Origin of the sequence: Segatella copri (genome assembly GCF_002224675.1) — a bacterium.
Lineage (GTDB): Bacteria > Bacteroidota > Bacteroidia > Bacteroidales > Bacteroidaceae > Prevotella > Prevotella copri_U.
This window is the reverse complement of sequence record NZ_NMPZ01000017.1, coordinates 1-57,671: the sequence shown is the minus strand read 5'-3', so window position 1 is coordinate 57,671 and position 57,671 is coordinate 1. Positions and strand designations below refer to the sequence as shown.

38 protein-coding genes, 1 rRNA gene and 2 pseudogenes (1 of these 41 running past the window's edge) are annotated in these 57,671 nt (G+C 43.9%); 17 read left to right on the top strand and 24 right to left on the bottom strand.

Going from position 1 to position 57,671, the window contains the following annotated elements; genetic code table 11:
• On the bottom strand, positions 1–271 hold the 5' end (the start) of the coding sequence (locus CFT61_RS10920) for a glutamate-5-semialdehyde dehydrogenase (protein WP_089544462.1). It extends 1,061 nt beyond the left edge of the window; only the first 271 of its 1,332 coding nucleotides appear in the window; the start codon lies at positions 269–271; its stop codon lies off the left edge, out of view.
• Positions 272–503: 232 nt separating this feature from the next.
• The gene (locus tag CFT61_RS10915) at positions 504–1,661 is read right to left on the bottom strand and encodes a PDDEXK nuclease domain-containing protein (protein ID WP_089544461.1); all 1,158 of its coding nucleotides are present in this window, start codon (positions 1,659–1,661) and stop codon (positions 504–506) included.
• Between the two features lie 348 nt (positions 1,662–2,009).
• On the opposite strand from CFT61_RS10915, the gene CFT61_RS10910 reads away from it, so the two are divergent.
• Positions 2,010–3,137, top strand: coding sequence for a lactonase family protein (locus tag CFT61_RS10910; protein WP_176425579.1), 1,128 nt, complete (start codon positions 2,010–2,012; stop codon positions 3,135–3,137).
• A gap of 33 nt (positions 3,138–3,170) precedes the next feature.
• Here CFT61_RS10910 and CFT61_RS10905 read toward each other — a convergent pair whose 3' ends face one another.
• Positions 3,171–4,787, bottom strand: coding sequence for a DUF6377 domain-containing protein (locus tag CFT61_RS10905; RefSeq protein ID WP_089544459.1), 1,617 nt, complete (start codon positions 4,785–4,787; stop codon positions 3,171–3,173).
• Positions 4,788–5,117: 330 nt separating this feature from the next.
• Between CFT61_RS10905 and CFT61_RS10900 the strand changes: the two genes are divergently transcribed.
• Both CFT61_RS10900 and CFT61_RS10895 read left to right on the top strand, forming a co-directional pair.
• Positions 5,118–7,397 carry a TonB-dependent receptor gene (locus CFT61_RS10900; protein WP_089544458.1) on the top strand — a complete coding sequence of 760 codons (2,280 nt, stop codon included), beginning with the start codon at positions 5,118–5,120 and terminating at the stop codon, positions 7,395–7,397.
• 65 nt (positions 7,398–7,462) lie between these two features.
• Positions 7,463–9,643 carry an alpha-galactosidase gene (locus tag CFT61_RS10895; RefSeq protein ID WP_089544457.1) on the top strand — a complete coding sequence of 727 codons (2,181 nt, stop codon included), beginning with the start codon at positions 7,463–7,465 and terminating at the stop codon, positions 9,641–9,643.
• Positions 9,644–9,759: 116 nt separating this feature from the next.
• Here CFT61_RS10895 and CFT61_RS16615 read toward each other — a convergent pair.
• The 12 genes and pseudogenes from CFT61_RS16615 to CFT61_RS10840 form a co-directional block, all read right to left on the bottom strand.
• A pseudogene (locus CFT61_RS16615) lies at positions 9,760–9,938 on the bottom strand (glutamate 5-kinase); the annotation flags it as partial.
• Between the two features lie 348 nt (positions 9,939–10,286).
• Positions 10,287–11,492, bottom strand: a complete 1,206-nt coding sequence (locus CFT61_RS10890; protein ID WP_089544456.1) for a hypothetical protein — start codon at positions 11,490–11,492, stop codon at positions 10,287–10,289.
• A gap of 113 nt (positions 11,493–11,605) precedes the next feature.
• Positions 11,606–12,928: a hypothetical protein gene (locus CFT61_RS10885; RefSeq protein WP_142990615.1), complete on the bottom strand. Its 1,323-nt coding sequence runs from the start codon at positions 12,926–12,928 to the stop codon at positions 11,606–11,608.
• Between the two features lie 2 nt (positions 12,929–12,930).
• Positions 12,931–14,595: a hypothetical protein gene (locus CFT61_RS10880; RefSeq protein ID WP_254918949.1), complete on the bottom strand. Its 1,665-nt coding sequence runs from the start codon at positions 14,593–14,595 to the stop codon at positions 12,931–12,933.
• A gap of 286 nt (positions 14,596–14,881) precedes the next feature.
• Positions 14,882–15,652 (bottom strand): annotated as a pseudogene (gene proB / locus CFT61_RS10875) (glutamate 5-kinase); the annotation flags it as partial.
• Positions 15,653–15,715: 63 nt separating this feature from the next.
• Positions 15,716–17,377, bottom strand: a complete 1,662-nt coding sequence (locus CFT61_RS10870; protein WP_089544453.1) for an AMP-binding protein — start codon at positions 17,375–17,377, stop codon at positions 15,716–15,718.
• 32 nt (positions 17,378–17,409) lie between these two features.
• Complete coding sequence (locus CFT61_RS10865) at positions 17,410–17,964, bottom strand: helix-turn-helix domain-containing protein (RefSeq protein WP_089544452.1); 555 nt, start codon at positions 17,962–17,964, stop codon at positions 17,410–17,412.
• Between the two features lie 23 nt (positions 17,965–17,987).
• A complete protein-coding gene (locus CFT61_RS10860; RefSeq protein ID WP_089544451.1) occupies positions 17,988–18,770 on the bottom strand; it encodes a pyrroline-5-carboxylate reductase family protein in 783 nt (260 codons plus the stop codon).
• 123 nt (positions 18,771–18,893) lie between these two features.
• Positions 18,894–20,969 carry an outer membrane beta-barrel protein gene (locus tag CFT61_RS10855; RefSeq protein WP_089544450.1) on the bottom strand — a complete coding sequence of 692 codons (2,076 nt, stop codon included), beginning with the start codon at positions 20,967–20,969 and terminating at the stop codon, positions 18,894–18,896.
• Between the two features lie 21 nt (positions 20,970–20,990).
• Positions 20,991–22,049 carry a tetratricopeptide repeat protein gene (locus tag CFT61_RS10850; RefSeq protein WP_089544449.1) on the bottom strand — a complete coding sequence of 353 codons (1,059 nt, stop codon included), beginning with the start codon at positions 22,047–22,049 and terminating at the stop codon, positions 20,991–20,993.
• A gap of 12 nt (positions 22,050–22,061) precedes the next feature.
• Positions 22,062–22,583 (bottom strand): energy transducer TonB, encoded by a 522-nt coding sequence (locus CFT61_RS10845; RefSeq protein WP_089544448.1) that lies wholly within the window; start codon positions 22,581–22,583, stop codon positions 22,062–22,064.
• A gap of 5 nt (positions 22,584–22,588) precedes the next feature.
• Entirely contained in the window at positions 22,589–22,957 is a 369-nt protein-coding gene (locus CFT61_RS10840; protein WP_089544447.1) for a LytTR family DNA-binding domain-containing protein, read from the bottom strand.
• Positions 22,958–23,430: 473 nt separating this feature from the next.
• Here CFT61_RS10840 and CFT61_RS10835 point away from each other — a divergent pair, with 473 nt between their 5' ends.
• Positions 23,431–25,002 carry an ATP-binding protein gene (locus CFT61_RS10835; RefSeq protein ID WP_089544446.1) on the top strand — a complete coding sequence of 524 codons (1,572 nt, stop codon included), beginning with the start codon at positions 23,431–23,433 and terminating at the stop codon, positions 25,000–25,002.
• A gap of 62 nt (positions 25,003–25,064) precedes the next feature.
• The gene (locus tag CFT61_RS10830; RefSeq protein WP_089544495.1) at positions 25,065–25,367 is read left to right on the top strand and encodes a nucleotidyltransferase family protein; all 303 of its coding nucleotides are present in this window, start codon (positions 25,065–25,067) and stop codon (positions 25,365–25,367) included.
• A gap of 325 nt (positions 25,368–25,692) precedes the next feature.
• Here the strand turns inward: CFT61_RS10830 and CFT61_RS10825 are convergent, their stop codons facing one another.
• The 8 genes from CFT61_RS10825 to argR all read right to left on the bottom strand — a co-directional run bounded on the left by CFT61_RS10825 (position 25,693) and on the right by argR (position 35,282).
• A complete protein-coding gene (locus tag CFT61_RS10825) occupies positions 25,693–26,841 on the bottom strand; it encodes an McrC family protein (RefSeq protein ID WP_254918948.1) in 1,149 nt (382 codons plus the stop codon).
• A 103-nt stretch (positions 26,842–26,944) separates the two neighbouring features.
• A complete protein-coding gene (locus tag CFT61_RS17290; RefSeq protein WP_254918947.1) occupies positions 26,945–29,152 on the bottom strand; it encodes an McrB family protein in 2,208 nt (735 codons plus the stop codon).
• Between the two features lie 116 nt (positions 29,153–29,268).
• A complete protein-coding gene (locus CFT61_RS10815) occupies positions 29,269–30,324 on the bottom strand; it encodes a PDDEXK nuclease domain-containing protein (RefSeq protein WP_089544444.1) in 1,056 nt (351 codons plus the stop codon).
• Between the two features lie 290 nt (positions 30,325–30,614).
• Positions 30,615–31,757 carry an aspartate aminotransferase family protein gene (locus tag CFT61_RS10810; RefSeq protein WP_089544443.1) on the bottom strand — a complete coding sequence of 381 codons (1,143 nt, stop codon included), beginning with the start codon at positions 31,755–31,757 and terminating at the stop codon, positions 30,615–30,617.
• Between the two features lie 89 nt (positions 31,758–31,846).
• A complete protein-coding gene (gene argC, locus CFT61_RS10805) occupies positions 31,847–32,848 on the bottom strand; it encodes an N-acetyl-gamma-glutamyl-phosphate reductase (RefSeq protein WP_089544442.1) in 1,002 nt (333 codons plus the stop codon).
• 1 nt (position 32,849) lies between these two features.
• Entirely contained in the window at positions 32,850–34,052 is a 1,203-nt protein-coding gene (locus tag CFT61_RS10800) for an argininosuccinate synthase (RefSeq protein WP_089544441.1), read from the bottom strand.
• A gap of 74 nt (positions 34,053–34,126) precedes the next feature.
• On the bottom strand, positions 34,127–34,732 hold the full coding sequence (locus CFT61_RS10795; protein WP_089544440.1) for a GNAT family N-acetyltransferase: 606 nt from the start codon (positions 34,730–34,732) through the stop codon (positions 34,127–34,129).
• A gap of 64 nt (positions 34,733–34,796) precedes the next feature.
• Positions 34,797–35,282: an arginine repressor gene (argR, locus tag CFT61_RS10790; protein WP_089544439.1), complete on the bottom strand. Its 486-nt coding sequence runs from the start codon at positions 35,280–35,282 to the stop codon at positions 34,797–34,799.
• Positions 35,283–35,633: 351 nt separating this feature from the next.
• Between argR and CFT61_RS10785 the strand changes: the two genes are divergently transcribed.
• From CFT61_RS10785 to CFT61_RS10735, 11 genes are all read left to right on the top strand, one after another.
• On the top strand, positions 35,634–36,998 hold the full coding sequence (locus CFT61_RS10785) for a glycoside hydrolase family 28 protein (protein WP_089544438.1): 1,365 nt from the start codon (positions 35,634–35,636) through the stop codon (positions 36,996–36,998).
• A 101-nt stretch (positions 36,999–37,099) separates the two neighbouring features.
• Positions 37,100–40,096: a SusC/RagA family TonB-linked outer membrane protein gene (locus tag CFT61_RS10780; RefSeq protein WP_089544437.1), complete on the top strand. Its 2,997-nt coding sequence runs from the start codon at positions 37,100–37,102 to the stop codon at positions 40,094–40,096.
• 54 nt (positions 40,097–40,150) lie between these two features.
• A complete protein-coding gene (locus CFT61_RS10775; RefSeq protein WP_089544436.1) occupies positions 40,151–41,770 on the top strand; it encodes a RagB/SusD family nutrient uptake outer membrane protein in 1,620 nt (539 codons plus the stop codon).
• 99 nt (positions 41,771–41,869) lie between these two features.
• On the top strand, positions 41,870–42,529 hold the full coding sequence (locus CFT61_RS10770; protein WP_089544435.1) for a DUF4468 domain-containing protein: 660 nt from the start codon (positions 41,870–41,872) through the stop codon (positions 42,527–42,529).
• A 55-nt stretch (positions 42,530–42,584) separates the two neighbouring features.
• Complete coding sequence (locus tag CFT61_RS10765) at positions 42,585–45,320, top strand: GH92 family glycosyl hydrolase (RefSeq protein ID WP_254918945.1); 2,736 nt, start codon at positions 42,585–42,587, stop codon at positions 45,318–45,320.
• A gap of 29 nt (positions 45,321–45,349) precedes the next feature.
• The gene (locus CFT61_RS10760; protein WP_089544434.1) at positions 45,350–48,982 is read left to right on the top strand and encodes a GH92 family glycosyl hydrolase; all 3,633 of its coding nucleotides are present in this window, start codon (positions 45,350–45,352) and stop codon (positions 48,980–48,982) included.
• On the top strand, positions 48,979–50,028 hold the full coding sequence (locus CFT61_RS10755) for a helix-turn-helix transcriptional regulator (protein ID WP_089544433.1): 1,050 nt from the start codon (positions 48,979–48,981) through the stop codon (positions 50,026–50,028). Before CFT61_RS10760 ends, CFT61_RS10755 begins: the two co-directional genes overlap by 4 nt.
• A gap of 149 nt (positions 50,029–50,177) precedes the next feature.
• The gene (locus CFT61_RS10750) at positions 50,178–51,482 is read left to right on the top strand and encodes a leucine-rich repeat domain-containing protein (protein WP_176425578.1); all 1,305 of its coding nucleotides are present in this window, start codon (positions 50,178–50,180) and stop codon (positions 51,480–51,482) included.
• Positions 51,483–51,629: 147 nt separating this feature from the next.
• Positions 51,630–52,880 (top strand): SPFH domain-containing protein, encoded by a 1,251-nt coding sequence (locus CFT61_RS10745; protein WP_089544431.1) that lies wholly within the window; start codon positions 51,630–51,632, stop codon positions 52,878–52,880.
• 13 nt (positions 52,881–52,893) lie between these two features.
• Positions 52,894–53,556: a hypothetical protein gene (locus tag CFT61_RS10740; RefSeq protein WP_089544430.1), complete on the top strand. Its 663-nt coding sequence runs from the start codon at positions 52,894–52,896 to the stop codon at positions 53,554–53,556.
• A gap of 14 nt (positions 53,557–53,570) precedes the next feature.
• The gene (locus tag CFT61_RS10735; RefSeq protein WP_142990614.1) at positions 53,571–55,406 is read left to right on the top strand and encodes a tetratricopeptide repeat protein; all 1,836 of its coding nucleotides are present in this window, start codon (positions 53,571–53,573) and stop codon (positions 55,404–55,406) included.
• A gap of 91 nt (positions 55,407–55,497) precedes the next feature.
• Here CFT61_RS10735 and CFT61_RS10730 read toward each other — a convergent pair whose 3' ends face one another.
• On the bottom strand, positions 55,498–56,256 hold the full coding sequence (locus CFT61_RS10730) for a Bax inhibitor-1/YccA family protein (protein ID WP_233546962.1): 759 nt from the start codon (positions 56,254–56,256) through the stop codon (positions 55,498–55,500).
• A gap of 1,261 nt (positions 56,257–57,517) precedes the next feature.
• Here CFT61_RS10730 and CFT61_RS10725 point away from each other — a divergent pair.
• Positions 57,518–57,671: ribosomal RNA gene (locus CFT61_RS10725) — 16S ribosomal RNA — on the top strand; the annotation flags it as partial.

The window sequence follows — 57,671 nt, the reverse complement described above, 5'->3', positions numbered from 1 at the left end:
CTCTTCCGAGTGGTGAGGGCAGGGTACTTACGTGTCTCATATCCGAAGCGATATCCACGAGTCGCTGCTCTGTGAGCTGCAATCGGTCGTAGAGCGGGTTCGCCTTGTCCATCTTCGCCAAGTCTTCTGCGTTTGCTGCAAGGAGCGCAGGAGTCTCTGCGATGATAGCATCAGCCACCGCCTGCAGGATTTCATTACGTTGTTCGTCGCTGAGCAAGCCCAGTGTCTTGCTGGCTGCCTTCACTTTTTGGAAAGTCTCTTTCAGTTCCATTTGCTATTTCCTTTCTTATTTGATGATAAGATATTTGGTAATGTGTTATGAGTTCCCTCTTAACAACGGCAAAGGTAAGCATAAATATTGGAAATTGCAAACTTTATGCAAGAAAAAGTGATGATTTTATAGATAAATGGATAGTTATACGAAAATGAGATACAAAAAGGTCAGACAGCGTCTGACCTTTTTGTAATGGTTCCTTCTAATTATTCTGATACTGCCAGAAGAATTACTCTTTATCGTTTTCTTCAGGATGAGCCATTAGATACAGTTCCTTCTGTCGTTCGATTTCTCTTCTGAGGTCTTCTTTGTCTGGCAAGTAAAGCTTGTATTTAGCAGCGAACATCTGGTCGTTTTTGGCGAGGGTAGAGTATCGTGCCACATCCGAATCGGTCTCGGTGCAAAGGATGATGCCGATGGTAGGGTTGTCGTCTGGTCCTTTTTTCTTCTTGTCGTACATCTGAAGATACATATCCATCTGTCCTACATCTTGATAAGTGATGCGATTTACCTTCAAATCGACCAAAATAAATGATTTGATGAGGTAATTGTAAAACACCAAATCGATGTAGTAGTCGTTTTCCTCGGTTCGAATATGTTGCTGACGAGCCACAAGCGCATATCCCTTTCCCATTTCCATCAAGAATTTCTCTAGGTTGTTGATGATGGCTGTCTCCAGTTTTGATTCTGCAAGGGAGGGGCCTTCCGGTAATCCAAGGAATTCCAAGACAACAGGTGATTTGATGTATTCGAGTTTGTCTTGCTGATAAGCCTTTGTCTTGTCTTGCATCTCGTTAACGACTGGCTGCTTCTTCTTTGACATAAGAAGACGTTCATAATATAAGGTGTTGATATTGCGGTTCAAGGTTCTGAAACTCCAACCTTGCTCGAATGCCTCCTTTGCATACCATTCACGAGCCTTTTTGTCTTCTACTCGTATAAGTCGCTCGTAATGAGACCAAGGAAGAAGGCGTAACTCGGATTGGGTAGACTCTGCTTTGTCTTCTTTGTGCGGGGCTGAAGATTTAGCAGGCAGTGTCTGCTGAATTGGATTGTTAAATTCTTCAGACATTGTCTGAAGAATTTGTAAGTTGTTGAATGTCAGATAAAACCTTTTGTAATTGGCAATATTCGTATATGAGAATCCCTTCCCGAATTCCTCTGTAAGAGCAGCCGAAGCAATCTCTATCACATGCTTTCCGTATTCTGCACGTGATGCTCCGTTCTGTTCCTGTTCCACAATACGTTGTCCTATTCTCCAGTTTCTTTCCACCAGAGAATAATTGACGGCAGCAAATGCTTTGCTGCGAGCCTTGCTGACGATGGAACGCAAGTCGTTGACGAGCATGTTGTCTTCATCGTTATATTTCTTGCCGGGTTCTTTCATAATGCTACTGATTTTAGCTGTTATTCCTTCCATTCTTTAGTACAACATCAAGGTCTTTGTTTCAGCCTCTCTGTCGCAGAAATACTCGGGACTTTCATAACCTTGGCAGATGAAAGGATTTGCTAATTTCCTGTTATTTAGTTTCATACGCCATTACATCTTTAGTGTTACAACTTTATTGTAATGGCAAAGATACAACTATTTATTGAATATGCAAAAGAAAATGGTAGAAAGTTGAGGATTATTCTCAATTTTCTGCCATTTCATTTGCCCGTTTCCTTTTCTTTTTGTATTTTTGCCCCTCTAAACATTATATATACTATTGACTTGATAATAAATATAGCAATTATGGGCAATATAAAGACGATATTGGCAGGCTTGTCCTTGACAATGGCTGTGGGGATGCCGGCAGTGGCGAGTGATGAACTTACAATGGTAGTAGGTACCTATACCGACCAGAGTACTTCTGACGGAATGTATGTTTATCGTTTCAACCAACGTACTGGGAAATCACAATTGGTTAGCAATGTACAAGCGGGCAATCCTTCGTTTCTCATGATGAATCATGATGCAAATCGGGTTTATGCCGTGAGCGAATATGATGATGGGCGACAAGGGCTCGGGGCTTTCATCCTCAATAAGAAGGAGGGAACGATGACTCCGCTTGGGTATCAGAAGTGCGGAACGAAGGCTACTCGACCGGAAAACAAGATGCCGGGTGCGGCACCATGCAATGTGATGCTGTATGGTGGGTATGTGGTGACTTCCAATTATAATGGGGGTGATATTTCCTTATTCCCAATCAAGGAAGATGGAAGTGTGGCGCCAGAATCGCAATATTTTGATATGCATCGGGAGGGGAGCGGCATGGTATCGCATATCCATTGCTGCCAGATGACTCCTGATCATCAATATATGCTTGCCAATGATTTGGGGAACGACTGTATCTGGCGCTTCCAGGTAAATGATGGAAAGGAATTTTTATCTAATCCTGTTCTTGCCTATCAGGCACCTAAAGGAACGGGACCACGCCATCTTGTATTCAATTCAAAAGGCAATGTGGCTTACCTGATAGGCGAACTGGATGGCACGGTAACCGTATTGGGATATAACAAGGGTACATTGCAGGAGTTGCAGCGCATACAGGCTTCGAAGACCCGTACGCTTGGAAGTGCCGATATTCATCTGTCTCCTGACGGTCGCTTTCTCTATGCTTCCCATCGGTTAACCGATGAGGGCATTTCGGTATTTGCCGTAGATAAGAAATCGGGTCTGCTCACAAAGATAGGATTCCAACCTACAGCTGCCCATCCTCGCAACTTCGCCATCACGCCTAACGGACAGTTCATGCTTGTGGCGTGCCGTGACAGCCATGTGATTCAGGTTTTCAAACTCAATAAGAAAACTGGAATGATGGTTGATACGAAGCAGGACATAAAGGTTGGAAAACCTGTCTGCGTGCAGTTTGCCAATTAATACGCTTTGGGGCTTACCAGGCACTTGTTCTGGTTAGCCTATCACATTGCATAGTCGGTTGATGGCTGCATCAAAAGTGGTGAGGTCTTTGGCTCGCTTTCTGATGGCTGTCTTGTAATTATAGATGGTTTGCGTAGAATAGAACAGGAGGGTGGCCAGTTCCTGACCATCCGTAATTCCTAGTCGCATCAGTGCATAGATACGCAGTTCCTTGGTGAGACTGTTAGGGGCAGGGAGAACAATCTGCTTTTCTGGCAACAGCAGTTGGTTGAACTCTGCGACGAAATTCGGATACAAGTCAATGAATGCCTTGTCGAAGCGAATATAGAAGTTGGCAGCCTCTTCTTCTGCCAGCTTGTAGCTGCTGATGGCAGTCAGAAGATCGGCAGTTTGTTTTGCCTTGATTTTGCGGCTTACCAATTTGCGATAATCATCCAGTTTCTTGATATATACGGCGCTGATGTCCATGAATAAATGCATATAGGTCTCTCTTCGCTTATTGGTATTGAGCAGCTTCTGGTTCAGTTCGTCCAAGAGTGTATTTTGGCTTTTTATCTCCCTACGGCTCTTGGCCAGACGCTTGTTCATCTTGAATGCAAAGAAAGCCATGGCAAGGAATCCTAGCGACAGGATACTCACGATGACGAGAGATGCTGTTATGATGCGGTTCTTGCGTACTTCTGCCTGATGGTTCGTTTCTGTGATAAGGGGAAGTATGCGTGAAATCTCAACCATGCGGAGACGGTTGTTGTAGAATTGGGCATCCTCCATGGAGCAATAGAGGTATTTGGCAACCCTCTTTGCATAGGAGGCATCCTTATTATATAGATAGGTGGAAAACTCCTGAAGGGCCAGATTCTCCTTCAGGGGACATATCTGGTCTGAGATGGCTGCTTCTACAATATACTTTTCGTATAAATCCTTTTGGTCGGTATCATAATAATAGCGGGCTATGCAATAAGCCGATGAGGCATGCACACGGCTGTTCAGGGGACTGGCTGAAAGTGCCTTCATGTAGAACTGAAGCGTCTTTTTACTAGTACGCTGCTTTAGAAATTCAAACTCTCCTGAAAGATAGTAATAAAGAGCGGATTCCTTGTTGCCGATATGCTCAAGAGTCTTGCCTAAATAAAAACGTTTCTTGGCTGCGAATCCTTCTTGAAACTCCGACTTGTTGCAGAATGTTTCCCAGTAGCTATATACCCAAGTCAAGGTATAATAATAGTATTGCAATAACTTAGGTGACATTTTCTCCACATCCATTGTGAGCATTAAGTCTTCTGCCTGGCTGTAGAAACCGCCTGTTGACAGCACTGCCGCGCGATTGATTTTATTCAGGTTGACGAAATAATCATCCTGAAGTTGTACTGCCAGCTGGTAGCCCTTCTTGGCGTATGTCATGGCAGAGTCGTAACGGTAGGTATAATACTCCCTGTAGATTTGGTTATAGAGACTAAGCTGGCTACGCTTGTCGGAAGTCATGTGTAGTTGCTTTTTGAGTCTTAGCAGTTTCGCTTCTTTTCTTTGGGTAAACTTGCTTCGCTGAGCGATGTAACTGTCTAGACGATGGAACAGCTGTTCCTCGTTTACGGAAGAAGCACTTGCCAGCAATGGCATAAGCATCATTAAGAACCACAATACTACTTTCATAACTATTCTTTTAATTGTTATTGTTACTATCAGATAGGCTATTAGAGTGCCTTATAATTGTATTTTTCTGCAAAGATACTACTTTTATTCCTCTTTTTATTATCTACTCTATTAAAAAGTATTAATATCTTTGGTAGCTTGATTATTAATAGATTATGAACTTAATAAACCTGGTATTTATCTACTCGTAACCTACACATGATGCCAATGTCTGAAAAATCTCCTTAACTTTGCAACCGCAACCGAATCGCATTCGGTGGCAAGTGAAATCAAGTCAAACTAAGAATAAACAACTGTAAGATTATGAACTTAAGAATCCGTACATTTTCTATGGCTTTGGTAGCGATGTCTGCTGCAAGCCAAGTGTATGCACTTCCTTCCGACGAATCTGAAAACAAGGAGAAAAAGGAAGAGCGTAATGTGATGCTCAACGCATCTGATGCCAACAAGCCTCGTGAAATCCAGATAGGATTGCCAAGCGAGGATGTAACCGTATATGAGAACGGTCTTCCTGCCGTTTACTCTTCTTCCGTACACAGACTGTCTGCACATTGGCGTAGCGATGCCTCACTGAAAGGTACCGACTTGATGACTCCATCTGAGTCTGCCATTGCTACTGGTAATATTGCGTACGCAGTTTCTTCTTTCAGCGAGTTGGGACAGAAAGAGTTCAAGGGCAAGCTCAACTATAAGGCAAACCATTTTGGTATGCAGAATGTAGATCTCAACCTGTCTGGTGGAATCGGTGACAATTGGCTTTATACTGCCAGTATGTATCAGAATTTCGATCCAGGTAGTTTCAAGCTTCGCTTTACTGATTATGCCGACCGTACCCAACTTTATCATTTCGGTATCACTCGCATCTTGAATGATGGAAAGGGACGTATCTCCTTATTATATAAGTATTCCAACAGCAAGAACCCTGGCAATTTTGCCAATGCCGCACCATTTATCTATTCAGGCGACGGCAGTATCAAGAAGATTGATGGCTTTGACCCGGGTATGGACTCATACGTGCAGCGTCAAGGTTCTTTCCAATACTTGAATACAAAGTCAGGAAAGATGGAGACATGGAATATGAGCGATGGCAGTGAGAATCATGCCAACGAAATTGCCCTCATCAGCCAGTATCAGTTTGATAATGGATGGTTGTGGAAATTCAACGCCAAATATATGAATGCTCCACGTGCCAATTTTGTGGATTACGGAGGAAGTACCATCTCTCAGGTGAGCGAGGCTGATGGCTATCAGCTTTCTGATGGGTCTGCCTACAGTGGTTATATAGAAGGCCGTCGCACCTGGTTGCATGTTGGTAAGGTGAGCAATGCGCTTTTGACTACCGAAATCTCCAAGCAGTTGAACAACCATAAATTAATGATTGGTTTGAACGAGTGGTATTACCATCTCAATTACTATTCGTCTTCGTTCCAGTGGGCAGGCACCGTAGAAGCTTATCCACGCACATTGAGCCAGATGTATGTCAATCCGCTTGATCCTACACAGACAGCCCGTCGTTCTGAGACTTTCGGCTATAATGAGTTGAGTCCTGAATACACCAAGGGTTCAGAGAACAAGTTAGCACTCTACTTTACCGACGAATGGAAGGTAAGTCCTAAGTTCAAGGTGTTCTATGGTGGTAGATTGGAGTACTACCGCATGTCTGCCGAGCAGATTTCTACTCCACGTTTCTCAGGATTCCACATGGGTAACTATAATACATACGTCACTGCTGCTGATGGTTCTGTTGTTGCTACCGAGCACAGCATCGAAGCAAAGAACGTAACCAAGGATAAATTGAATTATGCAGCCACCTTGCAGTTGACGTATAACCTTACCCGCCAGTTTGGTCTGACAGCCGATGCTACCATCGCCACCCGTTTCCCACGCATCAGCGAGTATGCTGGAACAGGTCCTACCGAGGAGCAGTATAAGCGAGTAACCATCCCACTGATTCGTGGTGGTATTTTCTACAAGAATGATTGGATTGACCTTTCTTCAATGGTGACCTACATTTCAAAGTCGAACAATATCGATCAGCAGAATCTTACCAAGCCTGGCACTACAGAGGGTAAGACCGTGTTGCTCATCTATAACATCCAGACTTTGGGTTGGACAACCTCGGCAGAAATCAATCCGTTCAAGAACTTCCACATGCATGCACTCTTCACCTATCAGAAGCCGGTGTATAAGAACTATAATGCGAGCGTAACGTTCAGTGACGGTCAGTCTATGGGTGTGAATGCCAACAATATGATTGTCAAGGAGATTCCTCAGGTTCTTATCGAGTTGGACCCTAAATACGACATCACCAAGAATCTGAATGCCTGGTTGAGCTTCCGTTACTTCGGTAAGACCTATGCCAACCTTCAGGAGGCACTCTATTTCAATGGTCACTGGGAAACTTTCGGCGGAATCAACTGGAATGTGAACAAGAAGCTGAGCCTTGGTGTGAGTGTCATCAATATCTTCAACGAGAAGGGTGCCAAGGGTACCATTAGCGGTTCTGAGCTGATTACCAAGCAGGAAGCCGGAAAATATGAAGGCAAGTACATGAGTGGTAGCTATCTCCGTCCGTTCACGGTGGAATTCTCTGCAGGAATCAAATTCTAAGATAATAACGAAAGAATCATAGCGTTATAATTATAACAAAGCAATCACGTAAAAACCAAAGAACGATGAAAAAGGTATTTATGATTATCGCAGCGATGTGCATGACATCTATCATGGCATCTGCTCAAAAGACCATCCGAGTGTCAACCGATAAGACCGACCTCGTGATGCAGGTTTCTCCTAAGGGTCGCCTCTACCAAGTGTATCTGGGTGACAAATTGAAGAATCCTTCAGATTACAATCATCTGAAGTGGGATGTATATGCGGCTTCTGATGGTTCCGTCTGCCAGCGAGGTCATGAGGTTTATGCATCCTCTGGTGCTGAAGATTTCTTCGAGCCGGCAGTGGCAGTGACCCATGCAGATGGTAACATGACCACCTATTTGTATTACCAGTCTTCTGAAGAAAAGGCTATCAGTGGAGGTGTTGAGACCATCATCACTCTTAAGGACAAGGTGTATCCGCTGACCGTAAAGCTCCACTATGCAGCTTACCCTAAGGAGAACGTCATCAAGGCATGGAGCGAAATTTCTCATAAGGAGAAAGCTCCGGTTACGCTTTGGAGATATAGCTCTACAATGCTTTATTTCAAGGCAAACAAGTATTTCGTTACCAGTTATCATAGCGACTGGGCTAAGGAAGGACAGCCTGAGACTTGCCAGTTGACTGCTGGTAAGAAAATTGTTGATACCAAGTTGGGTACCCGTGCAGCCATGCATGAGGAGCCGTTCTTTGAACTGGGATTCGATGAGCCAGCCAAGGAGAATGAGGGCAAGGTGATGCTTGGAACCATCGGATGGCCTGGCAACTTCCGCTTTACCTTCGAGGTAGATAACGTGGGAGCCCTTCGTGTTATTCCTGCCATCAATCCATACGCCTCTAACTATAAGCTGAAGGCTGGTGAGACGTTCACTACCCCTGAGTTTATCTTTGCCATGAGCGATAATGGTATCGGTGAGGCTTCCCGTAATTTGCACAATTGGGCTCGTCAGTATCAGGTAAATATGGGTATGGAAGATCGCCTTACGCTCTTGAACAACTGGGAGAATACCGGCTTCGACTTCAACCAGCAGAGTCTTGCTGAGTTGATGAAGGATGCCAAGGACCTGGGTGTAGATATGTTCTTGCTTGATGATGGTTGGTTTGCCAACAAGTATCCTCGTAAGGACGACCATGCAGGTCTCGGCGACTGGGAGGCTACCAAGAGCAAGTTGCCTGATGGAATACCAGGATTGGTAAGAGATGCCAAGAAGGCTGGTGTAAAGTTTGGTATTTGGATTGAGCCTGAGATGGTGAATCCTAAGAGTGAACTCTTTGAGAAGCATCCTGACTGGGTGATTATGCAGCCAAAGCGTGATACTTATTATTACCGCAACCAGCTGGTACTTGATATCAGTAATCCTAAGGTACAGGATTATGTGTTCGGCATCGTGGATCGTATCATGACGGAGAATCCGGATGTGGCTTACTTCAAGTGGGACTGCAACAGTGTGATTACCAATATCTATTCTCCATATCATAAGGAGAATCAGGGTAATTTCTATATCGATCATGTGCGTGGTATCTACAAGGTGCTTACCCGTATTCATAAGAAGTATCCTAAGTTGCCGATGATGCTTTGTTCTGGTGGTGGCGGCAGAATGGATTACGAGATGCTGAAGTATTTCACTGAGTTCTGGTGTTCTGACGATACGGATCCATACGAGCGCCTCTACATCCAGTGGAGCCTGTCAAAGTTCTTCCCAGCCAAGACCATGGGTTCGCATGTAACTAACTGGAACAAGAATACCAGTGTGAAGTTCCGCACCGATGTTTGCAGTTCATGTAAGTTGGGCTTTGATATCGACCTCAAGTCGCTTTCTGGTGATGACTACAAGTTTGTGCAGAATGCTGTTAAGAACTACGATAGCATGAAGCCGATGATTCTTGAGGGTGACCAGTATCGTCTGGTTTCTCCATACGAAGGCAACCATTGTGCCATTAACTATGTAAGTAAGGACAAGCATCGTGCCGTTCTCTTTGCTTACGACTTGCATCCACGCTACAAGGAGCCTGTGATGAATGTGAAGATGCAGGGATTGGATGCCGATAAGGTTTATACCGTAAAGGAGACTAATCTGATGCCTGGTAAGGAGTCTGATTTGGAGTGCAATGGCAAGCAGTACAGCGGTGACTATCTGATGAAAGTCGGCTTGAATGTATTCGGTCAGACCGATGGAATCAGCCACGTATTGGTATTTGAATAACGTATCAACTATTCATAATGAAAACGAAAAGCAGCAAAGTCTATAAATAGGCTTGCTGCTTTTTTAGGTTTCTGTATTTCTTATCCCTGATGATTTTACTTGTTTAGCGGTCTTGCCACAAACTCGGTATGAAGGGTTTCCATCGGATGCTCCTTCAGGTCGATGAGGATATTGGGCACATTGCCATTGGCGATGATCACCTTGATGCCGGCATTCGCCACATCCTGGCTATCAAGCCTGACAACTCGTCATTATCGGTGAACATCAACTCGGTAAGGCACACGGTATCGTTCTCTTCTTCCTCGAGATAGAAGAAGGTATTCTTGATGAGTCCCGTTTTGCCAATTCTATGCCGAGAGATAAGTGTTACGTTCCTGCCGTTCTTCAGATGAGATAAAAGGGTAGCAGTCTCTGCTTCTCTATCGCAGAAATACTCAGGACTTTCATATCCTTGATAGATGAAAGGATTTGCTAATTTCCTGTTACTTAGTTTCATACGCCATTACATTTTTGGTGTTACAACTTTGTTGTAATGGTAAAGATACGACTATTTCTTGAATGAGCAAAAGAAAATGGCAGAAAGTTTAATCCGTAGGTAAACTTTCTGCCATTTTGAGGGGAACAATGTAATATCTTATCCTACTTATAGATATTTCTCGATAAGCGAATAGTCGAAATCTTTCATTCGCTTGCGGGCATTGGAGAGTGCCCAGCGATTCTTGAAGCCACATTTCTCGGCGGCCATTTCTTGGCTCATAGCTGCAGGCGCATCTTGTATCAGTTGCTCGTAATGGCGGATGCGGAAGGCATTTACCAATTGGTAGAATCCTATTTTTGTGATAAACTTGCCCGCCAAGCTGTGTGTGGATTTTCTTACATCGCCTATTACTTCCACTCGTTTCAGGCTGGGTTCCAGATACCGCCGACTCACGATGGTAAGCACTTCTTGTCTCACGGTATCCCACTCCTCTGGCTGAATTTGTCTTTCAGTTTTCACTGATGTTCCTTTTTCACCCTCAACCATGTCCTCTGCGATGACCTGATTTTCAGTTTCTTCGGCTTCTTTCTGTACCAGTTGAAGGCTTTCCGCTTCCAACTTTTCCATTTTCTCTTTTACTTCTGTAGAATGTATCATGCGGTTGGGATGCAATATCATACATAGGATAAGCAGCATCCAGGCTGCAAGCAGTAGGTCAACAATCATTTTTACCATTCTGCTGTCTGTAAGAAAAACTATCCACATCAACAAGAAACATCCCAGGGGTTGATAAATCACCTTCTTGGCAAAAGCATACGGAAAATCGCTGTCATTGGAGTAATTCTGTGTGTGGTAATTGTCTATCTGATGATTGAGCCATCGACCTTCGATTACAAAATCCATGGTGAGCAGAAGGCTTATGCCACCCATAACACATTCCCATACCAACTGGTTTCTTGAGAATGTGTCATCGGTATGGAACAGAGATAGGAGCATTAGCACGACGAGTAAACCAATAGATATGGAAAACTTGAAACGCGACAGCCAATTACGATTACCATGTCCCAGGCGGAAGTAACGATGGAACATCATGGCTGCACACATCGGATAATAGATGATGCCAAACGAGCGGACGTAAAACCACAAGTCAGCGTCATGTGGGCATAATATATATGGGAACTGCAAGACAGTTGCCGCAAAATAAAAGGTCACTTGCCGGCGAGCAGGATAAAAGAAGTCTGCCTGTTTGTCGTAAGGATGGCACATGTGGCACCATCTGATGATGCCACATGTTATGCCTACTATTATATAAGTAAAGCAAGCCAAGGCATAAAATATGTCTGGGCTTGCAAATTCGATAGATATTCCCATTCTTGATACTTTTTTGCAAAAGTAATGCTTTTTATCAAGATGGGCAAATCACAGTCACTATTTTTACAAAAATTAAACTAGCAGTGTTGCCTGCCTGACGTAAATCATGTTTATTACATGTGTACGACATCAATGCGGGCTTCCAGGAATAACTGGGTGCTGATTTTTGTGCCTATAGGACCATATCTCCCCAATGCTAGATGCGCCAACTGATTTTCTGGGTCGGTGACATGGTCGATAGGTTCACCCTTTTCGTCCTTATATGCCGTAGGTGTCATCTTCACCATAGAATAAAGGCAGTCAGGATTAGGCAGGATGTTGCGATACATCAATGCGATATATTCGCCAATAGGCTTTCCGTCTATGTTTTTCTTCTCGCTGTCCCATACCATGAGGTTCACGAAACCACCTTGTTCCTCATTGAGCTTTCTCACCTTTTCCTCAATCTCCTTCAACTTAGGGTTGTTTTTCAGGCAGATGAAGAACATGGCTTTCTTGCCAGGCTCGTATCTTGCATCACGGTCACATATTGAATAATATGAACGGGTATCGGATGCAGAACCTAGACAGATGGACCAATATCGGGCATCAGCTGTAGCGTATTCCTCAGGCTTGGTCGGTGCAGTAACAGGATAGAAGGTGAACGCCAAGATGGAATCCTTCTGCAGATGGGTGCGAGCATAGAGATAAGAGGTGGAATTGTTCGGGTAATACCTGCTCACTGGTGCCAGGAAAAATGGCACTTGGTTGTTCTCATCCGACTTCTGTGAGAAAACTTTCGATGTAATCTTATAGACATTCGATTCCACATGTGCAGGTGGAACTACATTCTTGAAGTTTTCTGTGTCCAATGCCGTGATTTCAGGCAATGATACTCCACCAAACTCGTCATCGGTCTTGCCATCTTCCTTTGTACCAAGGTATTGGCGATGACATATCATCACCTTCTTGACTTTGGAATCTACCTTGCAGATATTGGCGCCTTTCAACTTGTCCAGTACTTTTTGGCTAACATCGTCAGATACCACATAGAGGGTATAGTAGTTTTTGCCCGATATAGTCTTTTTGAATGGATTGGTAGAACCAGCATCTGCATGAATGTTGATATCGTCCAAACCGCCGATGACATCTCCTGTCTCGTCATTGTAGAATGAGAAACTCATGTATCTGCAGTAAGGGTATTGTCCCTTGATGCAGATAATTTTATCAGAGTTCTCATCCTGGCGATAAGTAAATTCCCAATAGTTGCTGTAGAGATCGGGATAAGCTCCCAATGTCTCACCATTTCCTGCCATCGTCTGGCTCCACTGAGCTGTTGGAACGACTTGTGGAACTTCTCGGGAATCGCTGTCATTATCGCTGCAAGCTGTCTGGACGATCAATACCAATGCGCCCAGGCACAATAAACTTAAATTCCAGATTTTATTCATCGTCATATTTACTTTAATGGGGCACGGAAAGGTCCTGCCACCGAATTAAACAATAAGTCACCATTCGGGAAGTACTGCAAGATGGCATATGCGCCATTGCCTCGATTACTTTTACCCAGATTCACTTGGTGGCGAGTCTTGCCTGTTGCCCAATCCAAACCTGTAATCTTCCAACCTGTATTATCGTACCAACCATTTACGAAGACCATGTCAGAAGCAGTGCTAACAGCAGGAATCATACTTATAGAACTTATGTCAGAGCGACTCCAAAGAGCCTCCCATTTGTTGTCCTTTACATTCCAACGTACACACTCCACGCCTTTTGGACCTTCCAAGAGAGGACCAATCGCCAATACACCGATAATCTTGTCTGTAGCTTTTTCGGCAGTTTCCTTGATGTTGTTTACAACGAAAGCCTCATAGCCGCCTACTACTACCGACTGTTCTGACTGCACCCACTCAGTAGAGACAGGAAGTCCGCATGATACTTCAAACACTCCCGCCAATCTAGGGTTGCCTTCTTCAATGACCTTGGCATCTGTAGGAATCTCGTCTCGCCAGAATGCTGCTAACTTCATGCGTTTGCTGCCATCGGTGATGACAACGAGTTTGTCTTCGTCGCTACCAAATCCCATCAAGGTAGGAGTGGAGCCAGTACCATAGCCCAATTTAATGCAAGGAGCAGCAGGACCTCCATCATAAGAAGCTTGCCAAGCACCTTCGGAAGCATCTGTAGAGAACTTGCCATTCTTGCAGATAATGCGCTGCATCAATCCCTTGCCGTTAGGCTCGGTGCTGTTGCTCGCCACATAGACAGAGTTTTCGTCCACTGAGACGGAATTGGTCAATATCTGGTCTGTAGGCAGGGTATAGGTATCCTCTATGGTAGTCAAGCCACGGTCTAGCATCAACAGGCAACGTTGAGCCGCAACAATCAGATGACCATCAAATGTCATGGATACTCCTACAAGGGTGCGTGAATTGGCTATGTTGGAAGCCAGGTTTATCGTGTTGTCCAACATGATTCCTTCCTCAGGCTTGGAGGCGTTCTTGAGACGATATCGAGACAGCTTTCTTCCAGCATTGATATATACATAATTGTCCTTGTCGCACAAAACGTAGCATCCGTTCGCCATCGACATCTGTGGCATCTGTCCCAGGATGTCTGTTGCCGCTTGGGTCAAGTCATTCAGTGATGAATAGTCGGCAGTCAGTTTTTCTAACTCTTCCTTGGTATGCTTCTTGATGTCTGGAAGTTCCGCTTCGACAATGCGCTCAAACTTTCCGTCTTTTACGTTGATATAGGATACGCGGTCGCTGCTCATACCCCACATGTAATCTGGTGAGGTAGAGGAGAGTGTCATCAGGTTGACAGGTCCGCTCCAGGTAGAAGCACAATTCTCCGGATTCACGGTGAATATACCATCCTTCACTGCATAAGGGAAAGCGTCGGTCTGCGCTGAATTGAAATGCGTGATACTATAATGTTCGGATGCCAGGTAAGGATTGCGTGGCGCTACTTGAACATCTGTCAGTGGAGTATGTCCTGGATTAGGCACATTCTCGTCAGAATCGTTGTCACTGCAGGCTCCCATTGAGATAATGAGTCCTAATGATAATAGCCACTTGCTTGTTTCTTCTAAAAGAAAATTCATCTTGTTCACTTTCTTCATAGCGTGTCGTTTTTTTATAAGATTATACATTAATTATTTTCACGCTGCAAAGATACGGAAAACCTGGGGGGGTGGAGTGAGTATTAGTTTTTTCTCGTGATTATCGGTAAAATCATGTGAACCTCCAATTGATATTGCATTTTTTAACTTTATCCAACTGGAAATCACACCATATCTATATTGAAATTGTTGTATATAAGACAGAAAAACGCCATTACATAGTTGTTGAACACAAATTATGTAATAGCGATAACGTTTATTTTTATACAAAATTCTACTTCTCTTTAGGTCTTGCCACAAACTCGGTATGAAGGGTCTCCATCGGATGTTCCTTCAGATTGATGAGAATGTTTGGCGTATTGCCGTTGGCGATGATCACCTTGATGCCGGCATTGGCTACGTCGTGAGCGGTCTTTACTTTCGATGTCATACCGCCTCTGCCGTGGCTGCTCTTGCTGGCAAGGATATACTCGCTGATGTCGCGGTCGTAATAAACCGATGGGATGATGCGGGTGGTTGGCTCGCTTGGGTCGCCATTGTAGATGCCATCCACATTACTTAATAGGATCAAGGTGTCGGCATTCATCATCTTGGCAATCAAGCCTGACAACTCATCGTTATCGGTAAACATCAGCTCGGTGATGCACACGGTATCGTTCTCGTTGACGATAGGGAGCACGTTGTTTTCCAGCATCACCTGCATGCAGGCTTCCTGGTTCTTATACTGCTCCTCGGCACCGAAATTCTCCTTCATGGTCAATACCTGACCTATCTTGATCTTGTATTCGCGGAAAAGGTTGTAATAGAGACCAACGAGTTTCACCTGTCCGATGGCAGAGAACAACTGGCGTTGCTCCACGCTGTCCAGATGGTGGTCAACGTGCAGTTCGGCTCTTCCGGCAGCCACGGCACCAGAAGATACCAGAATCACCTCATAATCGTGCTTTCTGAGCCAGACAATCTGATCCACAATTGCCGACATTCTCGTTACATCCAGTTTTCCGTCTTCTCGTGTCAGCACGTTGCTGCCCACTTTTACTACGATTCTTTTTCCCATTTTATGCTGATATTTAGTTGGAGCAAAGGATTTGAAAAATCAAATTCTTTGCTCCAACAATCATTATTTCTTTTTATTGTCTTTTTCTCGAATCTCTACTCTTCGAATCTTGCCTGAGATGGTCTTTGGCAATTCATCTACGAATTCGATGATGCGAGGATATTTATAAGGAGCAGTCTCGTGCTTCACATGATCCTGTAGCTTCTTGATGAGGTCTGGACCTGCCATACTCTTGTATTCATCCTTTAGTACGACGGTTGCCTTGACAACCATACCGCGGATTGGGTCTGGCACACCGGTGATGGCGCACTCTACTACGGCAGGGTGAGTCATCAGGGCATTCTCTACCTCGAAAGGACCGATACGGTAGCCCGAACTCTTGATCACGTCATCGATTCTTCCCTCAAACCAGAAGTAGCCTTCCTCATCACGCCAAGCCATATCGCCCGTATGATAGTAACCATCATGCCAAACCGATTTGGTCTGCTTCTCGTCACGATAGTAATATTTGAAGAGACCGATAGGCTTATGGTCACCGATGCGGATGCAAATCTCGCCCTTTTCACCATCCTCGCATTCCGTCATGTCTGGGCGCAGGATGTGAACATCATATTGTGGGTTTGGCTTGCCCATGCTTCCTGGCTTTGGCTTGATCCAAGGGAAGGTTCCGAGTGTCATCGTAGTCTCAGTCTGTCCGAAGCCCTCGTAAATCTGAACACCAGTAAGTTTCTGGAAGGTCTCTGCCACGGATGGGTTCATAGCCTCACCCGCAGTGGTGCAGTATTCAAGACTGCTGAGGTCATACTTGGAGAAATCCTCCTGGATCATGAAGCGATAGATGGTAGGAGGGGCACAGAAAGAGGTGATGTGATACTTCTCAATCTGGCGCATGATCTTATCAGCCGTAAATTTCTCGTGGTCGAAGACGAAGACGGTGGCTCCGGCAAACCATTGTCCATAGAGCTTGCCCCATACAGCCTTGCCCCAACCGGTATCGGCTACGGTAAGATGGATGGAATTCTCGTGGAGATTATGCCAGTATACACCCGTGGTCAGATGACCGAGGGCATAGAGGTGATCGTGTGCCACCATCTTAGGCTCGCCAGTGGTTCCAGATGTGAAGTACATCAGCAGGGTATCTTCATTAGAGTTTACATGTCCAGGGCGAACAAAAGGAGCACATTCGTTCCATTCCTTCATCCAGTCGTGGAAACCTTCAGGGATATCCGGACCGATACTGATCAATGTCTTGACAGTCGGACTCTCTGGCATTGCCTGATTAACCTGCTCTACCACGTAATCATCGCCGCAGCAGATGATAGCCTTCACGCTTGCTGCATTGTTGCGGTAAACGATGTCGTGCTTGGTAAGCATGTGGGTGGCAGGGATGGCTACGGCACCCAACTTGTGGAGGCCGAGCATGGCAAGCCACCACTGATAGTGACGCTTCAGAATCAGCATCACCTTATCATCGTGACCGATACCGAGACTTTGGAAGTAAGCGGCAGCCTTGTCGCTCTGCTCCTTCAGGTCCTTGTATGTAAAACGGATTTCTTCGCCACGTTCACTTGCCCAAAGCAGCGCCACGTGGTCTGGTTTGATCTTTGCCCATTCGTCCATCACGTCGTAGGCAAAGTTGAAATCTTCTGGTATGATAAACTCCAGATGCTCCTTGAAGTCTTGCTCTGAAGTGAATTTTGTCTGTTTAAGAAATCTCTCGATCATAGTTACTCTTCTAAATAATGATATAAGGAAACTTAAATGATGATGCAAAGGAACTTGGCTGGCTCACCATTAAGTGAGCGGAAACAATGCGACTTTCTACTGTCGAAGTAGATGCTGTCGCCAGGGTTCAGCACCATCACCTTCTCTTCGATGGTAACTTCCAGCTGTCCCTCAATCACATAATCATATTCCTGTCCGTCGTGTCCGTTCTTGTTCGGCTTCTTGTCGCCTGGCAACGGATCCACCTGTACCATAAACGGATTCACCTTTCTATCCTTGAATCCTACGGCAAGGCTCTGGTATTTATACTGGTTGTTGCGGTCTATCTCCGGTCCCTGTCCCTTGCGGGTTACGTAGTATCCCTTCATGCGAGGTTCCTCGCCGAAGAGCAATACGTCGAGGTCGATGCCGTATCGCTTTGAAATCTTTGAAAGTCGATACACAGAAGGGTCGGCTTCTCCCGACTCAATCTTGAGATAGTGGTCAAGACTGATTTCGCAAAGTTCAGCCACCTCCTCTGCAGGAATGTTGAGAACTTCACGGAGACCTTTCAGTCTTTCACCGATTTGCTTGATAGCTTCGTCCATAATCGAATATTTTATTGGTTGTTTTATCTTTTTCCTGCCAGCAAACCATTGATCACTGCGCTGGTAAAGCCGCCCTGTTCCATGGTGTTGAGGCCCTTGATGGTGCAGCCGCCAGGAGTAGTAACCTTATCAATGGCAGCCTCTGGGTGTTCGCCTGTTTCCTGAAGCAGTTCTACAGCACCCTTGATGGTCTGCAAGACAATCTTTTGGGCATCCTTAGCCTTGAAGCCCATCTCTACACCGCCTTCCACATTGGCTCTTACATAGCGCATCGCATAAGCAATGGCACATGACATGGCTGTGGCAGCAGGGAAGAGACGTTCTTCCATGATGAGGCTTTCGCCCAATTCATCGAAGATTTCTGTAATCTGCTGGATTTCTGTAGCAGATGCATCTACAGGAGTGATGAAGGTCATCGACTGCTTGTAGGCGATGGCGATATTTGGCATCACGAGGAAGAAGGTTGGGGTAATACCATCCTTATCTAACCACTCCTTGATGTTGGCTGATGGCACACCGGCTGCAACGACCACGAGTTTCTGGCTCTTGTAGTTGAGTGCATCCTTGATTCCCTTCAATGTCTTCTCTACACACCATGGTTTTACTACAACGCAGATGATGTCTGCGCCGTGGCAAGCCAACTGGTTGTCGAGGGTTACGCTGGCTCCTTCGCTTGCGAAGTGATCCAATACTGGTTGGTTATGGTCTGATACCGTAATATCTGATGGAGTGAACTTCTCGCTCTGCAAGAGTCCTTCTGCCATAGCACCGCCCATAGCACCTGCTCCGATAATTGTTATTTTCATTGTCGTCTTATAGTTAAAATGCAATTACGGTGCAAAGATACTACTTTTATCTGAAAATAGCGTGTTTATAGACGATTTTTTAAGAAAGTACGCTTGTTTACTGACGATATTCTAAGAATTTCGCTAGTTTACTCCCATTCTGGAAGTATCCACGTCCTTGGTCCTCTTTTCCTTGTACTTGCCTATCTTACAGATGATGGAGATGGAGGCAGATGTCCAATCTTGCTTGATGTTCATGTGGTAGTCTTGATTGCCTTGTACTGATTTTGTGGAGAATCCCTCGTTGAAGATGTTGCTGCCTTTAACCACAATGCTCCATTTATCATTATCGGAAGCCCATCTCAACATAGCATTCAAGAGAAAGACTGATTTGATGTCATAGAGTCCTTGAATGGCTTTCGACTGATAGAATGGGTTAAGTATGAAATGGATGTGATGGCTTCGGCTAAGCTGGGCGGATAGATTTCCGGCAAGAATGGCAGAGATATGTTTGCGATTGAAGGGCAAGTCAAAGAAATCGTTACTCTTGTCATGTCTGTAGATTCCTGTTGCCGAAACACTTCCGCTCATCCAATTGCCTATACCGAAAGTCGTCGATGCTCTAATGCCTATAGTATGATTATAGTCGAAATTGGTCTCCTTCATAATGGCTGCCAGGTGGTCGGTAGTCTGATAAGGCAACTGCACAGAATAGTTGGGTTGGAACTCTGCAAATGCCATCAATGTATGGCGACTTTTGATTGTCCACATCAGGTTGGTCTCGTATGTAGAGTAAGGCTTGAGATGAGGATTTCCCCATATCTCCATATAGGTAGAGGCATAGTAAATGCTGCTCATAGTTGACCAATAGCTAGGAAACTGTGAGCTGGAACTGAAGGATAAGTTGAGTATGTTGACAGGATTGGCTTTCCACGATGCATTAAGTGTGGGATAAATATGCCATTTGTTCCATTGTGGAGAATGGTATTGCTCTGCTTCGACAGAGGCTTCCAAGCTGATTCGCTCGTTTATTTGTTTGCTTATGCCGCCATAGAAACTCAAGATTCTTTCTTCGATATTCACCTGGCTGGTTGCATCTGGAATGTCTGCTCCATCCTTGTTGGTCGTGGTTTGGTAGCTTCTGTTGTTGCTGTTTTGGAATTTCATACCATACGACAGTTCCCAACCCTTCTTCAATGAGTGGGATTGATCGGCGGTGAAAAGCCATTTGTCTATTACCTGCTTGCTGTTTGTGTATAGAATACGCTCTTCGTCAAGTATTGTTCCTTCCAGATATTGCTGGCTGGGATTTTGGTAGTTGAGATAGGATATGCCTATTTGTAGTCCAAAGGGCAGGTTGTAGCTGGCATCTACATTGTGCAGGTAGGTATGTTCATTGCCCTGTTGCTGGGATGTGTTTGTTCCCATCGTTTCATGATGAGGATGGCTGCTATCCCATTTTCCTGTATATGCCAGGGATAGCTGGTGGTTATCAGCAAATGTATAACTCAGTCCCAAGCGATAGTTGTGAGTCAATCCAAGGGTTTTCTGTGAGGCCTTGTCATGATACGCTACTCGTTTCCCTTGAAGGGGATGATTGGCATTGGTGGTTGTCTCTCCGTATGATGTTCCATCTGTAAATGAATACATGGCATCCAGTCCGAATTTTCCTTTTTGGAACAGCAGGTTGCCTTTGCCTTCCCCTTCTCCGTATTTGCTTTGGCTCCAGATGCTTTGTATTTGTCCTGAAAGCAGGCTCTTTCCAACATAGTCTTTGGTAATCAGGTTGATGACTATTCCATGAACATGTAAGCGTGCTGGCGCTGCCAGCATCACTTCGGCTTTGGCTAATTGTGATGCGGGCATGGCTTTTAATCGCTCTGCCAGTTGTGTGTAATTGAGCGTGGTTGGTTTGCCGTTGATGATGAGAGTCAGTTCCTTTCCAGCATAATTGATGTTGCCGTTTAGTTCGTTTACTCCTGGTATTCGGGTAAGGGCATCATAAGCGTTGTCTGCCGGCATTTTCTCTATGAGCAGTGGCATGTTGTAAACCAACTGTCCTCTTTCTGCCTTGACGATAGGACGTGTCGCCTTGACGAAAACCTCTGGCAGGTTTTGCATCATCATCTGGGCGGTAAGCGTGTCTTTTGCCTCTTCGTTTTGAGCGTAAAGGGGCTGGCTCAGCAATAATGCTGAACCTAAGATTAAATTTATTTTCATGTATTTATGTGAGTTTGATGGTTATTGCTTGAGTTGCTCTTTGGCTTTGGATATGAGTTGCTCTGCCTCTTTTTTATCTTCCAGTCTGTTTGCATTTGCTAAGAACATCTGGAGATGCTGTTTCGCTTTCAGCTTGTTCTTGGAAGCGATGAACATTTGGGCGGCATTGTAATGGTTGAGAGGATTATCTTCCTCATCGTATAAGGTGCATAGCTCAAAGTCACGGGCTGCGTCCGCATATCGGCTGTGTTGAAAATGTAAGTCGGCTAGCCATTTATAGGTTCGCAAAGCTCTGTCTTTTGGCAAGGAAACCTCTAACGACTGGTTGAAATGAGCCATAGACAATGAATCCATGCAGAAGGATTTTTCTATCAAAGCCAAGTGGAAAAGGCAAGTGGCATTGTCGCTTTTGAACTGAACTGCTTTCTGGTAATGTTTCAGCGCCTTTTCATTGTCCGGCAGGTCCTCATAACAGAGGCCAAGGATGAAATTGGATTCGAAATTATCAAATCCTTGCGCTATCAGTTTCTCATACAAGGGTATAGCCTCATCGTATTTGAATTGCATGAATAGGGAATAGGCATATTCCTTGTTGACATATAAGTTCGTGGAATCGCATTGAAAAATGTAATTCTTCGCCACTTTTTCTGCTCTGTCTGGTTTGTTCACCCCATTGTAATGTACGGCAAGCGAAGCGATAATTTCACTGTCGTATGGGAATAAGAATGCGATGCGTTCACCCCAGAGAGAAACCTTGTCATTGTTGTTCTGATTGAGATATGCATAATAGAACATTCGCATGTCTTCGTGGTTGATGCTATCTGATGGAATCTTGTCTAGGCAAGAAATGCAGGCGGTGTAGTTGCCTACTTTCCGGTAGCAGGAAGCCAGTTTCCTGCGTGCTCCCAGGTGAGATGGATTTGCTTCCAAATACTTTTGGTAGTATTGGGTTGCATGAAACACATCATATCTACTCAAACAGCTATCTCCTTGTTGAAGTAAATTAGCTGTGGTCTCGTTGGCCTTGGCATTCATTGCCATACATAGCCATAATATAAGGATCAATCTAAACTGTTTCATCGTTTTTGCTGATTATTTCTTTCTTACTTCGGGAGTGAAAACGACAGGCAAGGTAAACTCCATGTTGACTTCCTCGCCATCGGAGAGTCGGGCAGGCTTCCAATGAGGGCTTCTCTTGAGAAGTTCAATCACAGTCTGCTCATAGGCTTTTTCTTTGGGAGCTTCGAGAACTTTAAACAATCCCAATGTTCCATCCCTTTGAACGGTGAAGTTGATGACGACTCGCGCAGGCTTGTCTTCCAATCCTTTAGGATATTGGATGTTTGTCATCACCCATCTTAGGAAATCGTTGATGTCGCCATTGCCGTTGAAGATTGGCATCTGACCACCTTCCGGTAAAACAGCTATCGTCTTTAACACATGAGGTTGTGATACGCTTTGCGGTTTGAACATAAGGACGATGGTTATACCTATTATTGCTATCACGCAAGCGGCTATCCCAAATACCTTTTTATATATATGAGATTTTGTGTATCTTGTTTCCTGTGCTTTGCCCAGGAAATAAGTTTCTTCCTGATTGTTTTTTTCTTTCATACCTTTTACGATTTTATGGAGTTGTCTAAAAGTGCTTTTAATTGTTTGAGTGGTTCCTTGCTGACGTGCAGAGTGAATTTCTCGCAAAACCGTTCGTTGTACAAAACTAGTTCTGAAGTGTTGAGGTTGATGCTGAAAATGTGCTGACTATTAATAATGTAGTTTCTGCCAACACGAGCGAAGAAGTGTGCCGTTTGGGCAAGTTGCTCTACTATTTTCTTCTCAAAGACCACAAGGTTGAACGAGAAAGTGTATTCATCGCCGTTGGTGAGTCGGAGATTGCAATAGCTTCCTTCCGAACAGACGTATGCTATCTGTTCGGAAGCCACTCTGAGCAAGAAGTTGGCATTTGATATGATGAGATATTCTTCCATACTGATAAGTTTGTTGCAAAGATAAGCATAATATTTCAAAAGTATGGCTGGAGGTAGTGTGTTTTTTGTGAACCTGCGGCTTCGTTTTGTGGAGAATGCTGGTAACAACTCAGTACCCCTATGAACAAGAGTAGTTACAATTATTATTTCATTTTTAGCCTATCCCCTTTTTATTCTCCAGCCTATGTAAATAATATTCAAGAAAGAGTAAAACAAGAAGAAATATCCATAAAATGGGGAAAGAAGAGATTGAAAAATTTCCCTTAAGGATATTTGTATTTTTCCTTAAGGGAAGATTTTTGGTCATAATAAATCTGTAAAGTTATTTACGAGTACTGATGTTACCTTGATTTGATGACAAGCTGCTACTGTTTAAGATGATTTTTCGAGTTATCGGGCTAAAAGGCTACAAAAAGTTTGGTTAATCAAGAAAAATACCTTAACTTTGCCACCATAATTAAAGGGAATAGCTTATGAAAGGTAGAAGATATCCTCTCGGAATACAGACTTTCAAGAATATCATAGAGGGAAATTATGTATATGTAGATAAGACCGACTTAATCTATGAGTTGGTGCATGAGAAGAAATATTGTTTTCTGAGTCGTCCTCGACGATTCGGAAAGTCACTCCTTGTCACAACCCTACAAGCCTACTTCGAAGGAAAGAAAGAGCTATTCAAAGGACTAAAGCTGGAAGCCTTGGAAAAAGATTGGGAGAAACACCCCGTTATCCATCTTGATCTTAGCAAGGGGAAATACTATAATATGGAAAGCCTGATAGAAACTCTTGATAAGATTCTTGAAACATACGAGGATTTATACCAAATAACTTCTGTTAGTACCGAGGCTTTTAATGTCCGATTGATTCGCATCATCAATGCCGCCAAGCAAAAGACCGACAGGAATGTGGTTGTGCTCATCGATGAATATGATGCGCCGATGCACGACTCTATGAAAGACAAGGACTTGCAGGACAAGATACGTGACATCATGCGCAACTTCTTCAGTCCTTTGAAGTCAGAAGAGGACAATCTTCATTTTGTCTTTTTAACAGGAATCTCCAAGTTTAGCCAGTTGAGCATCTTCAGCGAACTGAACAATATCACGAATATCAGCATGTGGGATAAGTACAGTTCTATCTGTGGCATCAGCAAGGAAGAGCTCTTGAAAAATTTCCACGATGACATAGAGGAATTGGCGCAAGCCAATGATATGAACTATGAGGAGGCCTTAGCTGAGCTGAGATATAATTACGATGGCTACCACTTTAGTGGGAAAGGTGCCGATATGTATAATCCTTACAGTATGTTCAATTGCTTAGAGACCCATGAATTTGATAGCTATTGGTTCTCTACGGGTACTCCTACCTTCCTGATAGAACTGCTTCAAGAGAAAAATGTCGATATGCTCCAGTTGGACGACATCTGGACAACCTCCGACCGCTTCGATACCCCGACGGAGAAGATTGTTGACCCTGTACCGGTATTATACCAAAGCGGCTATCTCACAATCAAGTCATACAATCGTTTGGCGAAATTATACAAGCTTGCCTTCCCTAATGAAGAGGTGCGCAAGGGATTCTCCAACAGCCTCTTCCGCTATTATGCCCCAGACGGCATGGGCGACCGTGATGCTATTTACATGGCATGGGCAAAGAACTTCATCCTGAGTGCCGAGGACAATATGGAGGCATTCCTCCCTCATCTCCAGACTTTCTACAAGAAGTTCCCATATACATTGGTCAACAACAATGAGCGCCATTACCAAGCCGTGCTCTACACCATATTGTTAATCCTCGGATGTGATGTTACTCCAGAGGTGCCTACATCTGATGGCAGAATCGACATGGTGTTGAAAACCAAGCGCAGCATCTATGTATTGGAACTTAAATATAAAAAGGATGCTGAGGCAGCGATGGAGCAAATCGACAGCAAGGACTATCTCGCTGCCTTCGCCGATGACAGCAGAAAGAAATACAAGGTGGGTATCAACTTCTCGGAAGACCGTCGAAGTATCGATGACTGGAAAGTGGAGGCATTGGCATAATACTGCTTGTGATGAATGGGTTAAACATCTTCTTATTACTATTTAAAAATGAGGAGGTAAATATGGATAGATATCAAATTATACGTATAATCCATGATTATATGTCTAAGAAGCCTGTGTTGAAGGCATGGATCTTTGGGTCTTTTGCTCGTGGTGAAGAAAGGGCTCAGAGCGATATAGATATTCTCTTTGCCCCCGATTTTGAGCATGGTTCGTTTACTTTGCTTACCCATGGAGGAATGTATGAGGATTTGAAGCAACTGCTAGGTCGTGAAGTTGACTTGGTAGTTGATGGGTCTTTGCGTCCGTATGCTCAGGAGAGTGTGGAACGAGATAAAATCTTGGTATATGAGAGAGCTAGTTAGGGATAAAGGAAGACTGGAAGATATTGTGGATTTGTAATCCGCCTCAAGCGAGAACGCAGCATCACGAATTTGGAGATATGAAAAGCCTACGGCTGCGGATTGCAAATCCGCAGGAACGCCTAACGGACCATAACGCCTAACGGACCATAACGCCTAACGGACCATAACGCCTAGCGGACTTGCAAACCAGTATTACGGACTTATACCACAGCACCTTCTGCCCTGTTAAGGCGTGTGGAGCTTACTTGCGAAACTTCTGTACAAAACTTTTGCCCTTACAGGCGTATTGGGTAATTTCAACCGTACAGGCCGACATTTTTCTCTTTTATCTGCTAATAGTTGGAACAGAGATGCTGATTTTGTAAAACCTTGAGATTTTTTTTAGATGCCTCGTGCAAAGATCTCTCAGCTTATTGCTTTTGAACGGATTGTCAGAATCTCCATCTTCCTTAGGATATATAATGATGCACGGAACAGATGGAGTCGGTGAGTCTTCGTCAATCTCTTCATATCCTAACTTACTCAAAATTGTTAGATCACGACTATAGCCACTCAGTTGCCTAATGACGTATTTGTCAAGCGTCCCTTTCTCATATTTAGGGATATATTTGGTATCCAGTATAGCATTGAAATGTTTCGACTTGTATAAAAAGTCTGGCAGTCCAGTTACTCCCGGATACTGGTAACTGATTTTCTCCCGATAAGCTTCATGTAACAAACCGTACACATAATGTTCGTATAGTAAAGACATATCGAGCACAAACGGCGTGACCCTATTTTCCGTGGCTTCCACATTTGAGAGACTATAGTCAAAATGCTTTAATATGACCTTGGCCAATCGCATGGCTTCCGCATATTCCCGATAGAGTTTATTGGAGCGTATTTGCCCAATGGAATTGATGTTGATGTCATCGCTCACATAATCAAATTTCGATAGTGCTTTCGTGACCATCTGATTGACTTTTGAATATACTACATTATTGCGATTTATCTTGGCGACAAATCTCTGAGAGAAGACAAGTGCTTTCTTTAACAGTCTGTTCTCTGGAGTATCTACTGAGTAGTCATCGTATTCGCAATAAATACGGTCGTATCGTTTTGTGGTGATATTGATGCGTTCGTTTTTGAGCATCTTGATATGCCCCTTCACCTTCTTAAGGTTCTCTTGGCGCAGAACATATCCTTTTCTTAACGACTTGATTCTGTTTACCACTCCTATGAAATGAAACACGATAAGTGGACTAACAACACTGCTCAATGCAGGGGCTACAATGGCAGGCTTCTCCAGATCAATGGAATAGATTTTGGAAAACGATTCCACCGCAAGGTCAGAGCAGAAGCATGTCATAAACATGCGCAGGAAATCGATTTTCTCCATTCCCCGTTTTGCCGTAACCACCAATGCTTCTTGCTTGTCAATCCATTCTGCTCCAATTTTGAATGAGGCATAGTACCCCCATGCACTATTATCCATAGGCTTATCCCATTGAATGAGTTGAAGGTTATCGTACCTTTCGCTTTTTTCAACGGGTAAGTCATTCTTGCATAGTTGTTCGTGTTCTTGGAGTTGTATCATTCTATTCGTCTTCTTCGTCTATATTATCTTCGTCCTCATCGTCTACTATCTGCACGGGTTGGAGGGACTCCCAGGCATCGAATGCCTTTTCTTTCTCTTGGTCGTTCACGGTCAAGATGCCGTCATTGATATATTCAGCGATGAGGGGTATTATTTCAAATTCCACCTTGCATTGTAGTTCTTCTTTAGAGGATGCCATAAAGTAGCTGTGACCCACCATCAGATCGTCAATGCACAAGTCGCCACACAGATGTTTTGGATTTGTGATGAAGACTTTGATATTGTTAAACAAGTCGATGGCTATTGCTTTCAAGTCGTCGTTGCCCAATTTCTCATAATGTTTGACTATCACATTCGGGTCAGACTTTAACGTCACAAATGCAAAGCGGCGACGGAGGGCATAGTCAAGCGTCCCCGTACTTCGGTCTGTTGTGTTCATTGTGCCTATGATGTACAGGTTGCTTGGCACGCCAAACAATGTTTTGGAGTATGGTAATGTCACTTTTATGGGGTGATTGCCTTTGTCTCGTTTGTCCGCTTCAAGCAATGTAATCAGTTCTCCGAATATCTTGGAAACATTTCCTCTGTTTATCTCATCAATGATGAGTACCACTGATTTGTCTGTCTTGGCGTGATATTCTTTCTTGACCGCTTCAATGAATGCCTGAGCATATTGCTGCCAATTGTTCTCACATCCTTTTCCCAAGGCTTGAGCCTTGATCTTCTCGATGTTCAGTGGAGAAGGAGAGTAACTTTCCTCGCGTTGACTTGTAGAGTTTGTACTTCTACTGCTGACGGTCTTGTTCCCCTCTTTCCACCATACATACAACGATGATTTCCCGGTTACTGTAGGTATTTCCCGACGGTTCTCAAATCCTTTTATCTTTTGCAGGTAATCATCAATGCACTCTATAATATCCTTGCTGTCATCGGTCACCACTGCGTTGCATGCTCGTTTGAAGATGCCGTCTTCTGGCTCGTAGGTCACGCCAAGACTTTCGCCATTCTCGTTCGTCTGAACGTGAGGTTTCAAACCTTCGACGAAATCTTCATAGTCAAGAGATTGATGGAATGTCGTGAAGAATATGCGGTCGTCCTGAAACTCTTCATATTTCTTCATTACTTCATCGTGATTGTCAAGGTCTACTCCGTCTATACCAAGCACACTGAGCGCAATGGCTGCCGTATTATAGGTCTTGCCAGTGCCTGGCGCACCTTGAAGGATTATGTTGTGCTTGGATTTCAGCAACTTTGCAGTATTATTAATGAACATATATTTCTTATAGTATTGTTTTTCCAATTCTTTTATTTTGTCTTGTGCAAACTTAGCGTCAACTTCGAATATTGACTGTTGAGTGTTGCCTGCTAAAAGAGCAGATTGGCATCCGGAATTATACACGGTTGAGTCGTTGTCATAACAATGCCATTGGTCTACAGATACTCGCTGCCCCCAATTTTCTTCTCCATCTCTTAAGTCTTCATAGAAAGCTGGAGCATCTTCAAAACATACTATGCCATCATTATAATCATATTGTCTTAGGGACACTATGTTCTGCAGATTTGAGATTTGACGGGTTTGAAATGGACATCTTACCACAATCCCATATGCATATATTATATTGTCAAAAGTAAGCAATAGCACATCACCGACTCTTATTTCCTTTACTAAATTCAGCAACTGGGTGACTATGTGATTTCTTTGAATGTCGTATCGCTGTTGCATAAGCCACAGGTTGTTCTCCAATGCATAATCCCAGTGGTTGTCGTCTGAGAGACGGGCAATCCAATATCTACGAACTTTAACAGCGGAACAAGACAGGATATCGTCTACCGTTGTATCTTTGCTTATCCAATATTTCTTTGCCCCCACAACAATACCGTATTCAAACATGGCTTTTTGTAACAAGGCATCAAGTTTGACATCCTGTACTTTCTGATAGAAATTCTTTATCTTGTTGTCAGTCTCGGTGCCATTGCCTGGGTTGGCTTCATGCTTTTCCATCGTGTTGTCAACATATCCGACAAAATGGCTTGGAGCAAAGTATATTTGAGAATCTACAACTTCTATGACATAGTTTCTCCCTTGGAACATCCTTTGGATAGCCCAGTCTCTATGCTCTCTGTCCACCTTGCCATCGAGGTAAGAATAAAGCGTTTTGATGTTTTTAACTATATCTTCACGCGTTTCTATGAAATCGTTCCTATCCATAAGCGTTTATTGTTTTATAAATTTCACAACACTATAATTTAATGTTTTTTATAAAATAGAGATGCGTTATCTCGTTGAAAGCGGATGTATGCAGATTTATTCTTTGAATGTCCATGTTATAATGTTTCTTTGTTTTCTTTCTCTTCACTAAATGCCTTTATCTCATCAGTAAGGACTTTCTGTAATTTCTCTTTCGGAACAATCAACTGATAATCTGCCACTCCGATAGGTTTTCCCATATCTTCAAGTGCGAGTTCCACTTCTACACGGTCTTTCTCCGCACAAAGTATGATTCCTATGGAACGGTTCTCGTCTGCACCTCGCTCAAGGCGGTCAAGTAGAGACAGATAATAGTTCATCTTACCTGCATACTCTGGTTTGAAAGCCCCTATTTTTAGGTCAACAGCAACAAGGCAGCGCAGTCCACGATGGAAAAACAGCATATCTACCTTGCTTTCTTTACCATTGTATTCCAATACATGCTGGTTGCCAATGAAAGTGAAACCATTACCAAGTTCCATAAGGAAACGAGTGATAGCTTTTACAAGGCGGTCTTCAAGTTCAAGCTCCAGAATGGGACTTGTTACTCCCAAGAAACCAAGATTGTAGCTGCTGTTAAACACTTCATTGGCATACTGCGCTTGTTCGGCAGGAAGAGTGCGGTCGAAATTGTTGTCTACTCGTTCCAATGCTTGTGTCTCATACATATTGAGTTTGATGGCATTGAGCAACAAGTCACGATTCCAACCTTTGGTTATAGTTTCCTGAGCATAATATAGCGTGGCTTCATCATTCAGCCCCTTGCTCAACAACAGCATGTTATGTGACCATGGCAAAAGTGCAACGCTCCGTTGCACTTTCTCATTATGCCCTGCATAACGTTCATAGAACTTTTTCATATACCACAGATTTCGTGGTGAAACACCCATCTTTGGATAACATTCTTTCAGGTCTGCTGACAACCGTCTTACAACGCTGTCACCATACCCGCTTTCAATCTTGCGCTCATGAAGTATTTGACCAATCTCCCAATAAGCGGTAGAGACATAGCCATTGACATGTCGGGCTATTTCTGTCCGAGCATGCTCAATTACTGCGACAGCGTTTCGCAGTATCTCGGCATAATCGCTGTTCTCTATTGAGAGCCTGTTGTCTTTATTGTCTGTTGTCATTTTATCTGTCTATAAGCCTGTTTTATTATTATTTGCCATATTAAGATGCGAATAAGTGTTGCTGTTATATACACCATTTCAAGGTGAAGCAACAGCTATTTTATACACCATTCCAAGGATTACGGCTGCAAATATACACTTTTCCTACGAAATAACCAAGATAAAACTACAATTTTCCTATGAGGGGGAACAAAAAAGCAGCAAACCGCAAAGGGCTTGCTGCTCACGATAGGAGTGTTTCCTATTTCTTTTATGGGTTGAGTTTTCTTTATATCCTTATCTCAATGGGTTTATACTTCCTTCAATACGGTTTCCAATCTTCCGATGAAGTCATCCACATTCTCCTTGGTCAATACCAATGGAGGGAGGATACGGAGGATGTTGGTGCCGGCGCAACCGGTGAAGCAGTGCTGCTCGTGGATGAGCTTGCTGCGAACTTCCTTGTGAGGAATATCGAGTACGGCTCCTACCATCAAGCCACGGCCACGAACCTCTGTGATGTGGCTGTTGCGCTTCTGCAACTCCTTCAACTGGGCGATGAGATATTCACCAACTTCATGCGCATTCTCTACCAGGTTCTCCTTCTCGAATACATCGAGAACGGCGAGAGCTGCTGTACATGCCAGGTGGTTGCCACCGAAGGTAGTACCCAGCTGACCATATACAGGAGTAAACTCAGGAGAAATCAACACGCCACCCATAGGGAAACCATTACCGATACCCTTGGCTACGGTGATGAGATCAGGCTTGATGCCCAACCACTGGTGAGCGAAGAACTTACCGCTTCTGCCATAACCGCACTGGATTTCATCGCAAATCAGGAAAGTGCCGTATTTCTTGCAGGCTGCCTGCAAGCCCTGAGCAAACTCAGGAGTTACCATATTGCAACCACCTACGCCCTGAATAGCTTCGATGATACAAGCGCAGACATCACCTTTGGCAAGTTCCTTCTCCCAAGCTTCCAAATCGTTGATAGGAAGATAGGTTACGTGACCATTGTCATTGATAGGAGCGATGATCTTAGGATTATTTGTTACCTCTACGGCAAGGGATGTTCTGCCGTGGAATGCCTTTTCTAAAGATAGCACACGGGTTCTGCCGTTTGTGAAAGAAGCCAACTTCAAGGCATTCTCGTTTGCCTCGGCACCCGAGTTGATGAGGAAGAACTGATAATCCTCATAACCGCTAGCCTTGCCCAAACGCTCAGCGAGTTTCACCTGCAACTTGTTGATGACAGAGTTGGAATAGAAACCCAGGTTGTTCAACTGGTTGGTGAGCATCTCAACATAGTGAGGATGGCAATGACCGATGCTGATAACGGCATGACCGCCATAGAGGTCGAGATATTCCTGACCCTTGTCGTCCCATACCTTACAGCCCTTACCTTTTACTATATTAATATCGAAAAGAGGATATACGTCGTATAAATTCATGTTGTTTTCTTATTTTATATGTGATTGAAGAATTTATATATGATAGAAGAACGAATGATTTTTCATCCGTTCTTCCGAATTCTTTTTATTTAAAAAGCTGATGGCTTGAGTTTCAAACCTGCTGTCTGGTCGAGACCAAACATGATGTTCATGTTCTGAACAGCCTGACCCACGGCGCCCTTCAAGAGATTGTCGATGCAGGAAGTGATGAGGAGTTTATCGCCATACTTATCTACATGAACCAGGCACTTGTTGGTATTCACCACCTGCTTCAGGTCGATTGCCTTATCCACATAGTGGGTGAACTTGGCATTCTTGTAGAACTCCTTGTAACCTGCTACGATTTCCTCGATTGGCTTATCGGTCTTTACCACTTCTGTAGCGAAGATACCGCGGGCGAAGTCGCCACGGTAAGGGATGAAGTCGATGGCTGCATCAAGATAACCCTGTGTCTGCTTCAGACTCTGACGAATCTCTGGCACGTGCTGATGGTTGAATGCCTTGTAGATGCTCATGTTGTTGTTGCGCCATGAGAAATGGGTAGTGGCACCTGGCTTCTGACCAGCGCCGGTGCTACCTGTAATGGCATTAACAGAAACATCGCTGTTGATGAGGCCCATCTTAGCAGCAGGCAACAAACCAAGTTGAATGCAGGTTGCAAAACAACCTGGGTTTGCCACGTGCTGAGCTACGGCTATTTTTGATTCATTTATTTCTGGAAGACCATATACAAAATCGTGAGCGGCTGGGGTTGGCTGCTGGGTAGCAACCACAGTTTCTGGGGCAAGACGGAAGTCTTGTGCCAAATCGATAATCTTCACGTTCTCCGGAACATTGTGCTCCTTCAGGAACGCCTCGCTCTTGCCGTGACCGAAGCAGAAGAAGATGACATCCACCTGGTCGAAAGGCATCTCGGCGGTAAACTTCAAATCAGTCTCGCCATACAATCCCTCGTGAACCTCAGCCACCAGGTTGCCGGCGTTACTCTCGCTGTTGGCGAATACAATCTCTGCCTCAGGATGGTTGATAAGGAGGCGAATCAGCTCACCTCCTGTATAACCAGCTGCTCCTAAAATACCTACTTTTACCATATTATCTTTCCTCGTTAGGGTGCATACCATAATAAACACGGAGTGGGGTAGAACTTACCTTGATGAAGCCCTTCGCATCCTCGGCTGTCCAACCATGCTGCATCTCGCCATACTCACCGAGCTTAGACTTGGTCAAATCGTCTGGTGAATCGATTCCTACAGTCTGGAAGCTGTATGGACGGAGCTTCAGAATAGCTGTACCGTTTACGTTGCGCTGAGAAGAAGTCAGCATAGCCTCGATATCCGGCATCACTGGCTCCAGGTACTGGCTCTCGTGGAGGAACATTCCGTACCAGTTGCCTACCTGGTCCTTCCAATACTGCTGCCACTTGCTCAATGTGCTCTTCTCCAACAGGCGGTGAGCCTCGATGATGAGCTTAGGAGCTGCAGCCTCGAAAGCTACACGACCCTTGATACCGATGATGGTGTCACCCACGTTGCAGTCGCGACCGATAGCGTAAGATGCACCAATCTCCTCAATCTTCTGGATGGCTGCAATCTTATCATCAAACTTCTCGCCGTTGACAGCCACGATTTCACCCTTCTCGAAGGTAATCTTCAGTTCAGCCTCTTCTTCCTTGGCTGTAACGTGCTTCAGATAAGCCTCCTCTGGAAGACCCTGGGTTGGGTCGAGAATCTCACCACCGCAGATACTGGTTCCCCAGATACCTACGTTATAAGAATACTTCAACTTGGTGAAGTCTGCATAGAAACCATGCTCGTTCAGGTAGTCAACCTCCTCCTTACGAGAAAGAGCCTTGTCACGTGTCAAGGTGATGATTTCTACACCAGGAGCCATCACCAGGAAGGTCATGTCGAAACGGATCTGGTCGTTGCCGGCACCTGTACTTCCGTGAGCGATAGCATCTGCACCAATCTCCTTGGCGTAACGAGCGATGGCGATAGCCTGGAAGATACGCTCTGAAGATACAGAGATAGGGTAGCAGTTGTTGCGGAGCACATTACCGAAAATCATGTATTTCAATGATTTCTCGTAATACTCGTGGGTAACGTCGAGAGTGACGTATGCCTTGGCGCCCAACTTATATGCGTTCTCCTCGTTGGTCTTCAACTGCTCGGCAGAGAAACCACCTGTGTTAGCGCATGCTGCATAAACATCCCAGCCATCCTGGGTCAACTTCATTACTGTGTATGATGTATCGAGACCGCCGCTGAAAGCGACTACTACTTTTTTATTTGCCATTTTATTTTATGTTTAATATGTGGTGAATACTGTTTAGATGGCATTCTTGCCAACACCTTATTATATATAAGGATTTAGATTTCTGCAGAAGGACCGTCAATCTTTCTGATTCTCTCAATCACTTCCTGAGGAAGCTTGATAGGCAGATGCTCCTCTGGGTCGAAGAGCATGGCGGTGCAGATGCAGTATTTGCGATTGGTGCGATGGAGCACATCCACGTTGATGCAACCCTCGCAACCACGCCAGAATGACTCATCATCGGTCAGGTCGGCGAAGGTAACAGGAAGATAACCCAGCTGGGTGTTCATCTTCATGACAGCCGAACCGGATGTCAAAGAGAAAATCTTGGCATGAGGCCATCGCTGTCGGGCAAGCGTAAAGGTCAGGTTCTTGATACGCTTAGCCAATCCCATACCACGGAAGTCTGGGTGAACGATCAAACCTGATGTGGTAACATAGTGCTTGTTGCCCCATGTTTCGATGTAGCTGAAACCAGCGAACTTTTCGCCCTGGAGAGCGATGACCGCCTTGGCTTCGCGCATCTTGGTGGCAACATACTCTGGTGAACGCTTGGCGATACCAGAACCACGCTTCTTTGCAGCTTCTGCAATTGTAGTCAGAATGGTGTCGATGTACTTGATGTGACTTTCGTCAGCCACCATTACTTTAACTTCTTCCATTTTCTCTTTATATTTTGAATGTTCTTATTTGTAATCTGTTGTTTTAATACCTGTCAACCATCAATTAATATCTATGATTGAGTTCCGGAATCACTTCCGACAAGATGTCGATGATTTCCTCTTCTGTAGTACCCTTCTTCTTGACCAGGAAGATGGTGTCATCTCCTGCGATGGTTCCAAGGATTTGAGGAATATCGCTGTTGTCGATGTTGTAGGCGATACTGCTCGCATATCCCGGACGTGTCTTGATAACTACCATGTTGCCTGAGAAATTGATGGATTGAAATCCTGTACTCAGTCCCATCTTGCTGATGGACATAGGGTGAGTGACACGTTTGTAGAGTGCATCATTGGGTAAGACGTATGCGTATTTTCCGCTGGATGAAGCAGCCTTGGCTACCTTGAGCAGCTTGAGGTCGCGGCTCAATGTGGCTTGCGTTATCTCAAATCCTTCTTTGTGCAAAGCTTGCAAGAGTTGTTCCTGCGAACTTAGCTCTTGGCTAGAGATAAGCATCTTTAATGCTTCTAATCTATTGTTCTTTACTTTCATACGCTGTATTTTTATTCGTTTGTGGTTGCAAAATTACAATAAATATATGAAAACACCAAGAGAATATGTATAAAATTTGCATATTTACGATAAATTGTTGTAGGATGATAGGAATATGCAGAAAATATGCAGTATAAATATGCGCACTGCGTGTTGGGATGATACTGTGTCGAATAGCTTTGGCCTGTTTTCCGGTATTTCCTTTGGCATTATATATACGTTTGAAATCATTATAAAAGTGGGTTGCAGGAATAAAAGAAGGTTTTTTGTTGATTCTTGCATCTTTTTTACTTAAAAACTTGCATTTATTGTTTTTTTTATTTATTTTTGCAACAACTAATCTTTAAGCCGATGAATAAATTAACGCTTAACTTATTGATTTTACTAACCATACCCTGTATTCTCTATGGTCGTAACTTCAATGTGATGGATTTCGGTGCTCGAGGTAACGGAATCAGTGATGACGCAATCGCCATTCAGAAAGCTGTGGATGCTTGTACGAATGCCGGAGGGGGAGATGTGGTCTTTTCCGCCAATCATACATTCCTTTCAGGACCCGTACAGTTGAAATCGAATGTGAACATCGTTCTGGAAACCAATTCCGTCTGGAAAGCCAATCCCGATGAGAGTATCTATCATCTCAGCGCCTTCGGTAAGAACAAGGGTGAGGGTATGATGTGGATATGGGCGAAGGATGTGGAGAATCTTTCGTTCTCTGGGCATGGTACGATTCATGGTAATGGTATCAAGTTTATGGGGGCTGAACTTTTTGATAGTTACGAGCTCAAACCGGTCACTACTTTCGATCCCCGTCCGCATGTGCTTACCCTGATGGGAGTCAGGAATCTCAATATCCGTGATATTACCATTCGGGAAGGTGCTTACTGGACGGTGCATCTCATCGGTTGCGATGGGGCTGTGATTGACGGCATCAATCTGCTCAACAATCTCAAGATTCGTAATGGTGATGGTATTGATATCGATCATAGCAAGAATGTGCGCATTGCCAACTGTCATATCACCAGTGGCGATGATGCTATCTGCCTGAAAAACCGCCGTGAGTTTGAAGAGTATGGTTCTTGCCACGACATCGTTGTAACGAATTGTGTGATGGAGAGCCGCAGCTGTACCGTGAAGATTGGCAGCGAGAATATGGATTCCATCTATAATGTGGTTATCGACAATTGCGTGATCAAAGGTAGCAACCGTGGTCTAGGTATTCAGAACCGAGATGAGGGAACCGTGAGCAATGTGGTTTTCTCTAACATCATTCTGGATTGCCAGCTGTGGAGCGATGTATGGTGGGGCAAGGCAGAACCAATTTACGTTACTTCTTACCCTCGTGCCAATGGAAATTATAAGGATGCCAACTGGCGATTCCCTAAAGGTCAGACGGTAGGAAGATGTGGCGAGGTGAGCCATATCTACTTCAATCATATTTATGTCACTTCAGAAAACGGATGCTTTATCGGCGGAGATACCCGGGATAAAGTGAACAATATCTATCTCAACAATGTACATCTCAACTTGAAGAAACTGACAGGCTATGATGGTGGCGTATATGACAAGCGTCCATGTCGTGGTGAGGGCTTTATATATAATAAGGTATATGGAGTCTATGTAGAGAATGCCAGGGATGTAGAGATTGATGATCTGAGAGTGCAGGTTGGACCGAAAGTAAACTATGGAGGAAAAACTTTCGGTATAGATGACTAGAAAAACAATCTTTTAATAGAATTGAAACTAAAATCTTAAACAGGTGTAATAAGGTAGTACTACCTTTGCATCCGATTATTAATAACAAAATCTAATAAGTTATGCAAATAGTACAAAAGACAAATGGAAGAAGCATGAAAAGAGTATTGCTTTCTTCCGCCCTTCTGCTGGTGAGTACACTCACATTTGCACAAAGTAAGGTCAGCGGCACCGTGAAAGATGCCAATGGCGACCCTCTCATAGGCGTAAGTGTCATGGAGGTGGGTACTAACAATGGTGCGGTTACCGATATAAATGGTAACTACACCTTGAATGTGAAGCCAGGAGCGAAGCTGAAGCTCTCTTACATTGGATTTACACCGCAGACGGTAAAGGCTGGCTCTAATAGTCAGATTGTTTTGCAGGAAGATAATACGGCCTTGAATGAGGTCGTGGTTGTAGGTTATGGTACGATGCGCCGTAAGGATGTTACCTCTTCAATTACTACCGTGAAGGCAGAAGATTTGAACCAAGGTGTGTTTACAGACCCGGGTCAGATGCTTCAGGGAAAGGTTCCGGGTTTGGTGGTTTCTTCTACTGCCGATCCTAACGGTTCTCCTACCATTACACTTCGTGGTGCTTCTACTCTCCGTACAGGTGCCATGTCACCTTATTATGTTGTGGATGGAATCCCTGGAGTTGATATTTCTATTGTGTCTCCAGAAGATATCGAGTCTATTGACGTGCTTCGTGATGCTACAGCTACAGCCATCTATGGTTCTAAGGCTGCCAATGGTGTAATCATCATTACCACCAAGAAGGGTTCTAAGGAAAGAACCAATGTAACCTATAATGGCTATGTAGCTATTGACAATATACTGAAGAAATATGATGTGTGTACTGCCGATGACTTGCGTCAGTATGCAAAGGACAACAATATAACTCTCAAGGATGGTGGCGCCAATACGGATTGGCAAGACGAGGTGCTTCGTACAGGTATAAGTCATAATCATAATGTGAACATTAGTGGAGGCAATGGTTCTACTAATTATATGGTTAGTGCTGATCTCAGAAAGCGTGAGGGTGTCATCAAGATGACAGGCTTTGACCGTTTCAATGTCCGTTCTCTTGTGTCAACCAAGACATTGAAAGACCACCTTACGATTTCTATTGGTGCGAATATGATGTATGGCAAACACTTTGGCGTACCATCTGGCAATGAGGGTGCATCTGTGCTTGATGCCATGAACTATTATTCCCCTACTAATGCAGTGAAGAATGCGGATGGAACATGGACTGTAGGCTCTGGCTCCAAGAACTATAACCCTCTTGCATTGATGGAGGAAAATAAGTCTGAGACAGTATGGAAACGTAACCAGTTTGTTGGAAAGACAGCACTTGAACTCTGGAAAGGATTGGTCTGGAATGTCAACTATTCTTGGAGTAATTATCAAAGTACTTATAGTGCCTATAATACCCGTAACTCTCAGTTAGAGGGTATTGGTAACAAGAATGGTCAGGCTACCCGTAATACCTATTTTGGTCGTGAACAGACTTTTGAGACTTATCTGAACTACAACTTCACGGCCGGTAAGAACAAGTTTGACCTGATGGCTGGTTATTCTTGGGAAGAAAAGAAGAATAACGATGGATTCGGTCTCAGTGTTGAAGGTTACTATAATGATGATCTTGGATGGTATAATATGTCATACGCACAAACCATCTTGGGTGTTCAGAACTCTGTCCAGAGCGGCTATTTGGAGAAGGTACGTAATATCTCTTTCTACGGTCGTGTGAACTACTCTTTTGACAGTCGTTATATGCTTCAGGCAACCATACGTCGAGATGGTTCTTCGGTATTCGGCAAGAATAATCGTTGGGGAACTTTCCCTTCTGTATCTGCTGCCTGGAATATCACTGAGGAGAAGTTTATGCAGAACCAGCATATCTTCGATAACTTGAAGCTTCGTGCGGGATATGGTATTTCAGGTAATGCCATGGGCTTCGATGTGTATTCTTCTTATAATACGTATGGTGCTTCTGGTACATTCGTATATGATGGTAAGACTTATCGCACATACGGTGCAACCAAGAATGCAAACCCTGATTTGAAGTGGGAGTCAACAGGTATGTTGAACATTGGTCTCGACTTCGCATTCTTGAAGGGACGTCTGAATGGTACTGTAGAAGTTTATCATAAGAAGACCAAGGACTTGATTTGGAGCTATCCTGTTTCAACGACTCAGTACATATATGGTTGGATGGATGCCAATGTGGGTGAGATGACCAATAAGGGTATTGAGTTCACATTGAATGCGGTGCCTGTTCGTGCCAAGAATTTCATGTGGAGTACTACCCTTAATCTCTCTCATAACAAGAATACTGTCGATAAGATGCAGAATGAGACATTCCATACTACTAATCTCACCCAAGGTGACCCAATGGTAGCTGGTGTTTCTGCTGATGGTTGGACACAGAGAATTATGGAGGGCGAACCTATTGGTACATTCTATACGTATCAGTATGCAGGAACTGTAAATGGACGCTCAGAGTACTACGTTCTTGACGAAAATGGTAATCGTACAGGCGAAACCACCAACAATCCAAGTTTGAAAGACCGTTCTATAACTGGTTGTGCGCAACCTAAGCTCAATGCAGGTTGGAACAATACGCTTACTTATAAGAACTGGAGTCTGAACGCATTTATCACAGGTGTGTTCGGTAATGACGTTTATAATAGTCCTCGCGCTCACTATACGGCTGCTCAAATGTTCTCAGATGGTAAGAACGTATTGAAAGAATTCCTTTCTAATCCTGTTGGTGATGCTTCAAGCTCACTTCCTTCGGACCGTTATATAGAGAAAGGATCTTACGTTCGTCTTCAGACGCTCTCTTTGAGTTACACATTCCGTAATTGCTTTAATGACTGGATTCAAGACTTGACTCTTTACGGAACTGCCAACAATCTCTTTACGATTACTAGTTACAAGGGACTTGACCCAGAGGTAAACATGGGTGGCATTGATCCTGGTATCGATTACCGTTGGAGCCGTTATCCACATACACGTACCTTCATGGTAGGTGTGAAGATTAATTTCGGTGGAAGCAAGAAGAAATAGGCTGCGCCATAGTATATCGACCTAAAGTAATAACATTTAATCAGATTACAGAATATGAAACTAAATAGATTGTTTATTTCAGCTGGATTGTTTGCCATGGCACTTACCGGCTGTACGGACTTGGACATGAGTCCAAACTCGCAATATACTGAAGATCCTAGTCAAAACTCAGGAGTTGATCCTATGATTGTTGTGGAGGCAAAGATGGCAGATGTATATTACCATCTTGCAGGAACATTGGGCCGCCGTTATATGGAGGCACAATGCTTGGCTTCCGATGAGTTTACTTCACTCGCTTTTGCTGGCGGTTATTATGACAGTGGTACCTATGCTCACCAAGCACTTCATTGTAGTTCTCCTAATGATGCATCTATCGGTTGGTATGATGATGTGACGGCTGGTATTACAAAGGCGAATACCATCTTGGAGGAATTGGGTAGTGGAGCTTCTGCCCAGATGAAAGCACCAGCTCGTGCCATACGTGCTTATTACACCTGGATTTTGATGGATAATTATGGTGATACGCCTATTTTGGATAAAGTTCAGTCTGAAGGTTCTGTGGTACCTCGTTCTTCACGTAAGGAAGTTGCCGAGTGGATTGAGAGTGAGCTTAATGACATTATCCCTGCATTGACGGATGATGTTACTGAAAATACATACGGCAAGCCTACTAAATGGATGGCTGAGGCTCTTCTTGCCAAGCTATATATCAACTGGCCTGTTTATACGGCGGAGTCGGTTGACCAATATGATGCAGCAACTGCTGCAAATCCAAAGTTGGATGCTTGTATTGCTGCTTGCGATGATATTATCAATAGTGGTAAGTTCAATTTGGGTTCTGTTGACTATCTTCATAAGTTCTCATACGACAATGGCTGGAAGGTGGAAGACTTCATATATGCAATACCATATGATGCCATCAATCGTCAGGGTATGCAGTATGCTCGTCCTCGTACATTCAAGGATATGAAAAATTTGTTGCCAAATGTCTATGGTTCAGCAGATAAGTTTACTCAGTCGTTTGGTGGTAACATGGTAGTCACTCCTGAGTTTGCCAAATTGTTCTCTCTGGATGGGGATATTCGTAATCTCAGCATTCTTCGTGGTGATGTCTATGTTCGTGACCCAAAGACTTTACGTCCTACAACTGAACCTTTTATGTATAAAGGCAACCAGGTACATTTTACAGAAAACATCACTCTTGCTAAGAAAGATAACACCATCGAGGTTGGCAATGACGCTAATGCTTATCAGCAGGGTTGTCACTCCATCAAATGGTTTACTACTCCAGCCGACTATAATAATGGTCGTAACCAGTCTAATGACTTGCCGATTTTCCGTTATGCCGACATACTTCTTATGAAGGCTGAGGCTCTTACTCGTCAGGGTAGTAGTGGTGCAAAAGCTCTCTTCAATCAGATTCGTTCATACGCAGGTGCTCCAACGATAGCTAACGAACCTACCTTGCAGGAAATCTATGATGAGCGTGGTCGTGAATTCTTTGATGAGAACTGGCGTCGTAATGATATGATTCGTTTCGGTCATTATGAGGATGAGTTCTTCCCTCATTACAAGGATTTCCCAGATGCAAACTTCGACAAGCGTCATCGCATCTTCCCTGTGCCACAAAATACAATCAATTTGAATGGTTGGGAGCAGAATCCTGGATATTAATTGGTTGAATGATGATAAAGGGGGAGTGGTGGATTCTGCCACTCCCTTTTTTCTAATTGTTAGATGAAGTTTGTTTCATTTTGATAAAACTGTTTGATTATGAGAAGAAATCTATTGTTGTTATTACTGTGGTTGGCAGGCTTGCTAGCTGTAGATGCTCAAACATTGAGCCGTAAAGAGGTCGAGACCTACGTGATTAATCAATATGGAAAAAGATGGAAAGACGTTGCGCTTTATCTTGGCGAAAAAGATACGTTGGACAAGGACAATGCTTTGACGTTTGAGAAAACCATCTCGGTGCGAGGCAAGAGTAAAAATGAACTCTTTGTCGATTTGAATTATTGGTTTCTGAAAACCTTTAGCAATGCTAGTTCATCGATAGAGATGGCAGACAAGGAATTGGGGGTTATCATGGCAAAGGGTTATTTGCCTGGCATTGCTTATCACTCGGGTGGTTGTTCCTCTTATTGTGTCAATATTCGCCCTCTTGTGCGTTGCGACATCAAAGATGAACAGGTCAAACTGACGATTGTCGTTCCAAATTATGAGGTGACGAAAGTTGATGATGGTATTTGGAGTGCCATGCTGGATGAGGATTTCGACAAGCATCCCCCATATACTGTGAACGAAACATGGTCGCTGAATGTTTGTTTCCCTTTTGCGAAGAAAGATGGAACCAAGAAAACTTCCAGCAAGGCATTGGTGATGAGTCATGGATATGTGGAGGTCTTGATGAATCGCATTCAAATGGCGTTATAGCTGCGCCAAAATGTGGTGAAATTGAAGATTTTGGCGCAATTATTAATTAAAACGTATGAAGAGAAGCGTATTCTTAGTTATATTTTTTGCCTTTGGCTTCTTGATGACAATGGCGCAAGATTATTCCCGATACGTAGATCCGCGTATCGGAAGTGAGGGATTGGGTAGAACTTTCCCCGGACCTTGTATGCCATACGGTATGGCGAAGCCGGGACCGGATGCCGTGTCTATGCCGAATGCGGGATGGGCGCCGATGCCTGAGCCTGTCAAGGGATTCTCGCAGATGCACGTCAGCGGGACCGGGGGTGGACAGAAGTATGGCAATATCCTGATTCTGCCTTTCTTGGATGCTGGGGAAATCATCCAGAAACGTGTGGATGAGAAGATAGCCTTGGGATATTATGCCTGTACTTTTGAAAATGGAATCCGAACGGAGATTACCGCTTCAGAACGTTGTGCCTTCTATCGATTGGATTATGGCAGGAAACAGAAGGGAAAACTCCTGATAGATGTGGCTACCTTCCTAGGTATAGACACGATTCCAGATAAGCGCGAAACTCAGCAGTATGTGGATTCGTATGTTACTTGTGATGGGAAATATGCCGTCTCAGGATGGAGTACTGTAAGGGGTGGCTGGAACAATGGCGGCCCTTATACTGTATATTTCTATTTGCAGAGTGATGTGCCTTTATCTAATTGCGATACGCCTTTATCTAATAGCGATGTGCCTTTATCTAATTGCGAAGCGCCTCTATATAATAAGGTGAAGGATTCAAAGACAAGATTGGATGTTGCCTTCTCGAAAAGTACCGTCAATCTGAAGATTGGTATTTCGCATATCAGTATTGCCCAGGCAAGGCGGAATATCCCTGCCTGCGGCTTCGATGCCCAGTTGAAGAATGTGTGGAAAACCTGGAACGGAAAGTTGGGGAAGATAGAAATCTCAGGCACCGAAAAGCAGAAGCGGATGTTTTATACAGCCCTTTATCATACGATGCTGATGCCTGTGGATAAGTCGGGTGAAAACCCTCATTTCTCCGCTACGCCTTATTATGATGATTACTATGCCATCTGGGATACTTATCGTACTTCCATGCCTTTGCTTACGCTGATAGAGGAACCGCAGCAGCGTGATATGGTCAATTCCCTGCTCAATATCTACAAGCATGACGGTTATATGCCTGATGCTAGAAGTGGCAACTGGAACGGCAGAACGCAGGGAGGCAGCAATGCGGATATAGTCATAGCCGATGCCTTTGCGAAAGGAATGAAGGGTATCGATTATGAACTGGCGCTGAAGGCGATGATCAAGGATGCCGAAGTGCCACCAACGGATGATGATGGCTTTGTGGGCAGCGTGCCTGAGGAAAAGCATGGTAGAGGTGGATTGATGGAATATAACACGCTGGGCTATATTCCGTATGGAATAGACCGTGCCGGCAATCGTACCGTGGAGTATAGCTATGATGACTGGTGCATCGCCCAGGTGGCAAAAGGACTGGGTTATCCGGAATTCTATGATAAGTATATGAAGCGTTCGCATAACTGGCGCAACCTCTGGCGTTCTGATTATGAATGGCAGGGGATGAAGGGATTTATCATGCCGAGAGGTGTGGATGGCAGATGGCTCGACTCTGTGCCTTGGGGCAAGTCGAAGGTCTATCATCCTGTGATTCCTTATCATCCGGATACCAAGGTGGCGCCCTGGTATCTTCCATGGTGGTCAACCTTCTTCTACGAGGCTTTGTCGGCAGAATATAGTCTCAGTATTCCACACGATGTGCCTGGACTGATTGAGGCTTGTGGTGGCAAGGATGCTTTCATCAAACGACTCGATACCTTCTTCGCCAATGGCCATTTCAATGTGGCGAATGAACCGAGCTTCATGACTCCTTACCTGTATCATTGGGTGGGGCGCCCTGACTTGAGCGTTCAGCGAATCCAGCAGATTGTGAACGATAACTATGATGATTCTCCTGGCGGTTTGCCGGGTAATGATGATGGGGGTGCGATGTCATCCTGGCTCGTTTTCAATATGCTGGGATTCTATCCGATAGCCGGTCAGAATCTCTATATCGTAGGTTCGCCCATGATTCCTGAATACACCATCCATCTATCAAATGGTAAGGACTTGAAGGTGGTGAGAGAAGGAGAGCGATGGAAGCAGATGTTCATAACTCACGATGTGTTGATAAATGGTGGAAAACTTGTTCTTCCTGATTTTAAAACTGAGGAAAAGGGTGTTGATAAAACGCAGAAACTGCTGATAATGAAAGAAAAAGAGAAATCCACAGTTTTTGCACAGCCTGTGGATAAGTATTTGATAACTATTCCAACGCAGTATGTGGCTCGCTTCATCCTCAACCGACAGTATCGTAACTGGGAGGTAGGAATAGATTCAACGAGTATGGCTGATACGCTTATACTGAAATGTAATCAATCTCTCTATCTGATTCCTCGCAAGGTGGTGGATGAGGCTGATGGTTTCTGTTGGGATAGTCCGCAGAAAGGCAGGAATCTCTATGTGTGCGATATGGGTTCCAACAAGGGTATGCGTGACGGCACCTTCCTGTTTATCTCCCGAAAGGCACTGCGTCAGCTTCTGGCAAACGGATCCTTTGTTTATAATGGGATTTTATGGCGGAAAATATCAGCAGACGAAAAGAGAATCACCGTCAAGGCTGAACAGGATGGAACTGTGATGCAGATTGCAGTGAACCTCGGTCTCCCTTGGGTGCTGCGTATGGATGGAAATCCTTTAGGTATTGATTGGAGGTTGGAAAAACAATAAATGGGAGTATTCTCCGTTTCATATATTATATGAATAGAAAAGTAACATTATTATATATCTCTTTGGCTTGCGTGCTATCTATGCAAGCTCAGACCCGCCAACAGATGGGTGGAGTCTATTATGCTTATCCGGAAGGCCCTTCTGCCAAGACTGGAACTTTTGGTACGGCTACTTATGTGATGTCTGATTCTCTGAATGTTCCTCAGGGATATGCACCCTTTTATATCAGCCATTACGGTCGCCATGGTTCCCGTTGGATGCCGAAGGATGACCGGTATGTCTGGATCTGCAAGCATTTTGAAGATGAGAGTAATCTCACTCCACTGGGTTTGCAGGTGAAGGGAATGTTGCAGCGTGTATGGGAAAATGCCAGAGGTAACGGTGGCAGACTGAGCAAGCTGGGTGCTCTTCAGCATCAGGGCATCGCTCATCGTATGTTTGAGCGTTATCCGCAGATCTTTGCTGCGGGCAATGCGGTAAAGGCTCGTTCCAGTGTGGTGGATCGATGCGCCAAGAGTATGCAGGCTTTTACTTCGGAGTTGCATACCCTCCAGTCAGGCTTGAATCTGGATGTCAAGACCGATTCTGCCGATATGGCTTGGATAGCGTATGTCTCTCCCGAAGTGAAGGATTTGGAGAACCGTACCCATGTGCAGGCTCAGGTTTCACCTCGCCGTTTCCTTCTTCAGTTGTTTAAGGATGTCTCTAAGGTGGATGAACCCCTGAAGCTGATGACCGAGATGCATACGGTGGCTTCTTCCATTCAGGATGTAGGCTTAGATTTCTCTTCTTATCCGCAGGATATAGAAGATGGCTTGAATGCACTTTTCACCGATGATGAGTTCCGTGCCATTTATGAAGCCAATAACCTTCGGATGTCCATCAACAATGGTACCGTTGCTACGAATGAGGATATTCCTGCCCGTAGTGCAATCTCCTTATGGCAGAATATCGAGGCTGAGGCAGATCGGGCTTTGCGTTCTGTTAAGTCATCGGCTACACTTCGCTTTGGTCATGATACAGCCCTTTATCGTCTCTTGTCTCTTCTCTTCGATGTAAATGTTCCTCCGGCAGGAGCACGTGAAGAGGCTGGTCTGGTGGTTTTGGGAGATGAAATGGAAAAGATGGATCGCGTGGTTCCGATGGCTGCCAATCTCCAGATGATATTCTATAAGAATGCGAAGGATAGCGTGCTGGTGAAGTTCATGCTCAATGAGCGGGATGTCATGCTTTCTCCCGTAGGTCAGGTGATCTATGGTACGCATTACTATTCCTGGAATGCCTGGAAGCAGGAAATGCATGAGCGGATTCATCGCCTGGAACATATCCGCCAGCTCAATGCCATCAATACGATGGTGGGTACGGCACAGGCAAATACCCAGACTGCGGGCATGTTCGGAAAGGGTAGTGAGGAACATGGACAAACCATCCCTGCAGTTCTCGTTCCGAATGGTCAGAACTTCTGGACTCCTCAGACGCAGGATACAGAGCAGAAATGTATCGCACCTTATTATTATAAGGATACCCATCTGCAGGGCTTCCGCTGCAGCCACTGGCTGGTGGGCGGATGTACGCAGGATTATGGCTCTTTCACGGTGGCAGCGCTTGGTGGAAAGCTCCGCCTTCAGCCAGAACAGAGAGCTACGGCATTCAGTCATGAAGATGAAGTCTCTCATCCTCACTACTATGCTGTCCGCCTGAAGGATGAACATCTGAAGGTAGAGATGACAGCCTTGAGTCATACCTCCTTTCTCCGTGTTACTCCGGAGCAGGATGAGCTGGTTCATCTTGTCATCAATCCGAACAGCGATGAAGGACAGGGATACATCGAGATTGATACCATCAATCATATTGTCTATGGTTATAATCCGGTGCATCGCATCTATCAGGGATGGGGAAAACCGGCTGGTTTCTCCGGACATTTCGTCTTGGCTTACGATGAGAAGGACCTGGTGGATTACGGTGTTTTCGAGGGCGATAGGAAGATGGTAAGAGGTTTGAAGGTGCAGGGCAAACTACGCATTGGCGCCTGGCTCACCTTCCGTGGCAGATCGGGTAAGGCGATGGAGTGGATGTCGGGTACATCCTTTACATCCCGCGACAATGCAGTGGAGAATCTCAATGCAGAAAACTATATGTATGGTGGATTGGACTTCAACAGTATGATGGAGTATGCTGCCGGAATCTGGTGTGACCGACTTCATACCATTGATGTGGAAAGCAAGGATGCTGGCAAGGTCAACCAGTTTTATGGTGCTCTCTACCGTGCATCCTTCCTCCCTCATGAAATGAGTGATGTGAATGGCGATTATCCGGAGTTTTCTACAGGTACCGTGAAGATGGGCAATGCTACCCTGAGTTCCAAGGGTTATGCCGTTCCTGCCTATTCTTATCTCCGCAAGTATGGCGATTTCTCCATGTGGGACATCTATCGTGCAGAGTTGCCGCTCTATAGTCTCATCACTCCGAAGATGTCGGGCGAGATGATGCAGTCTCTGGTTCAGATGTACAAGGAGGGTGGCTGGATGCCTATCTTCCCATGCTGGAACAGTTATTCGGCAGCGATGATTGGCGATCATTCGGGTGCGGCTCTTGCCGATGCGTATGTCAAGGGCATTCGCAATTTTGATGCAGCCAAGGCTTACGAGGGAATGCGGCTCAATGCTTTCTCTACTCCTTATCTGGCGAAGGATTATCGGGATGGAAAGGGCCGCCGTGCCATCAAATCGTATATGGATAATGGCTATATTCCGTTGGAGGATATGGTGGAGGAAGCCTTTCATACCAACGAGCAGACTTCCCGTACCCTGGAATATGCCTATGATGATTATGCCGTGGCACAGATGGCGAAGGCTCTGCATGATTCCTGTCAGGATGCTACTCTGCGACAGAAGTATCTGGAGGATTACAACGATCTGATGCGCCGTTCCGAGAACTGGCGCAATGTCATCAATCCTGCTACGGGATGGGCGGATGGCAGATACGAGAACGGAAAGTGGGAGAATAATGAAGACCTGGTGCACCGCAAGAGTTACATCACCGAGGGTGCTACCTGTCATTATACCTGGTATGTTCCGCAGAATCCGGAAGGGCTGTTTGAGGTTATCAGAAACAGCAAACCGATGGATAAGCAGGAAAAACAGATAGAAAAGGCGGAAAGAAAGATGGAGAAGAAGGGCGAAACTCCTATTCGCAACGAGAAGGTGATAGCCCGACTGGACAAGATGTTTGATAACGGATGGTATTGGCATGGTAATGAACCTTGTCATCAGGTAGCCTATCTTTACGATGCTGCCGGGGCTCCTGAGAAAACGCAGGAGCGGGTGCATCATATTCTCCAGACCGAGTATAATGATACGCCGGGCGGATTGTCGGGAAATGATGATGCAGGACAGATGTCGGCGTGGTATGTGTTCTCGTCTATCGGATTCTATCCTGTATGTCCGGGTACACCTTATTATTATATAGGTACTCCAAGCTTTGACAAGGTGACTCTGAATCTGGAAAACGGCAGGAAGTTCATTCTTTCTGCGGATGGAGTGTCGAAGGATGCTTTCTATATCCAAAAGATGAGCTTGAACGATAAACCGTTTTGGGGTTACAAACTGTCGCATAAGGATATTTTGAATGGTGGTAAACTTAAGTTTCAGATGAAAAAATGACAGAGCATATTACTTTCTTTATTTATGGATTGTGCGTGATGTTCTATTCGATGATGGTTTGGATGTTCTATCGAAAGAACAAGGAAAAGCTTTCTAGATTAATCACTTGTCTGATGGCTATCTTGGATATGGAATGCCTGAAGGACTTGTTGCTGTTTGTGGATGGCATTGGTGCGCAATCGACTATTTGGTATCTGATGAATGCTATAGATATGGTCATCATACCTTTCTACATGTTCGTCTTGATGGAGTTGGTGAAGCCAGGATGGCTTACTTGGGGCAAAGGCATTTTGCATGAGGCAATCTTTATATTGCCTCTAGTCGTGTATGCTTTCACTCGCAAGGTTTGTTGGTTTGATGTTCTTGCTGGTTGCGGTGCCGTTTATGGAACCGTCACTTATGTGCTGATGTTCTTCTATATTGCTCGTTATCAGCGCCAGCTCAAGGAGCGTTTCTCTTATCAGGAAAATGTCAATCTCCATTGGCTCAGGGGCATTCTCACTTGCTTCTTCATCATTCTCATAGTTTGGACGGCGAGCTGCTATATGTTTGATGTAGATTTCGACAATGCTTATATGCTCTGTTCGTTGGTTGCGTGGATGGTAGTCTCTTACTTTCTGTATAGGCATGAGTCTGTGTTAGATGAGTTGCAGGAGCCTGATGCAACACAAAGTGATGGAGATACAGGTAAACCGGTATTGGAGGGAGACATATCTGCGATTATCAACAAATTGTTTGTCGAAGAAAAGCTGTTCCTCAATCCACGTCTTAAGTTGTCGGATGTGGCACGGCTTGTGGGAACGAACCGTACTTATCTCAGTAGATTTTTCAATAAGGAAAATGGATTGACATTCTATGATTATGTGAATAATCTCAGAATCAAACATGCCGAAGAGCTCTTGCTGACCACTCAACACTCCTTGGTTGAGGTAGCTGAGAAATCGGGTTTCAATTCGCTCTCCACTTTCCGAAGGGTCTTTGAGGGTAGCCATCATTGTACTCCTAATGCTTTCCGCAGTGTTCACCTTCCCAAAAAGGAGGAGTGAAAATGGATTGATAATGAGCTGATTGTATGATTTGACGTGTCGTTTTACGGAATGACACGTCATTTTTTTTACGCTATGGTTTAGCATTTTTACCCTTTGAATCCTGATTTATCGACAAAAACGCTACCTTTGCAATATCAGAAATGATAATGATATTGAAAACCTTTAATAATATAAACGAACGTATGAAGAAAATCTTAACTCTATTTGTAGCTCTTATGCTTGTTATAGTAGCGTATGCTCAGGCAAATTTGCTAACCACGCAGTTGGTTGTAGATTTGAAAGAAGCAGGTACACTCTATGATATGTTGCCGGATGATCAGCGCCCCTTAATAACTAATCTAAAAATTAAGGGACCCATCAACGGAACGGATGTGAAATGTCTGCGAGAAATGATGGGGAAAGAAGACAATCTAGGTAGTTATAATCTTTCTGTTAAAGAAGATTTTGTTAGTTCTTCGGAAACCGCGGAATCAAACTTGAAAATATTGGATTTGAGTGAAGCTAGCATCGTCGAGGGTGGTGATGCTTATGGAACTATTCTGACAGGAAGTCCTATGGATCAGACGAAAGCTCCGTTGTATTCAGCCAATAATACCATAGGCTCATATATGTTCAGTGGATGTGCAAGTTTAGAGAATCTGATGCTTCCTTCGTCCGTGCAAGTCATAGAAAGTTATGCTTTGGCAGATTGTGCTTCCCTTATTTCCATTACCCTTCCTGCGGATCTTATGGCGATTCCTAAAGGAATGTTGCGTGGTTGCGAATCTTTGGAACAGTTTGATGTGCCTTCTGGTGTTTCTGAAATAGGAGACTTCGCTTTCAAGGGAACAGGTCTTAAAAGTTTTACTTTTCCTGAAGCTATTACGGTAATTACTCCGATGCTTTCTGGAGCTGAAAAATTAGAGTATATAGTCATCCCTTCTACGGTTACTTCTATCAAATCAAATGGTATGACGGGAGCATTTGCTGGTCTAAAAGCCCTTAAGGAATTAAGAATTCCTGAAAGTGTGACGGGGAATTTGAGCGATTATATGCTTAGTGGCTGTGAATCTTTGGAACGACTCTATATCCCAAGTAAGGCGGTTCTTACGTGGTACACGCTTCGGGGAATGAAAACATTGAGTGATATGTATGTCTATAGTGAGATGCCCCAGAGTCTCAATACGATGTTTTTCCAAAATTCGTTCAATTATAAGAAGACTGTACTTCATGTGAAAAAAGGTTGCAAGGCTGCTTATGCTGCTGCTTATTATTGGAAAGATTTCAAGGCTATTGTGGAGGATGCCGATGACGAGAGTACTGGCATTGCTAGTGTACTGATATTGGATGAGAAACAACCGGTAAGCACTTATACATTGGATGGCAAACGAATCGTTGCTCCTCGTCAGGGTGTTTGTATTAACAAGTATGCTGATGGTAAAGTGAAGAAAGTTTTGTTGCGTCAACGCTAATCGAAATTAAATAAAAAAGGTTGGCTACTTTTTTACGTTAATGCTTCTTGTTTTTTGCGACTTGAACATTGTTGTAAGATAATTTGTAGTTACTTTGCAACCAAAACTTATTGATAATAAAGTTTATTCAATCTAAATATTATATTTATGAATCTATTTAAAAATCTACGTTCTAAAGGTAACACTTATGAAGGACAAGGTGATGAGCGAAAAGGTTTCATTGATAATGTCTTTATAAATCTAGAGAAAGGATGCCTAGTTCACAGACATCCTTACGACAATTTATCTACTCATGCCAAGGTTACAGTTCAAGAGGGACAACAGATGGTTTTTATGTCGGAAGGAATGTACTCCGACTTATTGAAGCCAGGTGGTCATACCCTCTCTACTAATAATATTCCTTTTTTGGAAAAAATAGTAAATATTCCATTTGGTGGGGAGACTGCGTTTAAAACCTCTTTGTATGTTGTAAGTACTATAAGACATCGCTTTGCAGGTGATGATGCTGGATGGGGTGTCGGTCTTACCATTCGTGATTATTCTTTGTGTGATGAAGGATTGACAATCAAAGTTGGTGCTTTTGGTAGTTATGAATTTCGAATTACTAACGCTATCGCTTTTATTAGAGAATATGTAGGAACAGAGCATGATGTATATTTGGAAGATTTTGCAGATGAATTCTCTTCAGCGGTCTCTCAAAGAGTAACTTCTGTTATTAGTCAATATTTTAGTCAGAAAAGAGTTGGCGTTACAGAAGTCAATAATTATCTCCTTGATATTTCTGATTATGCCCGTAAGCATATTAATGAGTATTTTGAGGAGTATGGCTTGGAGCTTACGAAGTTCGATGTGGAGGGAATAAATCCGCATGAAGATGATTCCAACTATCAACAGATTCTTCAAGCTCAGTCTGAGGCAGGTTCAATGGATTTGGAAAGCCGTGCATTGGCTAGAAAACGCCAACGTGAAGGATACTCTTATCAGCAGGAGCGACAGTTGGATGTAATGGAAACTGCTGCTGGTAATGAGGGAACAGCAGGCAATATAATGGGAGCAAGCATGGGACTCGGAATGGGTGTTGGCATTGGTAATGTCTTTGGAAGTCAAATAGGAACTGTTGCACATAGTGCTATGTCTGGAGTTCAGGCTCCACCTCCACCACCCCAGTCCATGCAAATATATGTTTGTCTCAATCAGCAACAAGCTGGTCCTTATGACTTGCCTATTTTGCAGCAATTGGTATCGCAAAATCTTTTAACTCAACAAACGTTGGTATGGAAGGCAGGGCTTCCGTCATGGGTGGCAGCTGCTACTTTGCCAGAATTGGCGGTGTTGTTTACGTCTGCCACCCAAGCTCCACCACCTGTTCCTCCTGTACCTCCTGTTGTTCACCCGTAAAATAAGTTTAAAAATGAAAGAAAATCCGTTTTATTCATGGTTAACTCCTTTGCTCGCATTTGGGGTTACACTGTTGGGATTCCTGCTTTTGATGCCAGATTCCCCTACAGCGTTTTATTGGATTAATATGCTCTATACTTTCTTCTTGGAAGCCTTGTTCTTCGTATGGCTTCAAAAGGGGCATGCAGAAATAAAGAATATAACGAAGCAGACTCCTTATTTTAAAGTCTTCCTAGGTATTAGTACCTTGTATTATATTGGTGCTGCGTTTTTATGGATGATTTATTTCTTTTTGTGTGGTACTGAGCTGGGGCGTCAAATTCTCTGTATTCATTTTGATCTTCCTGAAATAATAGCAATATTTCCAGAAATGTCGATTCGTCTTTATCTTTTTGGAATATTGGCTCTAACAGTGATTTGGGTGGTTGTTGCAAGTATAGTAGGACGACATGACGTGGAATACAATGTGCAACAAATTCAATTAGAAGAGAATACCAACGATGTTAGAATGTTGGTGAAAGAACTGACAGAAATGGCAGAGCAACATATGACTTCCGACAGTGAAAGAGAGTGGAAGAAGTTAATACGTGAAGCAGAATCTATAATACCTTCTGAGGTGGTGAACGAACGAACTCGTTTGCTTTCAAAGGCAAATAGATTACTTAACATAAACTAAACGATAGATAAGATATGGCACAGTTAAAAATCCAAAGATGTAAAGTCTGCACAAGTCCATTGCCTGTAGGCATTGCTAAGTGTCCTAAATGTGGAGCGGAACATCAGTTTGTTCCAGAAGTGGTTAATCCTTTGTTATTTTCTGCAAGTCAAGCGGAGAATCTGAGAACGGCTTTTGAGACTGATCCTAAGAGTAACCCTCGTGATGTGAACTCATTGTTCGGAAAAGGCTTGGTTTATTTATCTTTACAAAACTATGAGTTGGCAAGTCTTAATTTTAAGACGGCAGTCGATTTGACTCCGAATGATCCTGATGTTTATTATTATTATGCATTGTCTCTTTTTGCTCATCGTTCACCTGTGCTTTTGTCCGATCTTGAGGCTGAACGTATAGAAATGTGGTTGCAGACTGCTATAAAGATTTTACCTAAAAGAAAATATCTTATTTTAGAGCTGCTTCTCCTTCAAGGTGCATTTAAGGGTAAGGGAAAGGCAATCCCTGCCGATAAAAAAGAACCAGAGCAATTGTTGTTGCAAGCCAAGCAAACTGTTCAGGAGGAGGATGAACTTTACGAAATCGAGCAGCATGTCCTGATTACTGATGAACGCAATTTGGAGTTTGTCAGTCAGTTGCGAGGCAAAGACGGGGAATCTCATTCTAGTGATGATATTCTTAAGCAAAGTATGTGTTGTTATGCCAATGTATGTACTTATCCAAAAGGACATGATGACGAGGTCATAACTGATGATGGTGTCGCAAAATTAATGAATCCATCGGAGAGAAAAAATTTCTTCTTGGGCATCAGTAAACCGGAAGAACCTTGTTTGGAGAAAAAAGATACTTTTGTGGAGCCTTGTTGGGTCTGCTTGAAAAGCTTTGCAGTTGGTTTTGCAGTATGGTTTGTGTCTGTTATTATTCTTTCCTTTACTGGATGGCTTGATGGAGCGAAAGTAGATAGATTTACTCCAGGTGATACTGTAGAGAAATATAAGGAGAACCATATTGTTGTGGGATATTTCTATGATGCTTCGGATGGTAGAGTGAATGTATGGCATGAACCTACTGAGGAGGAAATCGCTTCTTTGCCAGCGGAAGTAAAACAATGGGAAGTTAATGGAATAGCAAGTGGGTGGCGTTTTCTGGCAACTATTGCTCTGTTCTTTTTTGGACCGTTGATATGGATTAGTAGAACATTCTTGAGTTTCCGAGAGACCATCCTTTCTAGAAGATATACAGAGCGAAGAAATGTTCGAACAATGGCCGATTATCAGGAGAGGTTAACTTGTTTCTTGCAAAGGCCTACTGTTGCGGAATATATGAAGTTCTGCCAGTTGTTTGCAGGACCTAATGCAGGGTTGGTTAATCAAGGTGATTTTGTTTCAAATGCATTGCGTCAAGCTCATATTTCAGAGAGAGATGTCACCAAAGGTAAGGTATATTTCTTTAATGGTTTCTTTGATGCTAGATTATCGTCTCCTGGCGAACCACAAACTATTTTGAGAAAAATGAGAATTAATGTGGCGATAGCAATGCCCGATCGCGTGCTCTATATGCATGGTGTTTGGGATACTTTAGAGGATGAAATCCCAATGTTGCGACGTGACGATCTTTTGTATAGTCTGATAGCTATGTTTAAGAAAGAGGATGGACAAATTTCTATCGTTTCCAATACTGGCGTTAACTTGGCACCTATTGTTACAGATAGTTCGGGATTGCCTTGTTTGTTCCAGTATCAGTCGTATGATAGTCAGAATGTTTTGACATATAGTAGAACTCGTACAACCAATTGTGCCGATTTCTATACGTCTCTGATTGATATGCACGGACGTTATAACAAACAAGGTGCATAAAGATGGAGTTCTAAGATAATCTATCAATTTATATATAGTAAAAGAATCTGTCAGAAACAATCTGAACAGGTTCTTTTACATATTTGTTCTTTTAGTCCTTGTTGCTTCCTCCGAAGATGCGGAGCAGGTAGAGGAAGAGGTTGATGAAGTCGAGATACAAAGTCAAGGCTCCGATGAGAGCCAGCTTCTGAGCACCCTCGCTCATATCGTACTGAGTCTGGAGCATCATCTTGATCTTCTGGCTGTCCCAGGCTGTCAGACCCACGAAGATGGCTACACCCGCATAGCTCAAGATGTATTCAAATCCGGAACTCTTCAGGAACATATTAACTACGGTGGCAATAATCAGACCAATCAGCGCCATAAAGAGAATCTTGCCGAGAGAGGTGAGATCCTTCTTGGTGGTGTATCCGTAGAAGGCCATCGCTCCGAATGTGCCGGCGGTGATGAAGAAGACTTTGGCAATGCTGGTCATTGTATATACTGCAAATACCGAAGATAGCATCGCTCCATTCAGTACCGAGTAGATGATGAAGAGCAGAGTGGCGGTACTCAGCGACAGGCGGTTCAAGGCTCCGGTGATGATGAATACCAAAGCGAGTTCTGCAATGATAAGACCGAAGAGCAAACCGCGGCTTGTCATCAGAGTCATCAACAGGGTAGGACTGCTGGCAACGCCGTAAGCAGTAACACCGGTAATGACGAGTGCCAATGTCATCCAAGTATAAACCTTGCGCATCAGTGCGGAGAATACACCGCTTAATCCACGCTCTTTCTCGTTGACAGCGAAGCCGTTGCTTGACTGTCCGTTCTGACTATTTATCAGATTGTACATTTCTTTTTCTGTCATAATTCTAATTTCTAATTTAGTTGATCTTTTATTGTTTCTTGATGGCAAAGCTGATTATGCCACAATATAACGGATGCAAAGATAATGCCATTTATTGAATCTGCCATTATATCTGCTCATTATTAACATTTATTCCGTTATTTTACGTATCAATGCGTAGATACTATGGTTACTTACGATGTGTCAAGACGTCAGTGAGAGGTCGTCATGATGGTTCTGGCAGGTTGAAAGTAGGCTTCTTTCATTTATTGCCTGGTTATGGCAAGATATTGCCCCTTGCAAGGGCAACTTTGTGCCATTGCCAGGCAAGAAACGATACGTCGGGAGAAAGGATTCCCCAGGACTGTCATTTCGATTCGACCACTCCTCTCGCCCAGTAATCATGGGGCGATTTGCTCGTAAAAATACTACTCTCGCTTTTACTCTTCACTCTTCACCAAACAGGCTGAAACCCCGATAAACACTAGGGGTGTGGGAGGTGAAGAGTGCACCGCCACTCTTCACCACTCTTCACCGCTCTTCACCGCTCTTCACTTATCGTAAGGCTCCGCTATTTTTTCTTCCTAGGTCTGGTCATCATTTATGTCAGGGTCTGGTCATCATTTATGCTAAGGCTTGGTCATCATAGATGACGGAACCTTTGCCTGCCTGATATTCTTTTTCTCTAAAATGGTTTGGATGAAGAGTGGTGAAGAGTGGTGAAGAGTGCACCACCACTCTTCACCGCCTACAATCCCTGTGTTTATCGGGGGGTCAGCCTGTTTGGTGAAGAGTGAAGAGTATTTTTGAAAGTAGTTCTCTATTCATTTGGTAGAAAAGCCCGGAATGCATCTTCTTTTATGTGTGTCCGAACACAAACGTTCTTTCGCGCGTATATATATAATTAGGAGAAAAACGGATTTAAAGCAGGAAAAGTGTTTATGAGTGTTAAATTTGGAGGGAAAATGCAACTTTCTTCTCGAAAAATTTGGTGGAATGGAAAATAGTTAGTACTTTTGCACTCGCTTTTGAGAAATCAAGTATTACTCTAAGCAACTAAAGAAAGAGTTCTTTGAAAGATTTTACATAAACAGACAAGTAGTACAAGAAGCGGTTAACTTCTTAGAAATAAGAAAGTTGACTGGGTAAAAGAAACGAACCGTCAAGTAATTGACAAGTCAGGTTTACTAAGCTTCAATAAACGAAAAGGATATTCGTCCTAAGTACAGACAACAAACACTTCGCTATACTTTCGGGTTTAGCAAAGTAAAAATGATATTTTACAATGGAGAGTTTGATCCTGGCTCAGGATGAACGCTAGCTACAGGCTTAACACATGCAAGTCGAGGGGAAACGATAGAGAAAGCTTGCTTTTTCTAGGCGTCGACCGGCGCACGGGTGAGTAACGCGTATCCAACCTGCCCATCACTTGGGGA

Bases quoted from the DNA above. Each gene is read 5' to 3' on its own strand.
- CFT61_RS10915 (WP_089544461.1), bottom strand. From the start codon at position 1,661: ATGAAAGAACCCGGCAAGAAATATAACGATGAAGACAACATGCTCGTC.
- CFT61_RS10910 (WP_176425579.1), top strand. From the start codon at position 2,010: ATGGGCAATATAAAGACGATATTGGCAGGCTTGTCCTTGACAATGGCT.
- CFT61_RS10905 (WP_089544459.1), bottom strand. From the start codon at position 4,787: ATGAAAGTAGTATTGTGGTTCTTAATGATGCTTATGCCATTGCTGGCA.
- CFT61_RS10900 (WP_089544458.1), top strand. From the start codon at position 5,118: ATGGCTTTGGTAGCGATGTCTGCTGCAAGCCAAGTGTATGCACTTCCT.
- CFT61_RS10895 (WP_089544457.1), top strand. From the start codon at position 7,463: ATGAAAAAGGTATTTATGATTATCGCAGCGATGTGCATGACATCTATC.
- CFT61_RS10890 (WP_089544456.1), bottom strand. From the start codon at position 11,492: ATGGGAATATCTATCGAATTTGCAAGCCCAGACATATTTTATGCCTTG.
- CFT61_RS10885 (WP_142990615.1), bottom strand. From the start codon at position 12,928: ATGACGATGAATAAAATCTGGAATTTAAGTTTATTGTGCCTGGGCGCA.
- CFT61_RS10880 (WP_254918949.1), bottom strand. From the start codon at position 14,595: ATGAAGAAAGTGAACAAGATGAATTTTCTTTTAGAAGAAACAAGCAAG.
- CFT61_RS10870 (WP_089544453.1), bottom strand. From the start codon at position 17,377: ATGATCGAGAGATTTCTTAAACAGACAAAATTCACTTCAGAGCAAGAC.
- CFT61_RS10865 (WP_089544452.1), bottom strand. From the start codon at position 17,964: ATGGACGAAGCTATCAAGCAAATCGGTGAAAGACTGAAAGGTCTCCGT.
- CFT61_RS10860 (WP_089544451.1), bottom strand. From the start codon at position 18,770: ATGAAAATAACAATTATCGGAGCAGGTGCTATGGGCGGTGCTATGGCA.
- CFT61_RS10855 (WP_089544450.1), bottom strand. From the start codon at position 20,969: ATGAAAATAAATTTAATCTTAGGTTCAGCATTATTGCTGAGCCAGCCC.
- CFT61_RS10850 (WP_089544449.1), bottom strand. From the start codon at position 22,049: ATGAAACAGTTTAGATTGATCCTTATATTATGGCTATGTATGGCAATG.
- CFT61_RS10845 (WP_089544448.1), bottom strand. From the start codon at position 22,583: ATGAAAGAAAAAAACAATCAGGAAGAAACTTATTTCCTGGGCAAAGCA.
- CFT61_RS10840 (WP_089544447.1), bottom strand. From the start codon at position 22,957: ATGGAAGAATATCTCATCATATCAAATGCCAACTTCTTGCTCAGAGTG.
- CFT61_RS10835 (WP_089544446.1), top strand. From the start codon at position 23,431: ATGAAAGGTAGAAGATATCCTCTCGGAATACAGACTTTCAAGAATATC.
- CFT61_RS10830 (WP_089544495.1), top strand. From the start codon at position 25,065: ATGGATAGATATCAAATTATACGTATAATCCATGATTATATGTCTAAG.
- CFT61_RS10825 (WP_254918948.1), bottom strand. From the start codon at position 26,841: ATGGATAATAGTGCATGGGGGTACTATGCCTCATTCAAAATTGGAGCA.
- CFT61_RS17290 (WP_254918947.1), bottom strand. From the start codon at position 29,152: ATGGATAGGAACGATTTCATAGAAACGCGTGAAGATATAGTTAAAAAC.
- CFT61_RS10815 (WP_089544444.1), bottom strand. From the start codon at position 30,324: ATGACAACAGACAATAAAGACAACAGGCTCTCAATAGAGAACAGCGAT.
- CFT61_RS10810 (WP_089544443.1), bottom strand. From the start codon at position 31,757: ATGAATTTATACGACGTATATCCTCTTTTCGATATTAATATAGTAAAA.
- argC (WP_089544442.1), bottom strand. From the start codon at position 32,848: ATGGTAAAAGTAGGTATTTTAGGAGCAGCTGGTTATACAGGAGGTGAG.
- CFT61_RS10800 (WP_089544441.1), bottom strand. From the start codon at position 34,052: ATGGCAAATAAAAAAGTAGTAGTCGCTTTCAGCGGCGGTCTCGATACA.
- CFT61_RS10795 (WP_089544440.1), bottom strand. From the start codon at position 34,732: ATGGAAGAAGTTAAAGTAATGGTGGCTGACGAAAGTCACATCAAGTAC.
- argR (WP_089544439.1), bottom strand. From the start codon at position 35,282: ATGAAAGTAAAGAACAATAGATTAGAAGCATTAAAGATGCTTATCTCT.
- CFT61_RS10785 (WP_089544438.1), top strand. From the start codon at position 35,634: ATGAATAAATTAACGCTTAACTTATTGATTTTACTAACCATACCCTGT.
- CFT61_RS10780 (WP_089544437.1), top strand. From the start codon at position 37,100: ATGCAAATAGTACAAAAGACAAATGGAAGAAGCATGAAAAGAGTATTG.
- CFT61_RS10775 (WP_089544436.1), top strand. From the start codon at position 40,151: ATGAAACTAAATAGATTGTTTATTTCAGCTGGATTGTTTGCCATGGCA.
- CFT61_RS10770 (WP_089544435.1), top strand. From the start codon at position 41,870: ATGAGAAGAAATCTATTGTTGTTATTACTGTGGTTGGCAGGCTTGCTA.
- CFT61_RS10765 (WP_254918945.1), top strand. From the start codon at position 42,585: ATGAAGAGAAGCGTATTCTTAGTTATATTTTTTGCCTTTGGCTTCTTG.
- CFT61_RS10760 (WP_089544434.1), top strand. From the start codon at position 45,350: ATGAATAGAAAAGTAACATTATTATATATCTCTTTGGCTTGCGTGCTA.
- CFT61_RS10755 (WP_089544433.1), top strand. From the start codon at position 48,979: ATGACAGAGCATATTACTTTCTTTATTTATGGATTGTGCGTGATGTTC.
- CFT61_RS10750 (WP_176425578.1), top strand. From the start codon at position 50,178: ATGATATTGAAAACCTTTAATAATATAAACGAACGTATGAAGAAAATC.
- CFT61_RS10745 (WP_089544431.1), top strand. From the start codon at position 51,630: ATGAATCTATTTAAAAATCTACGTTCTAAAGGTAACACTTATGAAGGA.
- CFT61_RS10740 (WP_089544430.1), top strand. From the start codon at position 52,894: ATGAAAGAAAATCCGTTTTATTCATGGTTAACTCCTTTGCTCGCATTT.
- CFT61_RS10735 (WP_142990614.1), top strand. From the start codon at position 53,571: ATGGCACAGTTAAAAATCCAAAGATGTAAAGTCTGCACAAGTCCATTG.
- CFT61_RS10730 (WP_233546962.1), bottom strand. From the start codon at position 56,256: ATGACAGAAAAAGAAATGTACAATCTGATAAATAGTCAGAACGGACAG.